A 57,671-nucleotide genomic window follows, 5' to 3' on the forward strand; every position below is an offset into this window, starting at 1 on the left:
AGATGGTGGGTAACGCACCTTTCGCGCTGTTTGTGTCTTATCAGAATCCGCATTATCCCGAGCAGCCGGGATATGAATACGACGAGATGTATCGGGGCGTGAACATTGCGCGACGCCCAAATTGCATGGAGGTTGATCCCTATACGAGGACGCATAGCCCGCCGAGTCCCAAACCGCAGGAAAATGATCCGGTTTATCAACGCTATGGTAATGATCTCGATGAATATCTGCGCGCGTATTACGCGATGGTGACGCAGTTGGATGCAAATGTGGGGCGGATGATGGATGCGCTGGATCGCATGGGGTTGCGAGATAATACGGTGGTGATGTTTACGTCGGATCACGGGGATTTGCAGGGCAGCCACGGAGAGACGAATAAGGGTAAGGCCTGGGAGGAGTCGAGTCGCATTCCCCTGATTGTTCGCGCACCAGGGGGCGCGGCAGGTGTGGTGGTGGATGATCTGGTGTCTGGTGTGGATTTTTTTGCGACATGTGTAGATTACGCTGGAGAATCTCCTGAAGCTTCGGTTGAGGGCGATAGTTTCGCGCCTGTGGTGAGCGATCCTTCGCATACCTTAGACCGACCGGTGTTTTCAGAAATGCAGCCCTGGTGTATGGTGCGCGAAGGCGCGTTTAAGCTGGTGGTGGAGAAAGAGGGTTTTGAGGCAACACATCTGTTCGATTTGGAAAATGATCCCTATGAGATGAATAATCTGTTGGGCGATCCCAAAAATGCTGAGAAACAGGCGCATTTGTACGATGTGTTGCAAAATTGGTACAGGCGCGTGAAGAGGTGATTGGGGAGCGTGGTGGGGATGGAGAGAGGAGTAATGGAGGACCGGCGTGGAGAGATCAAATAGTAAAGGTCCAGATTTGAAATTCTGGGAGCACTTTTCGACCTACAAATACACTATTCTCGCCCTTTCAGTGGTTTTTCTTTTTTTTGCAATGCCATTGTTAGACCGCGCAGGACAGGATTTTGCACGGTTTCTCTTCTTAATGCTCCTGGCCACAGTGCTCTGGACTTTAGGCCTTCCCAGATGGTTATTGACGTTGTGTTTGGTGCCCGGACTTATGGGATTTGGCTTTCATTTACTTATCCACAATATTGATCTCTCTGGGGCAGTATTCAGAGTGTTTGAGATGGCAAAAATGGGTACTTATACCCTGTTTTACGGGATATGCCTTTTGATCTTTTTGCACCGGATTTTCTCTGAGACGACGGTTACTATAGATTCTATTCAAGGGGGAATAGCCATTTATTTTTTAAGCGGTGTGTTGTGGGCATTTCTTTATCAAACTCTGTTATTATTTGATCCAGATGCGATTTTGTTTTCGGATCATGTCCTGGGTGCGTTTTCAGATCTAATTTATTTTTCTTTTATAACAATGACCACTCTGGGCTATGGGGATATAATGCCTATAAGCCGGATGGCGAAAAATCTGGCTGTTTTGGAAGCTGTTTGGGGACAAACCTATTTGGCAGTGCTGGTTGCTCGCCTGGTGGGGCTGCATTTAAGTGGCAGCGGTAAATTTGATAGATGAATAGACGCACGGATACAGGTGCAGCCTACAACGCAGCGGTAGGTGTACAACTGATCGCCAGGCCAGTTCACCGAGTAATAGACGATATTAAGGGAAAGGTTATGAATGACATAAGGTGGTGTTTCGCATTTGGCATTTTCTTGTTTTTTTTGTTATTAACGCCTGAAATTTGTGCCCAAAGTCAAAAAGAGCGCGTCGCGATCGGCGTACTTGTAGATGATAAGCAACAGCGAGCAGATATCGGGATTGATCAATTAAAACGCGAATTGGACGCGCTTTTGGGGGCAAAATATCATATCCAGATTTTAGAAGACAATATTCTGAGCGCAGATTGGTCTGCCAGTGTTGCTGCCAAAAACTATGATCATCTGATGGAAGACGGGGATATAGACATTATCATTGGCTTTGGGGTCTTGACCAGTTCGGTAATCGCACAAAGGGGCACCTATCAAAAACCCGTTATTGCGCTGGGCATTTTTGATCCCAAATTGCAGGGTTTGCCCGCAGTTGAAAAAAACAGGTCGGGCGTTCACAATCTCACCTATATCCTCTGGTCTGATCGATTTTTGGAAAGAGAACTGGACGTTTTTTACGACATTTTTCCATATCAAAAAGTGGGCATTGTCTTCTATGGTGAAGTGTTGAATTTGCTCGCCAGTGATGTGGCTTTTGTAGAAGATATGATGCAAAAAAATCGAACTTCATTTGCATTGCTTCCATTCGCTAACGAGACTGAAACCCTGTCTATGGCAGTACGCCAGGGCATTGATGCTTTCTATATCGGGTATTTAGGGCCACATGAAGGCGTGGAGAAACGCGCATTTATCGACGCCGTGAATAACAGAGGAATGCCCTCTTTTGGTTCTTCTACGGCCGATGTCCAGCAGGGTGTTTTGGCGGCTATCACGCCAGAAGAAAATTTCTCCAGAATTATTCGTCGCATTTCCCTGCATGTCGAAGCCATTCTCAACGGTGAAGATGCAGCGCATTTGCCCGTTTACGTGAGCTTTGAAGAAAATTTGACGCTCAATATGCAAACCGCACGCGCGATCGGGTTTTCTCCCAAATTTACAGTTCTTACTCAGGCTGCATTGATCAATGAATTTGCTCTGGAAGGTGTACGTGCCGTGGATTTGGCCCAGGTCATGCGGGAAGCGATGAATGCCAACCTCGAGCTAAAAATCGAAGAAGGCACTGTCGATGCCGCACAACAAGAGGTGCTCCTATCTCGCACTCGTTTTTTTCCTTCATTGAGCGTTGGTGCAACAGGTGTACAGATCGACAAAAACCGCGCTGAAGGTTCTTTTGGGCAGCAGGCACAGCGAACCGTCACGGGAACAGCAGGGATCGAGCAGTTGATTTTTTCTGAACAGGCGATGGGCAATGTGTCTATTCAAAAACATCTGTTGCGTGCGTCGGAATACGGCTACGAAAAATTGAAACTCGACGTTATCCTCAATGGGGCTGTGGCGTACTTCCAAATTCTGAAAGCCACAACTGGACGCAGGATTCAGAGTGACAATGTGGAATTGACCCGCAGGAATCTCGAAATTGCCAAACAGCGGGAAGCTGTCGGCTATTCCGGGCGGTCAGATGTCTATCGTTGGGAGAGCCGGTTGGCAACGGCGAACACAGATTTGTTGGCCGCCAAAAACAATGTGGCATTGGCGAAGATCCAATTGAACCAATTGCTCAACCGCTCTATTGCCGAGCCTTTTATCGCGCGCGAAACGACCTTGTCCGACAGCCTCTACATCAGTTATCTCAGCAGTGTGGGACAATATATCGACACGCCCCAATCTCTCGATATTTACACGGATTTTCTCATTGGAGAAGCTATTCGCAATGCGCCGGAGCTGGGACAACTCTCGGCCAATCTCAATGCCTTGCAGCGATCCCTCCGATCATTTCAGCGGGCGCGCTTTGTGCCCACCATTGGTCTGGGGGCAGAATGGCAGTACATCGCGTCTCGCCATGGCGCAGGTGCGGATGTACCCGGCGTCGAAACCGTCGATTATCCCTGGAATGTGAGCCTCAACGCCTCGTGGCCTCTTTTTCAAGGCGGTGCAAACCGCGCCAATATTCGGCAAACCCGCATTGAAATCGACAAACTCGCGGATCAAAAAGCGCAGTTGGTTCAGATCCTGGAGCTCAACCTGCGCGCAGCCGTGCTGGACTTAACCGTCCGGTGGGTCAATCTCGAATCGTCCCAAAAATCGGCTGAATTGGCTGAGAAAAGTCTGGCACTGGTACAAGATGGATACGCGCAGGGCCGCGTCTCTATCGTCAATTTGGTTGATGCACAAAACGCGGCGTTGGCCTCCAGATTGAGCGCATTGGATTCGGAGTACGAATTTTTGGTCAGCATCTTGAAAACCGAGCGCGCTGTGGGGAAGTTCAGCATGTTGAGCACGCCTGAAGAACAGCAAAATTTCCTCAAACGCTTTGAGGCTTATTTTAGCGAGCGTGCCCGTTAAGCAATCCTCTATCAAATAGGGAGAGAAAGTCCTATGAAGCCCAAACACATATTGACCATTTTTTGCATAGTTTTGCTCCTTTCCTGCGGAGGTGAAAAACCTGAAAAAAAGGAAATTATCAGGCCAGTTCGATACCAACAAGTCTTTCTCGCTGGCGGTGAGCAAAGCAGAATTTTTTCTGGCGTGTCCAGGGCTGGCACCGAATCAAAGTTGAGCTTTCGCGTTGGGGGTATTGTTGAAGCGGTGAATGTCAAGGTTGGCGAGAAGGTCAACAAAGGCATAAAGATCGCTTCTATCGACAACTCCGATGCACAACTCAACTATGAAAAGGCACTCGAGACGTTGAGAAAAGTGGAGATACAAAAAGATAATGCCCGATCAAATTTGGACCGGGTAAAAGAGTTATACGAGAACAACAATGTGTCTTTAAGCGAGTATGAGGCTGCTAAAGACAAATACGCTTCGGCAAATTCCGCCCACAATACGGAAAAAAGAAATGCAGACCTGAAGAAACGGGAGCTCGGCTATTACGCACTCTACGCGCCGATGGATGGCATTATCTCGGAGGTTGCTATTGAAAAAAATGAACAGGTCAGCCCCGGCCAGGCCGTTGTTACCATTACATCAGAAGATGATATTGAAGTCAACGTCAGTATCCCGGAAGCATTTATTTCTCGCGTTCAGGCTGGGGAAAAAGTCTCTATAAGATTTTCATCTCTTCCCGATAAAATTTTTGATGGGACGATCTCTGAGGTATCTTTTGTCGCTGGAACCCAATCGTCTATTTATCCGGTTATCGCAACAGTAGAACATCCAACCGGCGACATCAGGCCGGGTATGCCAGCGGATGTGACATTTAATTTTTCGGCTCGCAATGACGCGGCAACAGAAAGGTTGATCGTACCGGTTGGTGCTGTGGGAGAAGACCTCGACGGCAATTTCGTTTTTACGCTCACAAAAAGTGAACCCGGCCTCGCCATCACGCAAAAAAAGAAGGTGATGGTAGGCGAATTATCTCATGAGGGATTTGAAATAATTGAGGGATTGCAAAATGGTGCGCTGGTGGTAACCGCGGGTGTGGAAAGCCTCACAGATGGTATAACGGTGAAATTGTTAAAATAATGGAAAAAGTATGAATATCACGCAATTTGCAATTAAAAACAATGTCGTTACACTGTCCCTACTGGTCGTCATAATCGTCGTCGGGATTTCCGCTTTTCAAAACATGCCCCGCGATGATATGCCGCCGTTTCTCGTACGCGTTGCCAATGTCGTAACCATTTTTCCAGGGGCCAGTCCACAACGGATGGAACTGCTCATTTCCAATAAAATTGAAGAAGTGTGCCAGGAAGTGCCAGAGGTGGATTATGTCCAGAGTGAAAATTGCACGGGTATATCGGTTGTCACGATATTTATCAAAGACAGCGAGCGTGACCTCCAGCCGATTTTTGATAAGTTGCGCCGAAAAGTCGATGCTGTGCGCAACCAACTACCCGGCGGTGTCGCGAGTGTGAATTTCAACGACGAGGGCCTGGCAGATGTTTATGGCATCATCCTGGGGCTAACGGCAGATGGATTTACGTATGCAGAATTAAAAGAAGCAGCAGACGCCATCCGCGATGATTTAATTAAATTGCCAAATGCCGCAAAAATAAAAATAGTAGGGGCTCGCGAAGAGCGAGTCTATCTCGATTACGATGATGCGCGTCTGGCGGAATTGGGACTCACGCAGCAAAAACTCAAAAATATTATTTCCAGTACCAATATCGTTTTCTCCGGCGGCGACATTGAAGTTGAAGATGAACGCATTATCCTGGAGCCGACCGGAAATTTTGATCTGATAGAAGACATCAAAAAAATCATTGTTTCTTCCGAAAAAGGCGAACTGGTATTTTTGGGGGATATTGTCAATATTTATCGCGGCTATGTCGAACCTCAAAAATCGAGTGTACGCATTGATGGAAAACCGGGATTGGCCATTGGTGTCAATCTCAAAAAAGGCGGCAACATTATTGAATTGGGAAGAGAAATTGATGCGCGTCTCGAATATTATCAGACCGTTTTCCCCTGGGGATTCGAAATCGTCAGAGCGGCTTCTCAGGATGAAGTTGTAGATGACTCCGTGAAGAACTTCCTCGGAAATCTATACCAGGCAGTGGGCGTGGTGCTACTCGTCATGTTGCTTTTCCTCGGCTTGCGCACAGGTTTAATTGTGGCTTCTCTGATTCCAATGGCGATTGTCACCACGATATTGTTGATGTCGCAATCTGGTCTGGGGTTGAACCAGGTGTCACTGGCCTCTCTGATTATCGCGCTCGGTATGCTGGTCGATAACGCCATTGTCGTTTCCGAATCCATTATGGTCAAAATGGAGAAGGGCGAAAAAGCCATTGATGCGGCCATCGCGTCTGCCAGAGAGTTATTTATGCCGTTGCTAATATCCTCATTAACGACCTCCGCGGCCTTCCTCGCTTTTTATCTTGCAGAATCGGTCATGGGCGAAATCATGGGCGAATTATTCGTGGTAGTGAGTTACGCGCTCCTTTCTTCATGGCTCCTCTCTATGACATTGATACCGCTGTTGTGTTTTTATTTTTTAAAAGTAAAGCCCAAAATGGAACAAGCAAAGCCGAATAGGCTTCAGGCACTTTACGAGAAAATTCTATCGGTCAATCTACAACACCCTTTCCGGTTTCTGGGCTGTGTGGTCGTTGTCTTCATTGCCGCTTTGTGGTCTTTTCGTTTCATTCCTTTTGTCTTTTTTCCAGATAGCGAACGCGCTTTAGTGACCGTTACCGTGGATCTGCCCTTGGGTAGCACTATCGACAAAACAGAAGAAGTGGTCACATCCATCGAAAACTACGTCATAGAGGACCTTCTGGTTGGGGAAGACCGCACGGAAGGTGTGGTGTCATTTTCTTCGTATATCGGTGAAGGTGCGCCCAAATACGACCTGGGCTACACTGCGCCAGAAGCCCTGTCCAGTTCTGCCCATATTTTGCTTAACACCAGTTCCTCAAATGCCAATCAGCGAGTGATCGATGCGGTTGACAATTTCATTTTTCAAAATCTACCGGAGGCGAAGGGGAAGGTGAAGCGATTATCTGGCGGCGGTGGCGGAGAAAACGCCATTGAAATTCGCATTTCAGGAGATGACGCAGAGGTGCTCTATCGGCTCATGGCAGAAACTAAGGCCAAATTGCGTAGCATTGAGGGCACAAAAAATATTCGCGACAGTTGGGGGCCGCGCACGAAAAAAATCATCGTCGATATCGATCAGCACCGCGCCCGGCGTGCAGGTGTGACCAGTCAGGACATTGCCGTGTCTTTACAAACCGGGCTGATTGGTTTGGAAACCGGGGAATTCCGGGAGGGCGATAAAGTTATCCCGATTGTAATGCGAAACAATCAGGTTGAAGACCGCCGCATTCAGGACCTGGAAAGCATGCATGTCTATTCACAGCAAAGCGGTGTGAATGTGCCTCTCAAGCAAGTTGCAGATCTCAATATCAAATGGCAGGCTGCGAAAATTTTGCGGCGAGATCTGACCAGAACGATTTCGGTTACGAGCGGATTGCAAACTGGATATACTGCTGCGGAGGTAGAAGAACAGATGGCACCGTGGTTAGAACAACAACAAATGTGGCCTTCTGACTATCGCTATGAATTGGGAGGAGAAGCAGAAGAGAGTGCAAAAAATATTGGGGCGATTATGAACTATCTACCCCTGTCGTTTTTTATTATTGTCCTCTTGCTCATCGGTCAATTCAATTCCATCCGCAAACCCTTGATCATTTTGCTGACCATTCCATTGGGCTTAATAGGGGTGATTTTGGGGTTGTTGTTGACCGGCTCCTATTTTGGCTTCATGCCTTTCTTAGGGGTTATTTCTCTATTTGGCATCGTGATCAACAATGCAATTGTTTTGATTGATCGCATTCAAATTGAAATGGATGAGTTTAAGCGCACGCTACGAGATGCGATTGTGGCTGCTGCCCAACAGCGGTTTCGCCCCATTATGCTTACAACGGCAACCACGACTTTGGGATTGATTCCGCTATGGATCGGCGGTGGCGTCATCTGGGAACCCATGGCGATCACAATTATCTTTGGATTGCTATTTGCCACGATTTTAACACTTTTGGTCGTCCCCGTGATGTATAGGCTCTTTTTTAAGGTGTCTGCCCCTTAATCACATGTCAAAAAAACGAACAAAAAAACGCCCAGTCCCGACAAGACTGGGCGTTTTGCGGGTTACCCTCAAGTTTGAGGACTAACCTATCTGGCGGTGCTGTATTTAAGTGGCAGCGGTCGATTCGATTGAGGATGGTGTTTGGGCAAAGAAGTCGGGGATATCGACGGGTTCACCCAGAGATAGATTCATGAGCATGTCGTGTACGCAGAATGCGGGTTCGTTTTGGGCGGGTTCAATGTGACGGTCCGTGCCATCGGGCAATAGCTCGCGCGATTTGACATTGTCGGCAAAGCAGGTGCTGAGGAGTTCTGATTTTATCCGTGTAATTAAATCCGGGTCTTCGACAGGACAAAGCGTTTCTACGCGCCGGCGCAAATTTCGAGGCATCCAATCTGCACTGCCGATGTACACATCGGGGTCCCCATCATTTTCGAAATAATAGACGCGGCTGTGTTCCAAAAAGCGCCCGATGATGCTGCGTACTCTGATGTTGTCGCTTATACCGGGAACACCCGCACGCAGACAGCATATACCGCGCACAATCAGGTCAATTTGCACGCCGTTTTGCGATGCGCGATATAGCGCGCGAATGACTTTGGGGTCTTGAAGTGAATTCATTTTCGCGACAATGCGGGCTGTGCGTCCCTGGCGTGCATGGTCGATTTCGCGGTCGATTTTTTTGAGGATGGAATCGAGCATGGTAGAGGGTGCAATGAGCATCTTGCTGACCTGGGGATGTGCAGATTGCGTGGTGAGCAGGTTAAAAACTTCGGCTACATCATTTGTGATGTCTTCGCGTGCTGTGAACAATCCCAGGTCCGTATAAAGTCGGGCTGTTGAGGGATTGTAATTGCCCGTGCCGATGTGGGCGTAGCGGCGTAGCCCGTTGTTGGCTTCGCGCCTGACCAGCATCGAGAGTTTGCAGTGCGTTTTAAGGCCCACGACCCCATATACGACGCATACACCCGCATCCTGAAGGCGCCGCGCCCATCGAATATTGGATGCTTCGTCAAATCGCGCTTTGAGTTCAACTACCACTGTGACTTCTTTGCCCGCCTCTGCTGCGCGAATCAGTGCATCGATAACGGGTGAATCTTCGCTGGTGCGATAGAGCGTCTGTTTGATGGCCAGTACATCGGGGTCGGTTGCTGCTGAATTGACGAACTGAACAACGGGTGTAAAGGCATCGTAGGGGTGGTGGAGCAGTATATCTTTTTGTCTGATCTGGTCAAAGAGGGTATCGATTTCCTCATACGTCTGGTCGGGCGGGTGATAGGGTAAATATTTCAAATCGGGTCTGGGGGTCGCGCTGTAAAGTCCCATTAAACGGTTGAGATTCACCGGTCCGTTGACCTGATACACCTGATTGTTTTTCAGACTGTATGTCGATTGTAAGCGCTTGACAAGTGCCCGACTGGCATCGGCTTCGATTTCGAGGCGGACGGTGTCGCCTTTGCGCCGATTTTGCAATTCGTCTTCAATGGCGAGCAATAAGTCGTCGGCTTCTTCTTCGTCCAGATAGAGATCGCTGTTTCGGGTGATGCGAAAAGCAGCCGAGTCGAGAATTTGATATCCCCGGAAAAGTTCGGGAATATGCGCCTGGACAATATCGGCGAGGAAGACGAAGTCGATGCGCTGGCTGTCTTCTTCTCGGGGCAAGCGAATCAGACGCGGCAATAGACGGGGAACCTGCACGACGCCGAGCAGTGTTTCGCCTTCGCGGTTTTTGAGCAAAAGGGCGATGCAAAGGGCTTTGTTGATCAGGCGTGGTAATGGGTGTGCAGGGCTGATGGTGAGCGGGGTTAAAACCGGGTAGAGTTCTGCGTGGCAATAGTCGTCGAGGAAGGATTTTTCGCGTTTGGAAAGCGTGCTGATGGTGCGTATGTGAACATCTGCATCGCGCAATGCGGGAAGGAGTTCGTCATTCCAGCAGGCGTATTGTTCCTCGACCATGCGATGGGCTTCTTTTGCTATGGCTGAAATTTGTTCTTCGGGCAGGAGGCCATCGGGACCGTAGTCGGAAATGCCCGCTTCTACTTGCTGGAGTAGGCCCGCTACGCGCACTTCAAAGAATTCGTCGAGGTTATTGGCCACAATGCCCAGGAATTTGACCCGTTCCAGCAGGGGATTTTCGGGGGTACGGGCTTCTTGTAATACGCGCTGATTAAAGCGCAGCCATGAAAGTTCTCTGTTAAAGTAGAGACTGGTATCGCCGAGGTCCATAACACACTCCGGGGGAAGATGCGACGGAATTGCGTTAAAGGTGTGGTATTATAATGCGATGAGGGGCAGATTGTCAAATGAAAACAGCAATCCTTAAGGTCGGATGGGCATAAATCCATCCGACCTTTTCTTTTCAGAAGAGAGTTAGCGGGAAGAATCCCTGAAGAAAGGATGAAATGGCGTATTTGTAACACAAATGTCACAATCTTGTGACCAAAGCGTGACCGTTTTGGAAGCGATTTGTAACATTATAGCGATATCTTATCGCTGAGAACGTCGTTTATCCATCAATTCGGAGGGAGAGCACATGCGCATTTGTAAAGCAATTTGGAGAATGATGTTGTGTTTGGGTTTTGTATTGGCGGGACGGGGTGAAGCTGTAGATACCAGGCTCCAGGGTGTTATGTTTGCCGATTATTATATCGTGAGAGGAAATGGGGAAGAAGAGAATGGCTTTCGGTTTCGACGCATTTATCTCACCCATGATCTGAAGTGGAGTGATGCTTTTTCTGGACGGGTTCGGCTGGAGGCCAAGGATGCGGGATTTAATAGTGAGCAAAAAATAGAACCTTTTGTAAAGCACGCGTATTTGCGCTATCGCAAAAATGGCCATGCGCTCTATATGGGGCTGTCGGGTACGCCAACATGGAACGTATCAGAGTCTATTTGGGGTTATCGCTCGGTCGAGAAGACCCTCATGGATCGAAAAAAGATTGCCTCTTCGGCTGATATAGGCATAGCATATCGCGCGCGATTGGATGAAGCTGGAAAGTTAAATGCCCAAGTTATGCTGGCCAATGGCAGCGGGCAGCAGTCCGAGACAGATCACTATAAGAAAATTTACGGTCTGTTGCATTTTGAGCCTGGAACCCTGAATGTGACGACTTATATAGATTGGGAAAAACGCCCGGACAATCTAGATCGCACGACTTTTGCTACGTTTATCGGATTAAAAAAGAAAAATTTCCACGGTGGTTTGGAAGGCTTTGTGCAATGGCGCAACCATACCGCACAGGTGCGGGGGCTTTCACTGTTCGGCGCAGGACAGATTAGCGAGAAGATAAAGGTGTTTGCTCGTGGCGATTTCTTTGATCCAGACGATAAGTCCGACGACGATGGAGAATATTGCTTCCTCGGAGGGCTTGACATTGAGCCGGTAAAGGATATTCACATTATGCCCAATGTGATGGGTACAAATTTTCAGGCTCCAGATGTGGACCTTGAGGTGATTCCTCGGCTGACGCTATATGTTAAGTTTTGATTATCACATAAATGTCGTGTTTTTATCACATGTGTAACGCGATACAGGTTTATTTTTTGTATGCTATTACACTACGCCAGGGGAGATTGAATGACCAGATTTATTTGTATGATCGCATGTGTGGCTGTTTTGACACAGGCTGCGGCTCAGGCGCAGCAAGATTCGCCTGTTCCCGCGTATCAAAAGGTGAGTGGGATTTCCGGAAGTGCCAACAGCATTGGATCAGATACGATGAATAATTTGATGACGCTGTGGCTGGAGGGGTTTCGCAAGTACTATCCCAGTGTAACTATTCAGGTCGAGGGCAAGGGATCGAGCACTGCACCGCCCGCGTTGATTGAGGGGACTGCACAATTCGGCCCTATGTCGCGTCCGATGAAGGCTTCGGAAATTGACAAATTTGAAAAGCATTTTGGATATCCACCAACATTGTTGCGCGCCTCGCTGGATGCACTGGCTGTTTTTGTCAATAAAGACAATCCCATAAAAGGGTTGACTTTGCAGCAGGTAGATGCGATTTTTTCCAAGACGCGACGCGGTGAGTACAGGGAAAATGTTACGAGATGGGGGCAGTTGGGTTTGGGAGACGATTGGAAAAATGCCGCATTTAGCCTGTACGGGCGCAATTCCGCGTCGGGCACTTATGGGTTCTTCAAAGATCACGCGTTGTTTAAGGGCGATTTTAGAGATGAAGTAAAAGAGCAGCCCGGGTCTGCTTCGGTTGTGCAGGGCGTGGCCGAAGACAGGTACAGTATTGGTTATAGTGGCATTGGTTACAAGACCTCTGGCGTGCGTGTCGTACCTCTGGCGCTGGAAACTGGCGAACCCTTCAGAGAAGGCACGATAGAAAATGTGATAGATGGATCTTATCCTCTGGGGCGTTTTTTGTATTTGTACATCAACAAGGCACCCAATAAACCTCTCGATCCGCTCGTGAGAGAATTTTGTAAATTCATTTTCTCCAAAGAAGGGCAAGAGATTGTCGTTAAAGATGGCTATATGCCCGTGCCCTATCAGGTGGTTAAAGAGGAACTCGAGAAGTTACAATTCCCCACCCTAACCCCCTGATTACCCGCGGTGAGACATTAGAGGGCCACACAGCCCCATCCCAGATACGAGAGAAAGTTCCCGCCCTGTCTCGCACCTCTTAATGTCTCATCCCATATAAGCCCTGCTTAAAAGGTAGGCACGGCAGGGCTGATTCTCTCACTCCTCACCTTTTACGTCTCACTCCTTATTATGGTACTTCCATTAGAACCGCTATCAAAGCGACAATTGCCGGGCATCACGCCAAAGGCACATCTGATGGACCGCGTTGGGCGGTGGATAATCACTGCTGGCGGCATCGGGGTGATCCTGTCGGTGCTGGGCATTTTTCTTTTTGTGTTGATGGAGTCCTATCCCCTGTTTTTGAAGCCGAGCGCGTCCAGGGCACATACCTTTGATTTTTCGCACCGTCAGCCCGTCCTGTGTACGGGGGTTGATCCCTATCAGGCGGTGATGTTTGTCGTGCATGAAGCGGGGATTGATTTTGTGGATATGACCACAAAGTCGGTGACAGAGTCTGTGTCTATTCCCGAACTACAGGGACGGCGTATTCGGTCGGCTTATCGCGCTCTGGATAATACGCATGTTGGTCTGGGTCTGGACGACGGTACAATGCTGGGTTGCCGCGTGAATTTTGCCGTGGATTACGATGCGGAGGGAAAGCAGATTGTGACGCCGTCTTTTTCTGTTGAGTCGTCGATGGATCTGACTAATGAGGCTCTTGTGCATCTCGTATTTCGGCACGATGGAAAATATCGAGGTACAGTAATTGGCATTGCGGATTCCGGGCAACTCGTTTTGGGGATTTCCGAAAAACAGCGGGGTCTTTTGGGCGGTGGCAAAACCACGATTCGCACATACGATTTGACCGATGAGATTAAAGGGCGCGCCAGAGTGGGTGCTGTGGCAAAATCGGGACGCTATGTTCTGGTGGGCACAGACCGCGGTGAAGTATTTCGATGGGAAATTGGACGGGCGAGTTCCAATCCCAGGCTGTTGGATTATTTCCGGGTTTCCGATCAGGAGGTGTCTGCGCTGGATTTTGTGCTGGGTGATGTGTCGCTCGTCGTGGGCGATGTGGGTGGTCGCGTGTCTGTCTGGATGCCCGTCAGAACGAGCGAGGACGACAATAAAAGGGTGTTCAAAAAGATCCACACTTTGCAGTCTCATCCGATGGCGGTGACTGCACTGGCGTCGTCTGCTCGCGACAAACAATTTTTATCGGGCGATGTATCGGGGATGGTTGCGTTGCATCACATGACATCGGAACAAACATTTTTCCAATTGCCCGGTGATGATTCCATTCAATCCCTGTCTTTTGCGCCAAAAGCAAATGGCTTTTTGACTGTGAGTAAGTCTGGGCAGGTGACGGATTTTGGTCTTCAAAATCCACATCCCGAAGTGACGTTACAAACGCTTTTTGGCAAAGTGTGGTACGAGGGATATACGGAGCCTCAATACGTGTGGCAATCCACGGGTGGATCGGATGATTTTGAACCCAAGTTGAGTATTGTACCTTTGATATTTGGCACCTTTAAGGGTACGCTTTACGCGATGTTATTCGCGCTGCCTCTATCTGTTCTGGCAGCGATTTATACATCGGAATTTGCCTCTCCCGGTGTGCGTAGTGTGGTCAAACCCGTAGTGGAATTGATGGCTTCGCTTCCCAGTGTGATTTTGGGCTTTTTAGCTGGTTTGTGGTTGGCTCCGCTGCTGGAGACGAGGATCGTCGGTGCATTGCTGTTGTTGCCCTGTGTGCCTATTGTCGTGGTGATATGCGCCTGGGGCTGGGGGCAGGTGTCCGAAGATCTTGTACGTAGAGTACCCGATCACTGGATTCTAACTTTACTGGCGGGCATCGCGTTGTTCGCGCTCTATCTGTCGTTCGCGCTCGGTCCAGTGGCTGAATCGCTTTTGTTCGGCGGCAATTTTCAAGGCTGGCTGCTCGGTACAACGGGTACGCGCTACGATCAGCGCAATTGTCTGGTGGTGGGCTTTGCGATGGGGTTTGCCGTAGTGCCCATTATTTACACGATCTGCGAAGATGCCCTGTCGAGTGTGCCGCAGCATCTGCGCGCCGGGTCACTCGCGCTTGGCGCAACGCCCTGGCAGACGGCTATCCGCGTGGTGTTGCCCACGGCGAGCCCGGGCATTTTTTCCGCGACTATGATTGGATTTGGCCGCGCTGTGGGCGAGACGATGATTGTGCTGATGGCTACGGGTAATACGCCGATTCTGGATTGGACCATTTTTAATGGCATGCGCACGATGTCGGCCAATATCGCCGTGGAGATTCCCGAAGCGCCCCATGAAGGTACGCTTTATCGCGTGTTGTTTTTGACAGGGGTTTTGCTGGCGGCGATTACTTTTTTGGTGAATACACTGGCAGAAGTGGTGCGGCAGCGTTTGCGCGAGAAGTATAGCAGGATTTGATGTTTTGGAGATGGATGTGAAAAATTTTTGGAAAACAGGTGTGCCATTTATCTGGTTGACCGGCAGCGCGCTGGCACTTTGTTTGCTCATGATTACAGGGCTGATCGCGCTGGTTATGTACAATGGCACTGGATTTTTTTGGCCCTCGGATATCGAAGCAGTGATACTCAAAGATGGTCGGAGGGCGATGGGGCAGCGGTGGGACAAACAGGAAATTCCCGTGTCGCACCGAACGGGGTCCGGGCAATTTCGCATTCAGCTCAAAGTGGGCAATCGCGATGTGTATGGCAGCGATTTTCAATGGATAGATGAATCGGATATTCAATCGACGGATTATCCCGTAGATGCGGTGGTTTTTGAACGGCGCGAGTGGGGCAATTTTTACGGGTTTATCGAAGCGCTGTACGAAGGTGAAACCCAGATGACGAATACATGGGATGTGCTGCAAGCACAATTGGATAATACCCGGGAACGACACGAACAGATTCGGCGAATTGAAAAAGATGCGATTGGCGACTTAAATCGGCAAATTGAAAGCCTGCGACTAAAAAAACGCGAGATAGAATTGGGTGGTGGAAATGCCGATGAAGTGGATGCGATTGATCGAGAGAGCAGAACCTATTGGGAAGCTTATGAACAATTGGCTGACCAACTGGCGCAATTGCGTGCAGCCAACGAGATCTACCGCATAGATGTGCGGTTAATTGGCGGCGAGGTGCGGCAGATTGCCACGGCCGATATCGTGCGTGCTTATCGTCCCAACCGACTGGGGATTTTGGGAAAAATGAGCGTTTATTTTGAACGCGTTGGGGAATTTTTATTTGCTGAACCCCGTGAGTCCAATACAGAAGGCGGGGTATTTCCCGCGATCTTTGGCACTGTTATGATGGTTTTTTTGATGAGTTTGGCGGCTGTGCCATTTGGTATCTTGGCCGCGCTCTATTTGCGCGAATACGCCAGGCAAGGTATTTTAGTTAGAGTGATTCGCATTGCGGTTAATAATCTGGCGGGTGTACCTTCTATTGTTTTTGGGATGTTTGGACTGGGATTTTTTGTTTATGGCATTGGCGGAAGTATCGATCAACTCTTTTTTCCCGAGGCGTTGCCCACGCCTACATTTGGTACTGGCGGCATTTTGTGGGCGTCGTTGACCCTGGCATTGCTGACAGTGCCGGTGATGATCGTTTCAGCCGAAGAAGCGCTTTCTGCCGTGCCGAGTGATGTGCGTGCCGGGTCGCTGGCTCTGGGGGCGACCAAATTGCAGACTATTTTGCGCGTGGTTTTGCCCGGCGCGTTGCCGGGTATTCTCACGGGCATTATTCTCGTGATTGCACGCGGTGCTGGCGAGGTGGCTCCGCTGATGATTACTGGCGTTGTGAAATTGGCTCCTGCATTGCCCGTGGATGGTGTCTGGCCCTTTTTTCACCTGGAACGCAAGTTTATGCATCTGGGGTTTCACATTTACGATGTGGGTTTCCAGTCGCCCAATGTCGAGGCGGCTCGTCCCATGGTATATACGACGACTTTATTGCTGATGGGAATTGTACTGGCTCTGAATCTGGTGGCGATTCTGGTTCGCAATCGGCTTCGCAAGCGCGTTGGTGGTGCGACGTTCTAAATAGGTGAGAGAAAGGAATCACGATGGCTGAAGCAGAACTTGCAAATACACGGTCCGAAGCAATTGTTCCAGATATTCAGAATCCCATTGTCACCATATCGAATCTGAGCCTGTATTACGGCGAGACGCAGGCCCTTTTTGACATTGACATGCAGATTCCCGAGTATCAGGTAACGGCTTTGATCGGTCCTTCGGGATGCGGGAAGTCAACGCTGTTGCGGTGCATGAACAGGCTGAACGATTTGATCGATTCGGTGCGTACCGAGGGTGCGGTTGAAATTGACGATGACGACATTTACGGTCCCGGATACGATGTGATTTCGCTGCGCCGCCAGGTCGGGATGGTGTTTCAAAAGTCCAATCCCTTTCCCAAGTCGATCTATGAGAATCTCGTTTACGGTTTGAGAATTGCAGGTGAAAATCGGCGGGCAGTACTCGATGAGGTGGTGGAACGCAGTTTGCAGGCTGCCGCGCTTTGGGATGAAGTAAAAGACCGGCTCGATGACAGTGCTCTGGGTCTTTCAGGAGGACAACAGCAGAGGTTGTGCATTGCGCGTGCAATTGCTGTTGAGCCTGCGGTAATCTTGATGGATGAACCCTGTTCGGCACTGGATCCTATTGCGACGGGGCGTATTGAAGAGACAATTGAAGAGCTCAAAAAGCAATATACGATTGTGATTGTAACACACAATATGCAGCAGGCATCGCGCATTTCGGACTATACGGCGTTTTTCTATTTGGGACGTTTGATTGAGATGGCCGAAACGAGCGAGATGTTTACCAATCCGCAACTCAAACAAACCGAAGATTATGTGACGGGGCGGTTTGGCTAAGCAGAGGAGTAATGATTATGGAGCGTAATCTTGACCAGCATCTCGACCATCTCAAAGGTGAGCTGTTAAAGATGGGCAGTGCGGTGGAAGAGTCTATTGAACAGGCAGTACAATCGCTTGTAGAACGCGATAACCACCTCGTCGATGTGGTTGAGGAGGGAGGTCATCACATCGATACCTGGGAAGTAGCGATAGAAGAAGAGTGTTTGAAGTTGCTGGCTGTGCAGCAACCTGTGGCTGGCGATTTGCGCCTGGTGGCGGGTATTATGAAGATCAATTACGATCTCGAGCGCATCAATGATCAGGCGGTGAATATCGCGCAGCGCGCCCGCTTGCTCAATCAGATGCCGCAATTGAAACCGCTGATCGATATTCCGCGGATGGCCGAGTTGGCACGGGGCATGGTCAAGGATGCACTGGATGCTTTTGTCAATCGCGATGTGGAATTGGCCAATAAGGTGCGCAGAACTGACGATATTCTGGATGCCTTGCGCGATCAAATTTTCCGCGAGTTGTTGACGTACTTAAACACGGGCATGCCCTCGACTGTGGATCAGGGAATTTTACTCATTCTCGTGTCCCGGCATTTGGAGCGCATAGGCGATCATTCATCCAATATTGCCGAAAATGCCGTCTATCTCGTTCAGGGACGCATTGTGAGACATAAGAAGGAGGAATTACGGGAAGAAGAGTAATCCCTCTTTGTGGCGAACACTGTCGTGTAAACGACACGCGATTGTAACACGGCAATGATATTATACTCAAAGCACGACGTATTCTCCCTCTTGGGAACCGGCCCGTGACTCGGTTCCCATTTTTTTTGCCCCGAATTTGAATTCGGGGCTTTTTCGTTGACCCAAAATTGGTACCTGTGTATTTTACTGTTTGAAGATACTACTATATTATATTAATATTAAAGAATAAGGTGGTTAGTCTCTTTGCCCAATTGCATAAAATCCGAAGCCCGATTTTGCGAGCGCTGTGGGACTTTGCTGGTTGTAAAAGCAGTTGAAGATCGGGAGAGGCCTTGTTGTCCGTCGTGTGGATTTGTGGCCTATCTTGACCCCAAGGTAGCAGCCGGGGTTATTGTAACCCTCGATGGTGGCGTTGTCCTGCTCAAGCGCAATATTGATCCCGGGTTTGGCAAGTGGGTGTTCCCCGGCGGATATGTGGATGCAGGCGAGCCAACCGATGTCGCGGCTGTGCGCGAAACCCGCGAGGAAGTGGGGTTAGAGGTTGAGATCGGCGAGTTGCTCGGCGTGTTGTCTTATGAAGGGGAACGGGTGGTGCTGATTGTTTATACTGGACGGGTTGTGGGCGGAAAGTTGGAAGGCAATTTTGAATCGCAAGCTGTGGCTACATTTGCCCCTCGGGATATTCCCTGGAATGATCTGGCTTTTGACACGACCAGAGAGGCATTGCAAATTTGGGTGGCGCAGTATGGCGAAATGTATGAAAAAGAAAGGTTATTATGCTGAATTCTATTGAAGATGTTGAAGAGCGGTTTGCCGAGCAGGGGTATATCACGGACCGCACATTGGCAACGACGATTTTTTTGGCGCAGTCGCTTGGCAAACCAATTTTTCTGGAGGGGGAACCAGGCGTTGGAAAGACGGAAGTAGCCAAAGTTATGGCCGGTATTTTTGATACCGAGTTGATTCGATTGCAGTGCTATGAAGGCATTGATGCCAATACGGCATTGTACGAATGGAATTATCCGCGCCAGATGCTGGAGTTGAGGCTTGAAGAAGCGCGAGGAATCGACAAGGCCGAAATTGGTCAAAATATTTTCCGCGAAGATTTTTTGCTCAAGCGCCCCCTTTTGTCGGCTCTTGAGGGTAGCGCAAAAAAGCAGCAGGTGTTGTTGATTGACGAGGTGGATCGGTCGGATGAAGAGTTTGAAGCGTTTTTGCTCGAAGTTTTGTCGGATTTTCAGATTACAATTCCCGAGATTGGGGCGATAAGAGCGATGCAGGTGCCGTTTGTCGTGCTTACGTCCAACCGCACGCGCGAGTTGCACGACGCGCTGAAGCGCCGGTGTTTGTATTTGTGGATTGACTATCCCACGTTTAGCAAAGAAATGGATATTGTGCGGTCGCGTGTGTCGGGTGTGCAGGACGAATTGGCACAACAGGTTTGCGGGTTTATGCAATTGTTGCGCAATCGCGATTTTTACAAAAAACCCGGTGTTGCTGAAACGATTGATTGGGCACTGGCCCTGATGGCTATGCAAGTTGAAGAATTGGACCCGCAGACAGTGGATGCGACATTGGGATGTGTTTTGAAGTATAAAGAAGATATCGAAAAAATTCAGGAAGATGGCCTGCCACAACTGATTGAGAAGGCCCGGTTGTTAAAAGAGCGCACACAAGTTGCCGTTTAGGAGATCACATGCCAAGGACCATGCTGGGACGAGTCGTCGGTTTTTCAAGGGCTTTGCACAGTGCAGGTGTTGAAGTCAATGCGGGCAATCTCATTGATTTGTGCGATAGTTTTCAATATATCAGCCTGCACAATCGGAGCGATTTTTACGCTGCTGCGCGTGCGACACTGGTGTCGCGCTACGACGATCTGGAGACTTTTGACGAGGTTTTCAGGGCTTTCTGGGCGCGGCCGATTTTGCCCGACGATATGACGCTGACCGATACGGATGCCGGCGGAGATCCCGACCTCGATGTTCAGGCAGATGTCAATGAGGTGGTGGATACTGCAGATTTGCAGGAAGAGGCCGAGGGGGAGGGCGAATCCGAGGAAGTCGGGTATAGTCCCGATGAGGCTTTGATGGGAAAAGATTTGGCCGCAATGTCCGATCGCGAAATTGAGCAGGCCCGAAAGGTGATCCACGAAATTGTGAATATCATTGCCAATCGCCGCAGTCGCAGGCGCGTACCCGAGAATCGGGGGGCTGAACTGGATTTCAGGCGTACATGGCGACGCAATGCGTTATATGGTTCTGATGGTGTGGAATTGATGATGAAGCGGCGGCGCATCAAAAAGACCAAGCTGATGTTGTTGTGTGATGTGAGCGGCTCTATGGATTGTTATAGCCGTTTTTTGATTCGCTTTATCTACGCGCTCAAGCGCGAAATCCGAGATGTGGAAGTCGGGGTGTTTTCCACGCGGATGACCGCGATTTCGCGTTTGCTGAAAACAAAAGGTATTGAAGAATCGCTCGTGGAAGTGGCTGATACAGTACACGACTGGGCGGGTGGCACAGATATTGGCGGGTGTTTGCGCGAGTTTAACGACCAGTTTGCACGCGATATGTTGCACTCGCGCACTGTGATGATTATTGTGAGCGATGGTTGGGACCGGGGCGATCCCGATTTGATGCGGCAAGAGATGGCGCGATTGCGAAAGCGCGTGCATAAGTTGATGTGGCTCAACCCGCTTTTGGGTACGCCGGGATATCAGCCCCTGTGTTTGGGGATGAAGACAGCACTTCCATATCTGGATTATTTTTTGCCCGCACACAATCTGGAGAGTTTGATTCAACTTGCCCGCACACTGCGGTCTGTTTGGAAGTAGGGGGATGTTATGGCTGGTCGTGATGTTTTTCAAGAGGCGTTGACCCTGATTTCTCAGGGGGAAAAGGCAGCCTTATCGACGATTGTGTCGAGCAAGGGGTCTTTGCCGATGAGTAAAAAGGCCAAGATGCTCGTGCGTCCCGATGGCGTGATTATAGGTACGGTGGGCGGTGGTTGTTTGGAAGCCGATGTATGGGCCGAAGCCCGTCATGTGATGGAAACCGAAGCACCGACGTTGCAGAAGTTTATTTTGACGGAAAAACACGCGGGTGAAAATGGCCTCAATTGCGGCGGCAATGTCGAGATTTTTACCGAGCCTCTGTTGCCCGGTCGTGCAGATGACATGCTCGACGAGATTGCTCGGGTTCGCAAAGTGCGCGGTTCGGCTGTGTTGGCAACGCTGGTTTCGGGCGGCGATCAGGTGGGCGCGAAGTTATTGGTGCATCCCGATGGCAGAACAGTGGGGCGTCTGGGCCATGCCCTTGCCGAAGCCTGTGTGCGCGAAGAGGTGGCGGCTTTTGAGGCGATTCCGGAGAGTTTGCTCAAGGTTATAAAAATCGGTTCAGAATCCGTTGTGGTCTTTTTGGAATCTATTTGCCCCGAGCCCACGCTGTTTTTGTTTGGCGGGGGGCACGTTTCTTTTGCCATTGCACAGATCGCGCATTCGGTCGGGTTTCGGATTGTGGTTATTGACGATCGGCCCATGTTTGCCAATAAAGAGCGGTTTCCCATGGCGAGTGAAACGCTGACGCTGGAGATGGAGACGGCTTTTGATCATATAGTTGTTGACGATTTGTCTTATGTGGTGGCGGTGACGCGGGGACACCAGCACGACAAGCCGGTTATTGAGCAGGCGATTAATACCCAGGCGGCGTATGTTGGCATGATTGGCAGCCGCCGGAAGATTGCGTTGATGTGGAAAGAGTTTGAGGCCAAAGGCATTCCGAGAGAAAAATTGGATGCGGTTCACGCGCCGATTGGATTGGATATCGGCGCAGATACGCCCGAAGAAATCGCCGTGAGTATTGTTTCTGAACTTATACAGGTGCGCCGATCACAGGGAAAGCCCATTCATCAGGGTATGTCGCTGTCATCGGTGTGAGAGATCAAATGGTTTATTGTCGGGGGAGAACAAGGAGGTGATGTAGCAGCGATATAGCTGAGAACGGTTTACGTGAGGGGAAGTGACAGAGGCGCAAAGGCGCCTTTAAGTCTGGTTTTCGAAATTTTTTCAGAAGGGAGTTAACCATGACGAGATGGATAATCGCATTTGTTGCGATGTCGTTTTTATCCGCATCGGCGATGGCCGGGGTGACGGGTAAAATTGCGGGTCAGATTGTTGACAAAGACGACGGTGGTGGATTGCCCGGTGCCAATGTGGTGGTTCTGGGCTTGCACAGTGTCTATGGTGCGACATCCGATCCCGAAGGTAATTATGTGATTTTGAATGTGCCCGCAGGCACGTATGACGTAAAATGTAGCTTTATCGGGTATCAAGATGTGGTGCTCAAAGGCATCAAGGTGTTGCCCGATTTGACTACCGAAGTTGATTTTGTGCTCGCAGAGCAAGCCCTGGAAGGCGAAACTATCGAAGTGGTGGCGGTGCGCCCGCTGGTGCAGAAAGACAAAACCAGTTCGATGCGCCTCGTAACCAGCGAAGAACTCGAGTATATGCCCGTTCGCGGGTATGCAGCGGCCACGTCCTTGCAGGCGGGCGTGACGAACCGGAACGGCTCGCTTTATATACGCGGCGGGCGGTTTTCCGAAGTTGATTACATCGTCGATGGGGTATCGCAGAAGGATTTGCAATTCGGTTCATCGACCACGACCCTGAGCAATGGCGCTATTGATCAAGTATCCGTGATTGTGGGTGGGTTTGAAGCGGAGTATGGGCGCGTGATGTCGGGCGTTGTCAAGGTGGTGACGCGCGAAGGCGGGCAGCACTATTCGGGGTCTGTGGAATACATTACAGATGAGATGAATGACCGCAGTTGGGCCGGTGCGCCTTCTTATGGGTATAACACTACCGATGCGACATTTGGTGGTCCGCTCGTTCCCGGAACGAACGGACCTTCATTTTTTGTTTCTGGAGAATACATCGATCGCCTCGACCGCAGCCCGCGCTGGGGGGTGGAAGCCCACGAGTGGGAAAAAGACCTGTTGTCACAGGAAGAGTACGATTTGCTCAGCGAGGGCATATTGCCGCACTATACACTCGAAAGATGGGGCTGGCAGGCCAAGCTGGCGTATCGGTTGTCCGACGAAATCGGCCTGAAAGCTGGGATTGTAGGCTCAAAAACGGATCGCTTGAGCTATAGTCACACCTATCGCTATAATTTGCGGCACGCGCCGCGTGTAAAAAGAAATAACAACTCGGCATTTGCCCGCGTGACCTACACGCTCGGTGCAAAGACCTTTTTCACTTTGCAAACAAGTGTTTTTGACCAGAATTTCAAAGTAGGCGACGGGGTTCATTTCGACAATTTGCACGACTATGCCCGTCCCCAGGGCAATTCGCGTTATGACGCGGAAAGTTTGTTTGCACGCGGCGATGTGGATTCAACCGAGATTACGCGGACAACGGAAACCATCAATGATCGCCCTATAACGTATTTTGAAGGCGATGAAGGGCGCGTGTATGATGATTTTGAGCAAACCAGCTCATTTTATCTCACGCCTATCGATTTTGATTTGACCAGCCAGATCAGCCGCAATCACCAGTTTAAGCTCGGTTTTGACGTGCAAATGCATCGGTTGCGTTATTACCGGCACCTGACCCCCAGTTTGACCTACCGCGGTCCGTTCGTCAGCATAGACGACAGGGGTGGCTTTCAGGATGTAGATCGCTACGGGTATGATTACAACTGGAATAATCAGGTAGTCGAGCCTCTAAATTCGACCCGAGACGCGCAAAAAGAACCCATTTTGGCTTCGTTTTACGTGCAGGACAAGATGGAATACGACGGGTTGATCATCAATGCGGGCGTGCGATACGATTATTTGAATGCGAGTACCGATGTGCTGGCGAATGAAGGTGTGCCACTGGGTGGCGATTCCACGCTGGACCCATCGGATTTGGCTGGCAACAGCGTGTATCACAAGATCAGCCCGCGCCTGGGTGTTGGATTTCCCGTCACAGACAAGACTGTATTCCACATGAACTACGGCATTTTTTACCAGCAACCCAAGCTGGAAGACCTGTATGTTGGTCTGGATTATCTGGAATACAAAGCGCCTTTAGGAGGATATTATTACGCTTTTGGCAATCCGAATCTCAGGCCGGAAAAAACCACGGCTTACGAAGTGGGTGTGGTGCAGCAGTTGGGCGGCCATGCCAGTGTCGATGTCACTGCTTATTACAAAGCCGTGGAAAACCTTGTTCAGGTAACGACAATTCCGTCTGATCCCGTGGCTTTTGCCTCGTTTCGCAACAACGACTACGGAACCATCAAGGGGCTGGACTTTGGTTTGCTCATGCGTCGCGTAGGGCGCACAACAGCGCGCGTGTCTTATTCTCTGGCTTATGCGACGGGTACGGGATCAAGCCCACAAACCCAGCGGCGGATCGCCTGGGGCTTCCAACCCGGTGTGACCGAGCCGCCCAAATCGACCTCGCCACTCGACTTTGATCAACGCCACAAAATTGCGGCATCGATTGACTATCGCTTTGTAGATAAAGATGGCCCGAGGTTCCTGGGTGGTCAGCCGCTGTCCAATGCGGGGATCAATGTGTTGTTCGAAGCCGGGAGTGGGTTCCCCTATACGCCCACGTTCACGTTTAATGAAGTGACCACAGGGGCTTCGGCGTCACGTCCTTCGGGACCGGTGAATTCCAGCTATGGTCCCTGGACATTCAGGACCGATGTGAAGGCGAACAAGCGTTTCAAAATTATAGGGCTTCAGGGTGATCTGTACGTCTGGGTGCTCAATTTGCTCAACCGCGCCAACGCAACCAGCCCCGTGTATTCGAGCACGGGCAGCCCGATGACTTCGGGCTGGTTGAATACAGACGAAGGCCGCAAATTTGTGGAGCGCTTTGGTCAACTGGGCGAAGACAAATACAAGCTCAAAGAGAAAAGCCCATTCAACTTTGGCACGCCGCGGCAGGTTCGCTTCGGACTCGCGCTCAGCTTCTAAAAGGGAGATCAGGACATGAAAAGCTTTTTGAATATTTTGACGCTGGCTTTGATGAGCGTGAGCATGGCTGGCATTGCGCTGGCTGTATCGCCCTCGCAAAAGCCGCGGCTGGGTAAAATCAGCAATGATCAAGTGATTGATGTGAACAATATCAGAATGTTTGTGACCAACCAGGGATCGTTTGCCTGGGACCTCGCGACCGGAGCTTCGGGTCTTGAATTTCCCAAGGGCACGGGCAAAACCGCTGTATTTGCCTCTGGTCCGTGGATTGCGGGCAAGGTCAATGGCGAAATCCGCGTGGCGATTGCCGAGTATTCGTTTGAGTATGCACCTGGTCCGATTTTGCCCGACGGCACACCCGCCGACCCGCAACTCGATCGATATCGGGTGTATAAGATCAGCAAAGGCGATGGTCCGGAAAATCAGGATTACGCGCAGTGGCCGGTTGAAGACGGCGCGCCGGTCAATCCCGATGGTACGCCGATGGTGCTGGGAGATCAGACCCTGTGGGCGGTTTATAACGATGCCGATCCCGGCGTTCACACCAATATGCAGACCGCGCCTCTGGGCGTTGAAATACAGCAGACGACATTTGCGTTTGACCGCACAGGTCCACTGGGCAATGTGGTATTCATCAAATTTTTGCTCATTAACAAGGGTGGCAATACCATCGATAGCACGTATGTGTCGCTGTGGTCCGATCCCGATCTGGGGCAGTTCGATAACGACCTGGTGGGCTGCGATGTGGAGACCAGCTTTGGATTTTGCTATAACGGGTCAAACGTAGATGCGCAGTACGGTTCGTCACCTCCGGCCGTGGGATATGACTTTTTCCAGGGTCCGATTGGCGATGACGGTGTGGAATTGCCCATGACGTCGTTTAACAAATATATCAACGGCACGGATCCTCATACCGCAGAAGAAACTTATAATTACATGAAAGGTCTTGATCCGGATGGCGGCGTGGCCGATCACACCGATCCAATTACGGGTCAGGTGAAGGCTTTTATGGTCGATGGAGATCCGGTTACGGGCGCGGGCTGGCTTGACGAAAATCCAGCTGATCGCCGCTTTATGCTCACGGCGGGACCGTTTACCTTCGCGCCCGGCGATACGCAGGAAGTGGTGGGCGCCATTATTATAGGGCAAGGTCAAGATCGCCTCACGTCGATTACGGCCGCGCGTTTTAACGACACATTTGCACAATCGGCTTTTGATGCTAATTTTGCACTGCCATCGCCTCCGCCTGCACCCAAAGTGTCCGTAGGTGTGACGGGCGATCACGGGGGCAATGGCAGAATTCAGTTGACCTGGGGAGATGACTCAGAAGTCGCCTCAGGCGATTATGCATTTGAAGGTTATAACGTGTATCAGGGCGAGTCGGTCGCTGGCCCCTGGAGACGCCTTGTGACTTATGACATGGTCAATGGCTCGGCCATTATTTTTGACAGTCAGTTCGATGAAGGTGCCGGTGTGGTGATCAACTCGCCCGTGCAATTTGGCGGCGACTCGGGTATTCGGCGCTTTATTGAACTGACCGAGGATAAGGTTTTGGGTGGTCGTCTGGTGACGGGTAAAACCTATTATTTTGCGGTGACGGCCTATTCGTTGAATGAGAGCAGGTCGCCCAAAACGCTCGAGACATCCATCTCGCCTCTGGCAGATGGGCGCATGACGTTTAAGCCTCTCTCGGATGAGATGATCCCGGCCAATGGTATTGTGCCGCGCGGTCCCACTGCGGGTACGCGATTCAATACCGTGGAGGTGGATAGTGTCGTAGAGCACACATCGGGTGTAAGCGATGGTATCGTGGCTGTGGAGGTGGTTGACGATACACGGGTTACGGGCGCGTCTTACGAAGTGCGCTTCCGCGATACTGATGCGGGAACGGTGTGGGATCTGATCAATCTGTCGAGTGGTCAGGCCGTGCTTTCAGATATGCAGCAGCACGCAAATCTAAATGATGCGATTACCAATCCGATTGTCGAGGGTTTGCTCGTGCGCGTGACGGGTCCGCCTCTCGGCATGAAAGATTGGGATATTCCATCGGGTGAGCGGTGGATGACCTGGGCGAATACCCGTCCCGATTTGGCTGGTTTTTCTACTGAAGGCTTCAGAGGTGCGATAACGGGCGATGTTGCCCATAGTTGGTTTGGCCCAACGAGTGTGCCGCCTTCGCGATTGGTCAATGTGGAATTGCGATTTACGAGTGTGATTGAAGATGATGGCGAGGATCAGTACAAACCCCTTGACCTGACGAATCCCAATGTGTCTTATGGGTATCGGTATTTGCGCGCTGCGGGTAGAGCTGCACCTGCACCCGATGAACTAACCCTGTCCAAAGTGCCTTATGACTGGAGCAATTATATCATCAATACAGAAGGTCCCGGTGTTTATGTGTATCAAGACCGGAGTCCCATTGCTCTGTCGGCATGGGATGTTGAAAATAATCGGCGTCTCGAAGTGGGTTGGCTGGAAAACAACTTGGCTGGCGGCCTGGTCAATGGGGCCTGGGGGCCGCCATTTTACGAAGATGTACCCCATACGTTTGTCGCTCGTGAGTGGCTATTCATTTTTGATCGGGATTATACCGAGCCGGACGATGATTCCAATTTGGCGGAGTTGTCTCAGGGCTTGATCAACGATGCGCCGGCACCGCCCATTATGTATATCCTTTTTGTTAATCGCCGCATTCCAGATCGTTTCCCGCAGGATGGCGATTCGTTTTTGATGGTCGCCAATAAAATCAATACCTCCAACGATGTGTTTTCATTTAGTACGCAGGGGGCTCTCCGCGGTGACCAAGAGTTGGCGGCGGAGGATTTGACAAAAATTCTGGCGGTGCCCAATCCGTATCTGGGGCGTTCGTCTTATGAATTCACTTCTCTCGCACGCCAGATGCGTTTTACCAATCTTCCCGCGCAGTGCACGATCCGAATTTTCAGTCTGTCGGGTGATCTGGTGCGAACGATTAACCACAATAACGGTCTGTCGTTTGATACCTGGGATCTGAAAACAGATCAGGGCGTGCTGGTTGCCAGCGGCATTTATATCGCGCATTTTGATGCGCCAAATATCGGTACGCATTTTATCAAGTGCGCGGTGTTCATGGAAGCCGAGACGCTGAATACATTTTAACGAACTGATTCTGGCTTATGGAGGAATAAATTATGTTCAGGAAGATGATTTTTCTGTTTGCCGCGCTGGCATTGATCGCTCAGGATGCCCGTGCAGGCGATGAGAGCCGCATCGGCACAGCCGCGGCACAAGAGTTGCGCATTCCAATTGGTTCGCGCGGTACAGCACTTGGAGGCGCCATACTGGCCCATGTAAAAGGTGCGGAGGCATTGCAGTGGAATCCCTCGGGATTGGTATTTGGAACGCACAAACGCGAAGCCATATTTTCATATCTGGATTATATCGCGGATATGAATGTGAATTATTTTGCGATTACTACGCGTCTGCGGGATGATATTTCGGTGGGGATCAGTGCCCGCGTGTTTGCGGTGGGCGATATTGTTGTGACGACCGAGGAGTCGCCCGAAGGCACGGGCGAGATACTCTCCCCGAGGTTTTCGTGTGTGACATTTACATATTCGCAGTTGTTGACAGACCGCGTGTCGTTTGGCACCACGATCAAATATATCCACGAGGCGATTAAGCGAGAGGTCGCCAATGGTCTGGCGTTTGATTTTGGTTTTCAATACAAAACCGCGCTAAAGGGTTTGACGCTGGGTATTGCTATGCGAAACTATGGTCCAGACCTGCGGTTTGATGGTCCGGATCTGGACCGGGTGGTGAAATTGCAAGACGCGGTGCCAGAGGCCGATCCCCAAGCCGGGTCGCGCAGTTTCCGCACATCGCTGGCAGCGGCTGAGTTGCCCACGTCTATAGAAATCGGTTTTTCCTATGCATTCTATGAAGATGCGCTGGGCAAAGCTGCTTTTTCTGCGACCTTCCGCAATAATAATCTGGCGACTGACGAGTATCAGGCTGGCGTTGAGTATTCGATGAAGCAAATTCTTCAGTTGCGCGGAGGGTATGTGGCTTCTCCAACAGGTGATGCCCTGCCCAGCGGGTTTAAGAAGGAATATATTCTGGGCCCGACGTTTGGCTTTGGTCTGAATGTGCCCATGGGCAATATGGCTTTTCAGGTGGATTATGCCTATGGCAAGACAGAGTACTTTCAGGATAATCACTGGTTGACTGTGGGACTCGGGTTTTAGAAGTGTGAAGTGTGAAGGAGGAAGTAGGAGAAGCACCCGCCCTGGGGAGGTGTTGGGTGGATTTCTTACTTCTCTCTTCTCTTCTTATCGGTGTATTTAACCGCCTGTGTTGGTTTATCTCGCCAATACAGGCGGTTTTTTTGGTACTCAAAAAAATTTATTTATATAAAAAACAATAAGATAGAGTCTGAAGGATATTTTGGCACGGATATTGCAGAGAGATAGATGTGCGTTTGATCGATAACCAAAAACTAAAAGGAGATATACCATGGGCACTTTTTCGAGAATCCGCACTGTGGTACGCGCTGCGGTTGAGCATGTTGTGCGTAAGATAGAGGATCCAAAGAAGATGGTGCGACAGATGGTGCTGGATATGGAGGACGCACTGGATGATGCGGTGGTTGCCGTGGCACAGGCGATGGCCAATGAGAAGTTGCTGGCGCGTCGGATTGCTCAGAAGCGGGAAGAGTCGGCTTTGTGGGCGTGCAAGGCAGAGGATGCTATGGATGCAGGTGAGGAGGCGTTGGCGCGCAAGGCGCTGTTTCTGAAGGTGACGGTTGATGAAGCGGTCAATACACTGCAAAAAGCGCGGGAGGAAGCAGAAGAGGTGACGGTGACGCTGAAGCAGCGACTTGCAGAACTGAAGGCGAAGTTGGCGTCTGCCCGCGCACGGCAGAGCACTCTGGCGATTCGCAGACAGGTGGTGCAGGAGGTGCGGCAAGATGCGCGTGTAGAAGCTTATGATCGGTTTGTTCGGGATGTGGCGCGCGAGGAAGCGACTGCTGAGATCTATGCGGAGATGGTGGGAAGTGGCGATGCGCAGTTGGAAGAAGAGTTTGATCAATTGGAGCGAAAGCAGCGCGTTGAAGCCGAGATTCAGGTGTTGAAGGAGAAGATAAAACAAAGTGCGCGCCAGAATGACGAATCTGAGGAGGAGAAGTAATCATGTTGGCAAAATTATTCGGCATTACTCTGCTGGTCGTCGGTGGGTTTGTTGCTTTTTGCTTGCTGATGGCGCTCATTGGAACGGTTTTTAGTATTTTGATTTTTGCATTGAAGGTGGCAATCCCCGTTTTACTGGTGTATCTGGGGTACCGGTTGATTACGAGAGATAGGCATCAAGTTACGTATTAAAATTGGCTGACCGCTAATAATTAAAGCCCTGGGCGTTGAATGACGTCCAGGGCTTTTGTGTACAAATGCTTGACAGGGAGACTTATTGCAGATTATTTTTTTCCATTCAGTAGAGTGATTTATGATGAATAAAAAAAGGTGGCTTGTATTGAAAAATCTTTTTTTTAAACTGCGATCGCGAACTACTGACCCGGTTGCGCGAGTAAAAAATTACCTGAAATTTCGCGTTGAGCGATTGTTGTTGAGCGGGGCGCATTCTCGATTGCTATTTATCGCGACCTTAATTGGCATTGTCGCCATTGGTGGTGGTTTGCTGGTGCAGGAAACGGATAAACCTTTTGATGATCGCGAATCAGCTATCTGGTGGGCATTTTTGCGTTTGACCGATCCGGGTTATTTGGGAGATGACGAAGGGCTTGCCCGCCGCGTGATTTCAACGGTGGTGACAGTGCTTGGATACGTGCTTTTTATGGGGTCGTTGATCGCGATTATGACGCAGTGGCTCAATCAGACGATTCGCGATTTTGAGCGCGGGCTTACGCCTATTGTGCGTCGCAATCACATTTTGATTTTGGGATGGACCAATCGCACGTCTGAAATTGTCAGCGAGTTGATGCGCGCTGAAGGTCGCGTGCGCCGGTTTTTGCAACTACTCGGTGCGCGGGGGTTACATGTGGTGATTCTTTCCGAAGACGTGAGTTTGGAGCGCACAATGGAATTGCGGAGAGCACTGGGTTCTTTGTGGAATCCTAAGAAGATTACATTTCGGTCGGGGATACCCCTGCGGATAGAACATTTGGAGCGCGTGGATTTTCAAAATGCGGGTGCCATTATTTTGCCCGGTGCTGATTTTGCTTATGGCAGCGCGGATGAATCGGATACGCGTATCATAAAAACACTGTTGTCGATATCGAATCAGCGGGAAAAAGAAGATGAGATAGAAGTTCTACCCCTGCTGGTGACAGAAATTTTCGATTCCGACAAAGTGTTTATGGCTAAAAGGGCCTATAGAGGCATTTTAGAGATTTTGGCGAGTGATCTTTTTATTACGCGATGTATGGCGCAAAATGTGCGTCATCCGGGATTGTCACAGGTGTTCCACGATATCTTGTCGCACGGGGTTGGCAATGAGGTCTATGTGCGAATGTGCGAGGAGTTTACGGGTTCTCGTTTTGGCGATCTTTCAGGTGCGTATCCCAAAGCGATTTTGCTGGGCGTGGTGCGTCCTCAAGGTGAGACATTTTGCCCCCTGCTCAATCCGTCTGGGGATTTGATTGTGGAATCAGAAGACCGTCTGGTCTTTTTGGCGCAGGAGTACGAGGATTGTGAACCTCTGAGAAATTATCAGATAGAACGCGTATCGCGTAAATTTCAAGAGGTGCCCCATGTGAGGGAAAAAGGCAAACGACGCATCTTAATTTTGGGATGGAATCACAAAGCTGCGGTTTTGCTTAAAGAATTCGGCAGGCAAATGCGCGAACAATTTGAGATCGCGGTTTTGTCTCTTATACCCTCGGCACAAAGAGAAGCTGAAGTGGCGCAAAAAGGTATTGACCCGCGCCGCGTGGTTGTTACCCATCGCGAGGGCGATCCCACTTCACTATCTGATTTAAGAGAAATGGAGCCAGGTGGGTATGACAATGTGGTGATTTTGGGCAGTGATTGGGTAGAGACACAGGAAGAGTCAGATGCGCGGACGATTGTGGGACATCTGGTGCTGAGGAATGTGCTGGATGAGGGCACACATAAACCAGAAATTCTGGTCGATTTGATGGATTCCGAAAATGTGGTGTTGTTTGAAGATTACGATACCGAGGTTCTGGTTACGCCCATGATCGCAAGCCATGTGCTGGCACAGGTTGCGTTGCGTCGGGAGATCAATGTCGTTTATGAAGAGTTGTTTGCCGCTGGTGGTGCAGAGATTTTCTTTCGCCGGGTTTCAGATTACGGCATAGCAGGTCAAAATGTGAGCTTTGGACAGATTGTGGAGATGTCGGCATGTCGGGGCGAAATCGCACTGGGTATTCGCCAAAACGGCGGGGTTGTGCTCAATCCGAAACATGATGAGCTATATATTCTAAGTGAATCGGATGATCTTATTGTATTGATTCGGGAGGATCAGGCATGAAGACCTGGGATGATTTACGCGCGGTATTTGAGAAACAACTCGTATCTTTTGGCGAGGTGGAAGTAACTCCAGCTATTTTACTGACGTCTGTGCTGATTGTCCTTGTTGCATATGGGATCTCGCGGTTGTTGCAGCGCATGTTGCGACGCAATGTGTTTGAACAGATACACCTGCGTCAAGGTTCGCAGTCTGCTATCTGTCGTCTATTGCACATTATCATCATGTGCATCGGCGCATTTATCGCCATACAACATACCGGGATTGATCTGACGGCATTGGCTGCGGTCAGTGCTGTTTTGTTGGTAGGGATTGGTCTGGGGTTGCAAAATATTACCCACAATTTTATCAGCGGACTCATTATGTTGTTTGAGCGGCCCGTGCAGGAGGGAGATTTTGTCGAGGTGGGTGGCGTACAAGGCACTGTACAGGCAGTTAATGCATATAGCACAAAGGTCGAAACCCTGGACAGGGTGACGATTATTGTGCCCAATTCACATTTTTTATCTGACAATGTCACAAACTGGAGCTTTCAAGAGTCAAAAGTGCGTATTCACGTGTCTGTGGGGGTGTCCTACGGTTCCGATGTGGAACTGGTCGCGGAGACGTTGTTGGAGGTGGGGCGGGTGCATCAAGAGGTTTTGTCCGATCCCGAACCGCAGATCCAGTTCCTGACATTTGGCGATAGTTCGCTGAATTTTGATTTGCTGGTGTGGATTGAGGATCCGACCCGCCAGTATTTTGTGATTAGCGATTTGAATTTTGCAATTGTTCAGGCATTTCGAGAGCGGAATATCGAGATTCCATTTCCACAGCGGGATTTGCATGTGCGAAGTGCCGTGCCCATACAGTTGCCGACACCATTACCTGAAAATAGGCGAGAAGAATAATGTCAGTAGATAGACGACCTGTTGCCGGTGCATTGACGGTGGGATTTGCAGCGAGCTTTTTGTTGTGTGGATATGAGTTTGTGCGGAGTGTATCCACGTCGTTGTTCATCGGGGCGTATGGGGCGCACAATTTGCCTTTTGTGATGACGCTGGCGCCTCTGGGTACGTTTGGTATGGTTTGGATGTACGGGGTGTTGTTGTCGCGGTTTGGGTCGCGGCAGACTTTGTTTTTGACGTCGGTGCTTTCGGGTGGGGGTATTCTGGCGTGTTACGGGGGGATTTTATCTGGTTTTCATCCGGCGGTCGGGGTGTTATATGTGCTGCGCGAAGCGTATATTGTGTTGATTATTGAACAGTACTGGTCGTTTATCAATAGCGTCTTGCGAGATGATCAGGGGCGAAAGTACAATGGTCCGATCTGTGGTATTGCGTCGGTGGGGGCGATTTGTGGGGGGTTGATTGTAGGGCAAACGGCGAAGGTGATAGGCAGTGAACACCTGTTGATTTTTGCTGGAATATCCCTGCTGCCGTCAGCAGTTCTGGCGTGGTGGGCGTATGGTCTGGGGGGTGTGCCGGTTCAGGAGCCGGAAAAGCGAGGCAAGCTGGCGTTGGGTTTGTTTCGAGATATTCCGACTTTGCGCTATCTCGTAGGTCTGATTTTTGTCACGCAGATGGTGTCGGCGGTGCTGGATTTGCGGTTCAGTGGGTTGGTGGAAACGGCTTTGCCGATGCAGGACGAACGCACCGCATATTTTGGGTATTTTTATGCGTTTTTGAATGCCTGTGCATTTGTGTTTCAGTTTGGCGTTGCACCCCTGTTGCTGCATTTTGTGTCGTTGCGAACCGCCCATCTCGGTATTCCGGTGGTTCATCTGATAACGTGTGGGGTGTTGTTGGCATATCCGACTCTGACTACTGGTGCACTGGCTTATCTGGTGTTTAAGACGCTGGATTATTCGGTGTTTCGAGCGGCGAAAGAGTTGCTCTATATTCCGCTTTCGTTTGATGCGAGGTACCGGGCGAAAGAAGTGATCGATGCGTTTGGTTATCGCGCGTCAAAGGGGATGACTTCGGGGTTGATTGCACTGGCGGGGACTATTTCTTACAGGGTTTTCAATATTGGACGATTGCCGGGGTCAGTGTATCCGCTTGTTGCTTTGGGCGCGTTGGGTGTATGGAGTTGGATCGCGTGGGCAATTACAAGATCGGAGGATGATAGGGGCAGGCGACTACGGGTTTCAGAGGAAGTTGCCGATTTGTAGATGAGTGCTTGACACAAAATGTCAAAACCTCTATTTTTAACCGCGCTGATAGGAAAAAGGATGAGAATATGAACGCAATCCGTCAAAAATCCCCGCAACTGAGAAAGGGTCCTGCCCAGGTGACAGGTTGTCTGACACCGGGCAGTGCTATTGGGGTTATACGTATATATGCCGCGGAGACGCTTGTGGGGTGTTGTTTGTCTTAAGCTATATACTTTTTGTATGACACACCGCCAGAGGCGTTTGCCGTGGCGGTTTTTTGTTGTACACAGAGATGTTCTTGGCACGATTTCAAGGAGTTTTTAATGTTTGAAAAAGTAGATACAAATGTGAATTTTCCCAAAGAGGAAGAAAAGGTGCTCGCTTTTTGGGATGAGATCAGAGCATTTGAAAAATCGCTCGAGATCAGAAGAAATAACGATGAATATGTTTTTTACGATGGGCCGCCTTTTGCGACGGGTCTGCCGCACTACGGACACTTGCTGGCAGGGACGATTAAAGATGTGATTCCGCGCTATCAAACTATGAATGGCAAATACGTAGATCGCGTCTTTGGATGGGACTGTCACGGCTTGCCCGTAGAATATGAACTCAGCCAGGAACTGGGCTTGAATAGCAAGCACGAGATTGAAGAGTACGGGATTGCGGAATACAATGAGGCATGCCGGGGCATTGTTTTGCGATATACTGCCGAGTGGCGACAATTCGTCAAACGCATTGGGCGCTGGGTCGATTTTGAAAATGGGTACCGCACGATGGACCGCGACTATATGGAGTCTATCTGGTGGGTGTTCAAACAGCTTTGGGACAAGGGCTTGATCTACGAGGGACACAAAATTTTGCCTTATTGTCCCCGGGATGCGACACCTTTGTCCAATTTTGAAGCTAATCAGGGTTATGAGTCCGTGCAGGATCCGGCTATTACCGTTGCGTTTAAACTCAAAGATGAACCGGATACATATCTTCTGGCGTGGACGACAACGCCATGGACCTTGCCGTCAAATTTGGCAATGACTGTGCACGAAGATATAGATTATGTGTATGTCAAAGATGAGGATGTGACGTACGTTCTCGCTGAGGCGCGTGTGGATACCTACTATCCCGCAGGCAGACCCGAGATTGTCAGGACCGTAAAGGGGAAGGAGCTTCTGGGTCTTCAATACGAACCGCTTTTTCCCTATTTTGAAGACCTTCGCGCAGAGGGGGCGTTCCGCATTATTACAGCCGAATTTGTTACTACTGAAGAGGGAACGGGTATTGTCCACACGGCACCTGGATTTGGTGAAGACGATGCCGAAGCCGGTATCGTTCACGGCGTTCCATCTGTTTGTCCGATTGATGCCGAATGCCGTTTTACATCTGAGGTACGTGATTATGAAGGGCGTTTTGTCAAGGACTGTGATGGCGATATTGTGAATCGTTTGAAAGAAGAAGGCAAGCTCGTACACCGCTCTACACATCACCACAGTTATCCCCATTGCTGGCGGTGTGAGTCGCCCCTTATTTACAGGGCGATTTCGACGTGGTTTGTCAATATTGAGAAGATTAAAGACAGGATGCTCCGTGCAAACGCGCAGATCCACTGGGTGCCCGAACATATCAAAGCGGGGCGTTTTGGCAATTGGCTGGAAAATGCGCGGGATTGGGCGATTTCCCGCAATCGCTATTGGGGTTGCCCGCTTCCCCTGTGGCGCAACGAAGAGACGGGTGAGACTGTGTGTGTTGGCTCTATCGGCGAACTGGAGGAACGCACGGGCGGCAAGTTTGACGATATCCACAAGCATTTTATGGATCCGGTTATTATGGAGGGTGAAACGGGACCTCTGACCCGCGTGCCCGAAGTGCTCGACTGCTGGTTTGAGAGCGGTTCTATGCCTTATGCACAGCGCCATTACCCATTTGAGAACAAGGAGTGGCTGAATGCGCATTTTCCAGCGGATTTTATCGCTGAGGGATTGGACCAGACGCGGGGCTGGTTTTATACGCTTGTGGTACTCGGCGCTGCTCTTTTTGACCGTCCGCCGTTTGAAAATGTGGTGGTCAACGGTATGATTCTCGCCGAAGATGGGCGCAAAATGTCCAAGCGTTTGAAGAATTATCCCGATCCCATGCATATTATGAATACCTATGGTGCCGATGCTCTGCGTCTCAATATGTTGTCTTCTCCTGTGGTGCGCGGCGAAGATCTCGCGTTTTCGGAACAGGGGGTTCAAAAGACGATGCGCAGCGTTCTGCTGCCTTTGTGGAATGCGTACAGTTTTCTCGTTACTTATGCGAGGGTTGATAACTGGCAGCCTGCATCGGATCGGTCAGATCATCCGCTCGATCGCTGGATTCGCGCGCGTTTGAATCATCTGGTGCGCGATATTCGCCAGGGGCTGGATCGCTGTCATTTGCAGACGGCGGCCACGCGATTTGCAACATTTATCGACGATATGACCAACTGGTATATCCGACGCAGCCGACGGCGGTTCTGGAAAAGCGATAATGATAGCGATAAATTGTCTGCTTATGCGACGCTCTATCACGTGCTTTTGACGCTGGTTAAAGCACTGGCACCTTTCGCGCCGTTTATCACGGAGACTATCTACCGGAATTTGCGCGCGAGCGATATGCCGGAGTCTGTTCATTTGTGCGATTATCCCGATGTGATTGAGGCCGATCTCGATGAGAGACTCGAGCAGCAGATGGCGCGCACGCGAACAGCGGTTGGGTTGGGCAGGTTTTTGCGCAGTCAGGCCAATGTCAGGACCCGACATCCTTTGCGTGCGGTGATTCTCGTGTCTATGCAGGAGGATGTGCGCGAAGATCTCAGGGCATTACAGGATATTGTCGCGGATGAGTTAAATGTGAAAGAGGTGGATATCCGCCACGATGAAGAGGCCGTTGTGACGCTTTCTGCAAAAGCTAACTTCAGAGCGCTGGGGCCGCGTCTGGGGAAAAATATGAAGGTGGCTGCGGGAAAGATTGCGGGTCTCGGCTTTGAAGAGATCCAATCGCTGCGCGACGGCCACGCGCTGACATTGGATCTGGATGGTGCGGAGCCTTTAGATCTCACGGTGGATGATATTTTGATCCAGCGCGAAGAGAAAGAAGATATGGCTGTGGCCAATGAAGGCGATATTACGGTGGCGCTGGATTTGCACAGGGATGAAAATTTAGTACGCGAAGGTCTGGCGCGCGAGATCGTCCATGTGATTCAAAATATCCGCAAGGATAAGGGGCTGGATGTTTCAGACCGGATCACTGTGACATATATGGATAATGGCAATTCTCTGGCACCTGCTTTCGACCAGTTTCGAGATTATATCATGGGTGAGACGCTCTGTACGAGATTGGTTCGCGTAGATGAGGTGGATGGCGATGCGGTTGATCTCGAAGGCCAGACCGTGCGGTTTCTCGTCGAGAAAAACAGTGCGTCATAAAATTAGCAACTCGGTGTACAACTGGTTCAGGTCGGTCCATCAACGGCGTTATTCAGCACTGACATTTCTTCACCGAAAGGACTATGATGCAAGATCACGCACGGGTCGTTATCATCGGTGCCGGTATCGCCGGAACCAGCGTCGCCTACCACCTTGGGCAACTGGGGTGGAAGGACATTATGGTCCTGGAAAAGGGGCCGCTGTTCAAAACCGGCGGCTCGACCTCCCACGCCCCCGGCCTCGTTTTCCAGGTCAATGTCTCGCGCCTGATGTCTGTTTTTGCACGCGAGACGACCCAACTCTACCAACGCCTCAGTCCACCCGACGGCGAGCCATTGTGGTTTGAGGTCGGAGGATTGGAAGTAGCGACGACGCTCGAGCGGTTCGACGACCTCAAGCGCAAGGTCGGGGCTGGCCGGGCCTGGGGCATTGATACCGGTTTGCTCGGTCCGGACGAGGTCCGCGAAAAAATCCCGCTGTTGACCGACCCGATTTACGGTGCCCTGTACACGCCTAGCGATGGTATTGCACGGGCCTGGCAACTGGCCGAGACCATGGCCGAGCACGCCCAGGCTGGCGGGGCTGCACGGTTTTATGGAAATACCACAGTAACCGGCATTGACGTGGTCGAAGGTCGCGTGGTTGCGGTGCATACTGATCGCGGGCATATCCGCACCGAGGCCATCGTCTGCGCGGCCGGGATATGGGGGCGCCTGATCGGTCAGATGGCCGGTGTCTCCCTGCCGCTGGTGCCTTTTTGCCACCTGTACGCCGAAACAGCCCCCTTGCCCGAACTCGCTGGGGAAACCATGCAGTACCGGCACCCCATCCTCCGCCATCAGGATCGGGCGATCTACTGTCGGCAAGAGGGCGAGGCGTACCTGGTCGGTTCCTACGATCACGAGCCTTTGCGCGTCGAGCCAGAGAATATCGAATCACACGAGGAAGCTCCCGTGATGCCTTCCATGCGGCCCTGGTCGGCCGCAGCCTTCCGCGAGGGGATGATCTCGGCCAGCAAACTGCTGCCAGCACTTGATCGAGCCGCACTATCCCGCAAGGTCAACGGCCTGTTGCTGTTTACACCAGACGGAATGCCCGTGCTCGGCGAGGCCCCTCAGGTCAAGGGGTTTTGGTCGGCCGAGGCGGTGTGGATCACGCATGCTGGTGGTGCTGGCAAGGCGGTCGCCGAGTGGATGGCAAACGGTCAGCCAACCATGGATTTGCGCCACGCCGACCTCGCCCGCTTCCTTCCCTACCAGCGTACCACATCCTACGTCGTCCAGCGCAGTACGCAGCAATACCGCGAGGTTTACGACATCATTCATCCGGCCCAGCCTATAGACGCCCCGCGCGGCCTGCGCCTCCTCCTGTGCCACCAACGCTATCGGGAACTGGGGGCCGTCTTTGTCGAAAGCGCGGGATGGGAACGGCCTCAGTGGTTTGAGACCAACGCGGTTCCCATTGACCACAGCCACACCCGCAGCGGTTGGGCGGCGCGTTTTTGGTCGCCGATCATCGGCACAGAGCATCTCGCCGTCCGCGAGCGCGTGGGGCTTTTTGACCTGACCCCGTTTGCCAAATTTCGCGTATCCGGGCCGGGGGCTCTGGCGTTCTTGGACTATTTGGCCGCCAACCGCATGGATCAACCCCAGGGCTGCATTACCTACACTTCAATGCTCACGCCGCAGGGAGGCATCCAGTGCGACCTGACCGTAACACGCCTTGCCGACGATCAATTCCTCATCGTCACAGGCGGCAGCACCGCCGAGCGCGACAAGGCGTGGATCCGCCGTTACATGCCCACAGATGGCTCGGTTGTCCTGTGCGATGAGAGTAGCCGCTGGTGTTGTATAGGCGTTTGGGGTCCCAGGGCGCGCGAACTACTGCGTCGCACTACCGACGCCGATGTGTCTGACCGCGCATTTCCCTACCTGACCGCGCGGCATCTCGACATCGGCGCGATTCCGGTCCTCGCTTTGCGGATTTCCTATGTCGGCGAACTCGGCTGGGAACTTTACGCGCCGTTCGAGTTTGGGCAAGCCCTGTGGGATGAGCTCTGGCAAGCCGGTCAGCCCCACGGCGCAATTGCCGCCGGGCTGGGGGCTTTTGACTCCCTGAGGCTCGAAAAGGGCTATCGGCTTTGGGGAAACGAACTCCACACAGAGTACAATCCGCTGGAGGCCGGGCTTTCTTTTGCGGTGAGGATGGAGAAGGGGGACTTCATTGGTCGGGCAGCTCTTGCCAGGGCTCGTGAGCAAGGTCCGGCGCAAAAACTCTGCTGTCTGACCCTTGACGTACCCAACGCGGTGGTGATGGGGAACGAGCCGATTTGGATCAACGGTCGCATAGGCGGTTATGTCACCAGTGCCAATTACGGCTACTCCATTGACCGCGGTATCGCCTACGGTTATCTGCCGGTGCAACACGCCCGCGTGGGAACCCAGGTGGAGATCGAATACTTTGGCGAGTCTTTTCCAGCCACGGTCGCCTCCGAACCCTTGTGGGACCCGCAGATGACGCGCCTCAAGTGCTGAGAACCTGGCATGCTGAAAAAAAATAATACGCCCCCGAAAGGAAGGCGTATTATTGTCTCTGGTGATTGGAGCATCCTGTTAGTTGACGTAATCGCGGCCTTTGCGCTGCGCCACTTCGCGGATGTTGGGGTTTACCGATGGGCGGAAGGGCACCTCGACGACCTCGGCGGACACCGCGCAGTCGCCGTATTCAGGGGGGAGGTGGACGCGCAGGGCTGTTCCGGTGGCCCGCATTTTCCAGGGTACATAAGCCAGCGCGATGTTGGTTTCCAGCTCGGGCGAAAACCACGGCGAGGTGACGTAGCCGACCGGATCGTCGCCTTCGGCGGCACTGATTAGCCAGAAGTCGTGGGCATAGTCTGTCACCGGCATTCCCCCGAAGGTGATCCCGACCAGTACATTGCGAAATGGAGGTTTCCCGGCTTCGATGGCCGCCCGTACCTCGTTGAGCTTTTGCTTGCCGATGTAGGAGGCCTGCTTTTTGCGCGGCACCTGGTAGCTGAGGTTGCACTGGAACGGCAGGGTTTCCTGGTCCATGTCCTGACCCCAGGAGAGGATGCCGGCAGCGATGCGTCGGTGATGAGCCGGGGCAATTACCATCAGTTGGTGTCGCTCGCCGATTTCGAGCAGCGTGTGCCACAGGTCTTCGGCGTACAGGGTGGCGTCTCTGAGGTAAATTTCGTAGCCCTTCTCGCCGCTAAAGCCGGTTTGCGAAATCACGACTGGATGTCCGGCCACTTTCCCTTCCATCAAGCCATAAAACGGAATATCGCGCACGCGCTCGCCAAACAGATCGACCATCAATGCCTCGGACTTCGGCCCTTGAATCTGCACCGGTGCCACATCGATTTCGCCGATGGACACGTCGTAGCCCAGCCCCACGTTGACACCGCGCAACCACAGTTCCAGGTCGCTGTCTGCCAGCGAAAACCAGTACTCGTCCTCGGCGAGGCGCAACAGCACGGGGTCGTTGAGTATGCCGCCATCTTCGTTGCAGAGGATGACGTATTTGCCGTGCATCGGTTTGATGAGGGTGGCGTCGCGGGTGATGACGTAGTTGACAAAGGCGGCGGCGTCTGGCCCCTTTACCTGGATCTGGCGCTCGACTGCCACGTTCCACAGCGAGACGTGGTTGACCAGTGCGTCGTATTCGACCATAGCCCCGCCATCTTGCGGGCGCACATAGCCGCGCGGGTGATATATGCGGTTGTACACAGTGGCACGCCAGCACCCGACTTCCATTGACAGGTGCCAATACGGAGATTTGCGGACGCGGGTGGAAATGAGCATTTCCACCGGGGTCGCACCGGACTGGCGGAGATTAATGGGCACGCGCCGATCAGACTGATCCACGCTGGTGCATTGAGTAGCTGATCGAGGGCGGTTCATGGAAAATCTCCTTTTGATAATGCACCGGGGCCTCCGGCTGGCTATGGGGAAAAATGGCTTCGTGTCCTGTTTTTGTACAACCCCAAAATCCCCACCGCGATCAATACGCCCGCTGTTGGTCCCGCCATGTCCAATCCCAACCAGAATCCTTCTTTCCACTCTATGCTTTCAGTGCCAAACATTTCATCTACTACGACCACTTGCTGCTTGTTTTTCGTGAAGATCTGAGTGCCGTCTATTATCCACTTTGCACCTATACCTATCGCGAGTATAAATGCGATTACGCTGATGGTTTTCCACATGGGTTCTCCACACAGGTGTTAATAAAACACGTGCAATTGCAGCGCGTAGCGCGATGAGCGAAAGGTCTCTGTGTCTAGGATGCGATATTCGGGGCGCAATTCAATTTGCGGTGTTAGAAATATTTGTATGCCAAGTACAGCCTGCCGCGTCATCAGATCAACAGAGCGCGCTGATGCGCGGATGTGCGTTACTTCGCCGGTTTCTCCTCGTGCGAACAAAAGCAGTCCGGGTATTGCTTGAAGCGTGATATCGACCGAGGCGGTTTTTGCCTCGCGCACGCCTTTCTTATCGGATAGGACATATTCGGCCATGATGGCGATCTTGTCCTGTAATCCGACGCCTGCAAAGAGATTTGTCATCAAAAAGTCGCCGTTTTTGAGCCACGATCCTCCCAGATAAAAATTTATTCTTTGTTCGACCAATCTGGGCCACAATACTATGCGCCCCAGGTATGAGGGTTTATCGTGGTTTTCGATCAAGGAGGCGTCTTGTACGGTATTTTCAGAGAGTGCCCGGGCAGAATAAATGCCTGCGGTTAGCGATAGCCACAATTTTTTGTAATAGTGTACTTCTGCGCCGTATTCTGCGTAATTGGGCGCGATTAGCGATGTGGCTCCGGCAACGTCGGGCGTTTGCCGCACGAGCATGGTGTGGTCGTCATACCGCATGCCAATGGTTGGCTGAAAATGTCCGACGCGCAATGCGGGCCAGTTGTAATTGGGTTGATATATTGCCGATGCTGTCCACGCGCGCTGTCCCGCGTATTTTTCGGGACCAAAATTATAAGAGCCTTCGATTTTCAGGGCGTTTGAGGGGCGGACAACACTGTATAGGGCGACTTGCATGGGGAATACTTTGCGCTCGGCTTCTGGCGATGTATGAGATCGCGCCATTTGTCCGCGGAGATCCGCACCCATGAGTACCAGGCCATCGGCATAAGCGGTTTTGCCCGGCAAGACGTAATTGGGTGCGAGCAATCCCACGCCGTCCATCGAGTACTGTCCCAATTCGTCCCGCTGTGCCCCGCCCTGCGCGGTGATGTGACAGTTCACACACCGATTTGCAGTCAGCAATGCAAACTGCGATAGCGCATCCGCCTGCCCCACAGAGCACAGCAGGATTAACAGCCCGAATAATCTAAAATATGCGGTCTTGCCCATGTTATGCCTTTATTGTCTTTTTGTTTTGTGTTCATTCTTCCCCGCCACTTCTCCGCCAAAGGTCTGCCCATCTCCGGGGAGGCTGCCGCCGAAATTCACTGGTAGGCCGGTCAGGTCGCGCAGAAAGATCTGCAGGCGGATGATGTGTACATTGCCCGCTCCCATGCGCATGTTCAGGCCATTTATAACTTCTGGCGTGATAAAATCGATATTTTGTTGCAGAAAAGTGACCCCATCGAGATAATCTACAAAGGCGGCTTCAAATTCCTCGATGTGCAATCTGAGCAGATACGGATTTGTGGGACGCATGTCGTGCAAGGTAGATTGAATGGCGTGAATTCGCGCGATTATGTTGCTTAAAAATTGCCGCGACCAGTAGAGCGGGATCAAGTTATTAATGGTCTCGGTGGTTACGCCGCTGTATTCCCAGAGAAAGACGTCAATAGATGTAAAAACCCGGTGGATGTCGGCGACATAGGCATCGGCCTCATCCGCGGTGACGTGGTCATACGTTTCTTCAGCAGATGGTTCGGGCGCGGGTGTCACGGGATTGGATGAACCACATCCCGTGTACAACGCAAGCAGTGCAAAACACAAAAGCCATCGTTTCATAAAAGGTCTCCTGAGGCGCGTTAAAGCTGAGGGCTAGGTATCTCGCATCTTACCTCTTACCCATATAAAGCAGACGCCGTTTCTGATATCTTCTGGTATTGTTTAAAAAACGCGCGATTTCGTCGTCTGATAATGTGCGACGCGGTTTGGCGGGCACCCCGGCAACAAGTGTGCGCGGCTCGACCTCTGCTCCCTCTAATACCAGTGCGTGGGCAGCCACCAGCGCGGATTTACCCACTGCTGAGCCAGTCAATACAGTTGCTCCCATTCCGATGGTTACGCCCTGTTCTATTCGACAACCGTGCAAGATCGCATTGTGCCCCACGGTTACATTTTTGCCGACATTACAGGGATAACCCGGGTCGGTGTGCACGACAGTGCCGTCCTGAATATTTGAGCCTTCGCCGATTACAATGGGTTCAACATCGCCCCGAATCACGGCATTGAACCAGATGCTCGCGTGTGCTTCAATCACCACATCGCCAATGACAACAGCACCGGGCGCGATATAAACCGACGGGTCAATGTGAGGGGTTTTGTCCTTATAGGGCAAAATTGTCATTGGGTTATCTCCGATTGTCACCCTCAACAGGACCCAGTGTGAAGGTCTTGCCGCTTTGCGTGGCTCTGGCACCTGTTACCAGCCCGCTTACAAAACCAAAGATGCCAAAAATTGCAGCGGCCCAAATTGTCGTCTCTTTGACGTCGGCATTGGTCTGCCAGGCGGCAAGTGCCCCGGTCAATGCGCCCATTGCGGCGCCTCCAATTCCCTGTATAATTGCCCGTTCCATCGCAACTGAGCCGCGTTCTCCAAAGAAATGCACTTTGTGAATTTCATCTACAGTGACTTTTTGAACGCGCAGATCCGTCTCGATCAAAATGTTACTATCTTCATAGGCGGGCAAAAATTCGCCTTTGATTTGTTGCCCATTCTTCAGGGTGACCATTCCGGGAAAGCGCGTTTGTACTTGAAAACGCACCCTGCGTTCTTCAAAAGAAATGTCATCCTCGGTATATTGCGGATAGGTCTCGTCTATTTTGGAGGAGTCTGTCAGTGTGTATTCGCCCTTTACGATTTCATCGAAATGTTCGATGTATTCTCTCAAGCGGCGCAGATTATTTTCACTTTGCACATTCACCAGCCGCGTTTCAATGCGAGGGCCTGATCGATATTGAATTTTAATGGCGAGTTTGCCATTGTCTCGCTTCATAAATTCGGCAAATTGAAATCCCGCTACGCCCAGATGCAAGATCGGAAGATCTATTTTTTGAGTATAAACGGTTGCTCCCTGAAATAAAGCGTAGCGATTGCTTTCTTCCAAGTCGATTTGAGGACCCACCCGGGGACTTAACACGATGCGTGTGCCCGATACGCGCCGCACATCAACTATTTCCCATCCATCATCTTCCAATTCGTGAATTCCGCGGTCGTATTGCGTTTCCTTTTCGCTTTCGGCTGCCCGAACAGGGCAAATAGAAAAAAGTAAAAAGCTCATCGCAGTAATCAATGAAATCGATTTTTTAATCATGAAATTCTCCTCGCTCACCACAGATTGCCTCAAAAATGCCATCTAAAATATACGGGCGGTACTTGTGAAACCGCAGACGGGGGTGAAACCATGTGCCTTCAGGGTCTGATGTGCCGGGCACGGAAACCATGCTGGTCAGGTCGATTCTGGACAATGTCGCTTCCCCCAAAAACCATTCTGCAATTTGTCTGGCCGTGCGATTTGGCCGTCCATTTTCTATCGAAATTTCCCTGTCCATAGGGAAAAATAGCGCGCCATCTCCCAACACGGATACATCTTTTTGATATGCCAGTGCGGCTTCGGTTATTTGCCCGGGTTCCGTTATGACAACACCTGTTACACACGCAATATCCTCTTTGGATACCACGTCGCTAAATAGCGTGCGAATGCGATTTTGCAGCCCGCCGTAGCTGTCTAAAAGATGTGATGACCGGGGGTTCACGCCAGCTTGAAGAAGGCCCAGTGTATTGTAGCGCGAACACTCAGAGACAAAATCATCTTCGTTGTCAAACAGTCCCACGCCAATCAGATTTTCGCCATCCATTACATTGAGTTGCGTGAGGCCCAAGTCTGATTTGTGTTGAAGCAAATCGTAAAAACGCCGCACATCCTGCTCGTAAAAACGCTTCATCCAGATGCCTCTCCATCGGTCAGCAAACGCCGTCCTGCTTCGATCTGTCTCAAAACAGAATCGCGTCCTGTTCCGCCATCCAGATTGCGCTGTGCTGTACTGGCTTCTGCGGACAATACGGCTTGCACATCGGTGTCGAATACCTCAGATGCTGCGCGCAATGTCGGCAGGTCCAATTCTTCTAATTTTTGTCCGCGCGCCAGAGCGGTTTTTACCAGTTCTCCTACGATGCGGTGACACCTGCGAAAAGGTACGCCTTTTCGCACGAGATAATCGGCCAGGTCGGTGGCTAAAATGGTGCCATCTATTGCATCGGCCATCCGCTCGCCTTTGATTTTCATGGTTTGCCATACACCCGCAAAGACCGATAGAGACATGTGTACGGTTTCTGCGGTATCAAAGACGGGTTCTTTGTCTTCTTGCATGTCTTTGGCATAAGCCAGCGACACGCCTTTCATCGCGGTGAGCAGAGACATCAGGTTGCCGTACACACGCCCGGTTTTGCCGCGTACCAGTTCCAGTGAATCGGGGTTCTTCTTTTGCGGCATCATGCTCGATCCGGTGCTGAAGGCGTCGTCCAGTTCGACAAATCCAAATTCAGAAGACGACCAGATGATCAGATCTTCGCAAAAGCGGCTCAAGTGTGCCATCAAGATAGATGATGCCGATAAATACTCGAGGAAATAATCGCGATCACTGACTGCATCTATGCTGTTTTCCGTGATGCGATCAAATCCCAGTTCTTCGCGCACAAATTCTCGATCGGCCGGATACGCACTTCCCGCTAATGCGCCCGATCCGAGGGGCATGGCATTGGCGCGTTTCCAACAGTCTTCAAAGCGCGAGTGGTCGCGCGCCAACATCCAGAACAGGGCCATGGCATAATGCGAAAATCGGATCGGTTGTGCCTGTTGGACGTGCGTATATCCCGGCATCAGGACATCGAGATGTTCTTCGGCAATGTCTAATACTACGCCCATTAACCGCTCAATCTGCGCGAGGGTGTTGGCGACTGTTTCGCGCAAGTATAGACGCTCATCCAGGGCGACTTGATCGTTGCGGCTGCGTCCCGTGTGAATTTTTGCGCCAGCATCGCCGACCAGTTCCGTCAAGCGCTTTTCCACTGCGGTGTGTATGTCTTCCAGATCATCCGTCAATGGCAAGGTGCCTGCGTCGAGTTCACGCTCCACACGATTTAGACCTTTGAGGACCTGTTCCAGTTCCTGTTTTGTCAAGACATCCATTCGAGCCAATGCGCGGGCGTGCGCTCGGCTGCCTTCAATATCCATTTTGTACAGACGCCGATCAAAACCAATGGATGCATTGAATTTTTCCATTAGTTTTTCAGTCGATCCCGAAAATCGCCCTTCCCAGAGCTTTTCGGATGATTTCGATGATTCATTCATAGCGTTGTACCTACAAAGCACTTTGTCCCGCTGCGTGTTGGGCTTTTGCACCGACGCCGAGGACGTTTAGGAAGCCTTCGGAATCGCGGTGGTCGTAGTCGCCGATGTCTTCCATTGAGGCGGTTTCTTCGGAATAGAGAGAGTGGGGCACATTTTCCGATGATTGAAATAATACCGTGCCCTTATATGCGGCGACTGTGATTGTACCCGTCAATAGCTTTGCTACGGGTGCGAGCGCGCCCTGCATCATTTGAGTGGATAAATCGCAGTAATATCCCTGGTAGATTTGTTCGGCGAGGGATGAAGAAATCGAATCGTAAAATCTCCGCGCACGTCTGTCCAGAACTTGTTGGAGCAAGAACTCGTAACACGCGCCGAGCAGGCAAAGCCCCGGGCTTTCATATACGCCGCGCGATTTAATGCCGACAAAGCGGTTTTCCACGGTGTGAATTCCGATGCCCACGCCGTTTCGTCCGCCTATTTCATTGGCTTTCAGGATTGCGGTTACGGAATCGGTATCCGTACCATTGATTTGCACCGGGAGGCCCGCGTCTATTCTGACGTTAAATGTTTCGGGTGTATCTGGTGCTTGTTCGGGAAATACGCCCATGCCCGGTTCGATAAAATCGGCTGCTATGTCGAGGTATTCGAGTTTGCCCGCTTCGTGTGTGAGACCCAGAAAGTTGGCGTCGGTAGAATAGGGTTTTTCATACGTCGCTGTGATCGGCAAATTGTATGCATTGCAAAAGTCGATCATTTCTTTGCGCCCGCCAAATATGTCGAGGAATGCGGGGTCGCGCCAGGGGGCATATACGGTTACGCTGGGTTTGAGCATGTTGGCAACGAGTTGAAAACGCACCTGGTCGTTGCCGCGTCCGGTTGCGCCGTGCGCGAGTACGTCGATATCGCGCCGGTCCATTTCTTCCAATAATCCCCGCGTGGTGACATATCGCGCGATGCCCGTTGTATTCCAATATCCGCCTTCGTAACGCGCTTGTCCAATCAGCATTGCAATACCCGCTTCTGCCAGATCGGTTTTCAGGTCGATCAGCACGGCTTCACGCGCGCCACAGGCGAGCATGCGTTTGGATATGTCATCGATATTTTCCTCATCGGGTTGTCCAATATCGGCGGTTAAACTCACGACATTTACGCCGCGGTCAGCCAGCCATTTTGTCACGGTGCAACTGTCCAATCCCCCCGACGATGCAAGTGCTACTGTTTTTCCGCGCAGTTCATTAAGCGTCATAGTTCCTTCCTTTTCATCCCTCATCTAAAGAAAAGCCCGCACTATTCAGTAAATCTATCACATTTTCGCGTGCGTGTCGGATGCGAATGTCGATTTCTTCAGCCGTAAAAGTGCCACCCGTGCCATTTACGCGCTCGACCACCACTGGGCCATCAAAGCCCGCTTCTAATGCCGTGGCAAAGATGCGTTCAAAATCTATATCCCCTTCGCCGGGAATGGGGAAGTTGTTTTCTGCTTTGGGACCAATGTGGTCTTTGGCGATTATTTTACAGGTTTGGTCTGCAATATGGGGAAAATCGTCTTCGGGAGATATGCCTTCGTAATAATGGACATTTCCCGGGTCGTAACAGGCTCGCACCGAGGGCCGATCAATTTCGGGGAGAAGGCTGGCGAGATGTTTTGCGGTCGCGGTATTGCCCGTATGCGGTTTGGGTGCGAGGATAATGTCTCGTTCCTGCGCATAGGTGCCCGCTTCTTGCAGGTCTGCGACATAGGCTTCGTGGGCAGCACGAAAGACTTCGGGGGCGAGCGGTTCATCGGGGAACCGCCGATATCCGCCTGCACCTCCCATCTGAATTGTTTCGGCGCCAAGTGCCTGGCACACATCAATTCTGCGCATAAGATAACGCGCGTTATCTCTTGCCGGGGTGGATCCAAGTCCGATTACAACAGGGGTTAAACCCGCTTGTTCGCACAGGGTTTTTGTGCGATGCACAAGCGGCCCATCGGGATCAAAACCGAGCGTGTCTTCGCCTTCGTGCGACCAGCCCAAACCCACATAGGAATATCCCGCGCGGGCAACACCTTCAATTCCTCGCTCGAGAGGATAGTTTGCATAGGGCAGTGTTAGACAGACGAGTTTGGCCAAAAGAGACCTCCACAGGTGTTAGTCGGTTTTCCGCGTTACAAATAGTGCGAGAAACCCGGGCAAAAAGGCAATGGTCCAGGAAAGCAACTTATAGACATAATGCGGCCCGCCGAGCGCGTGTTTGGTCCATATACCTAAAATCAAGAAGGCGAGACCAGAAGTCACGGCGGCCAGGATACCCCGGAGCAATGTGCGTTTCAGGCTTTCGGAGATGGTGTTTACCCACCAGTGGAGCAGGGCTGCAAGGATCCACAGTTCCATCCATGCGACGACTATTGCGTTAGCGCGAATGAACGGGCGCAAGAGGTAATATCCACCAGCGGATAATATGCCAAGGACGAGGCCACCGAGTGCGCCCAACAGGATCGTTTGTGTCGTTTTGCCGCCATAGCCGAGAACAACACCCAAACAGAGGCACAAGAGTGCGCCGTGAAGGATGCCGGTGAACATGCGGTGTTTGATCGCGTGGTGCGCCCACAGAAAATCGCCCAGCGTGCTGACCGCGGCGAGTATGACCGCGGCGACGAGTGCGCGTAATATTCCGTTGTATTGAATAGTCATGTGCTCCTCCTGGATAACTGAGGTCTATCCATTTTGTCGATATGCGGGGTTGGGCGTGGGTATCACAGCGCCGGTGTCTGTCAGGAATTGGTCGATAAGGTCATTCAATTCAGATACGCGGTCGGGATATTCGTCCGCCAGATTATTTGTTTCGCCAATGTCTTCCACCAGATTGTAGAGTTCTACGCGGTCGGTCTGGTCGTCGTTGTCGCAGTAGAATCGGATGAGTTTCCAATCGCCTTTGCGAACATAAGTCGATGGCAGGCCATCTGCTGCCGGCGTATAGTGCGGAAAGTGACAGAAAATGGTGTTCCGATCAAGGGTTTCGCCGCGAAGTGCGGGTGCAAAACTGATGCCGTCAACCGATTCGGGAGCGTCGAGGCCGCAGAGTTCGGTCATGGTGGGGAAGAAATCGATGCTCTGTACGATTGCCTGGTCGTTGCGGGTACTCGCTTCAATATGGCCGGGCCACGCGATGATCAACGGTTCGCGGGTGCCGCCTTCGTAGGTATTTGCCTTTCCGCCTCTCAGGGGCGCGTTGCTTGTGATGGGTACATCGATATAATCGGGATGGACGTGTTCTGTCGCGCTCCAGTGTACTCCGCCGTTGTCGGAAAAGAAGATCACGATGGTATTGTCTAAAATCCCCTCTTCCTCAAGCGTTCCCATTAATTGCCCTACTGCGTCGTCCATTGTTTCAACCATGGCTGCATAGACGGGATTGTGCTGAGGGTCTTCGATATCGATTTTTTGCGCGTATTTTTCTATTACATCCTGTTTGGCGTGCCATGGAGAATGTACGGAAAATTGCCAGAATTGGAGATAAAAAGGTGTGTCTTTGTTTTCGCGAATAAATTCAACGGCTTCTTGTGCCATGCGGTCTTCCAGGTGCTCGCCCGGTTCGCCCTTGTTGGGATAGACTTTCCACGGTGCAAACCATCCATCGGCCAATGGGCTGGGGGCAGGTGTGTGCGGGATGTCGATGTCGAATCCGTGTTCAAACGGGCTATAAGGCTCTGCACCCAGGTGCCATTTCCCAATGTGCGCGGTTTTGTATCCCGCGTCGCGAAATACCGATGATAGGGTCTGGTATTTTGTGCTTAAGCGGGTGACGCTTTGGGCGATCAGAGCTTTGTTATGCGGTGGTCCTTTTTCATTTAAAGAGGATTCTAGTACGACGCGGTCCAGATGGCATCCTGGCGTTGTAATGCCAACGCGCGCAGGCCACAATCCCGTCATGATGCTCGCGCGGGTGGGAGAACACAGCGGGTTGGCGGCGTACGCATTGGTAAACATCATGCCGCGCTCGGCAAGGGTGTCGATGTTTGGGGTTTTGCAAAATGCACTGCCGTATAACGATGTATCGCGCCAGCCCAGGTCGTCTGCGAGAATGAATAATACATTTGGTTTGTTTTTTTTCATGGGGTCCTCTATCTCAGACTTTATCAATTCCCTCTCGGGTTTCGGCAATCAGGAGATCGACTACGGCGCGCAATGCCTCTATTTCTGTAGCACCTTCCAGGCAGCGGATGCGAAAATGGTCAACCTGTCGGTCAGCGCTGCTGCCGTCGCGGATGATTTCGGATACGCGGTGTAATTCGTTTTCGCAGCCGAGTGCGCGTGCGTCTTCGTCTAACTGTTCAATTAGTCCGCGTGCGTAGTCGTCGATATCCATGCGCCCGCCGTCGCGCGTATCACCCAGGAACGCAAATACTCCGTAGCGCTGTGCAAGCCAGCGATTCTCGGCGATGATTTCGGTGCGTGGCTCAGGGGGCAGGGTGCCTGCCCGTGCCCGTCGCAGCAGCATGCGGATGAGGGATGCGTAGAGTGCGACTATGCATACTGCGTCTTCAACGCGCGAACAGGTGTCACAGATGCGTATTTCTACTGTTGGATAAGCGTTGCCGGGGCGGATGTCCCACCACAGTTCGCTGCCGTCTTCGATGAAGTTCAGGCGCTGGTAGTCTTCTACGAGTTGCTCGTATTCGGCCTGGGAGTACAGGGGCCCGGGAAGGCCGGTGCGCGGGAGAGCACTGAAGATGTTCAGGCGATAGGACTTGAAGCCGGTGAGGTTCCCGCCGCTGAACGGCGACGAGGTGGATAGTGCGTGGAGCAGGGGCAAGTACCGGCGAAGTGCGGTCATGACGCGGATGCGTTCCTCTGGGTTCCCGAAGCTGGCGTGAATGTGCATGCCCCCGATGAGCAACCGCCGCACGGATTCCTGATACGTGATTGCAAATTCCTCATAACGCTTTTGAGGGGTAGGCATCTGTGCTGACCACGACGCGAAGGGATGGGTGGAGGCAGCTATCAATGCGGCACCATACTGTGCAGCGCCTTCAATGACTATTCGGCGGGTCTCTATCAGTGCCGTGCGGACTTCGGCTATCGATGTGCAGACGCGGGTGTTGGTCTCTATTTGGGAGCGCAGAAATTCCGTCACTACTTTGTGCGGTCCGCTGTTCTTTTCGCAAACGGCGAGGATACCCGGGTCGGGGTCGGCAACGAGGTCGCGGGTGTTGGGGTCAACGAGAAAGAATTCTTCTTCGACGCCGAGGGTGATTTTGAGGTCTTTATCCATATTGGGCCTTTTATGCGATTGCTTCGGCCAATTCTGTAAAATCGGCGACTGTTACATCTGTGCGATACGGGGAGTCTTCGTAGGGCAGGTTATAGCGGTTTACATAAGCACCTCGCAAACCGCAGGCGCGAGCGCCTACCACGTCAAACGAGTTGGCCGATACCATCATGCATTCGCCCACTTCCAGTCCCAGGATTTGCGCGGCGCGGCGATATACGGCGGGATGCGGTTTGAATGCGCCCATTGTCGTTACTGATATGACGTCGTCGAAATTCCACTGGATTCGGTTTTTTGCCAGGTGATCGAGAAAGGCGGGGTCGCCGTTGGATAGTCCGACGAGTTTGTAACGCACAGCCAATTTTTCCAGTCCTGCTCTGACTTCGGGAAAGGGCGATAATTCCTGCCAGCATGCGAGGAATGTCTGTACTTCCTCTTTTGACATTTCAATTTTATTCAGGGCGAGTACATATACAAATGCCCGCCGCACTGTCTCCAGGTAGCCTCCGTGCCCGAGCATCATGATTGTGTCCTGAAATTGTTCCAGGCGTTGACGATAACGCCATTGCTGCCAGAACTGTTCTGCTGTGGTGTCGGCACCTTTCTCTCGCAACATGTCGGCGATAAATGGGGTCAAGCTGCCGCCCAGATCCAAAATCGTGCCAAATAGGTCAAATGTCAATGCCTGTACTTGTTCGAATTTTGCCATTGAGGCCTCCGTCAACTATATCCCTGTACTTCTACTTTTTTACCTGTGCGCGCAGATTCATGAGCGGCGAGGGAAATCGCAATGGTGCGTCTGCCGTCGTGGCCATTGGATTGCGGTTGTTCGCCTGTTCGGATACAGTTTAAAAAATAGGTCATTTCTTCCAGCAATCCGTTGTTCCTCTCATAAGTCATGTGTTCGGATTTTTCGCCTATTCGGTTGAGTGTGAGTTGCGCGCCTGTTCCGCTGGTGATTTTTACTGAGCCTTCAGTGCCAGCCACGCCCAGTTCATAGCTTCCGCCCGGATAAATTCGGCTGCTGCTCAAGGATCCGATTGCACCTGAACTGAATTCCAAATTGATAAAGATACTTTCCTCTACGGTGTTATGTGACGCATCATCGTATCGCATCACAGCTTGAACAGCGCACACTTCGCCAGCCATCCAGGTCAGTTGATCCAGTTCGTGGCTGTGCATTGAAAAAAGCCCGCCGTATCTCTCCTTATCCAACTGCCATCCCGCCACGCCTCCAGGTGCTCCTGTGCCCAAACGCACGGTATGCGCCATGCGAATCTCGCCGATTTGCCCTTCATCGATCAATCGTTTCATTTCGCGGTAGGCGTTTTGAAATCGCCGCACATATCCGATCATTAAAAAGACACCGGCCTGATCAGCCGCTTCAATCATTGCGTCGCAATCTTCTACCGCGAGTGCCATTGGTTTTTCGCAAAATACATGCGCGCCTGCTGTGGCGGCATCGACTGTAATGGGACTGTGTACAAAATTGGGTGTTACGACCAGTACGGCGTCTGGGGATTGCGCCGATAGCATGGTTCGGTGATTGTCGTAAATAGCTGGCTGGGACGCGAGTTTGTCGACCAAAGCCTCTGCCGAAGCCCGTTCCTGATCGCAAACTGCCACGAGTTCTACGCCTTCTATGCTCTCTACGTTGGCGGCGTGCCGCGATCCCAGCCCTCCACAGCCTACGAGTCCTATTTTGAGTGTTTGGTCGGACGCCATGTGGTATCTCCTCCTATCTCAAGTGAACAGGTGCGCCCCGATCCCGGGCAGATGCTTCAGCGGCGAAGCAGGCCAGGTGGGTGTTGACCGCTACGGATAGATTGTCGTGGGATTCCACGTCTGTTGTGATACAGTCGATGAAGTGGTCGATCATTTCCTGGAAGGGATGGTGTGATACTGCGCCGCTGTCTGGCAATACGGTTGGTATTTCAGATAGGTCGCGTTGTCCCGGGATTTGTTTTGTATAAAACCGATTGTTGCGGATTATGCCTTCGTCGCCAAATACTTCCAGATTGAATACATAGGGCATAAAAAATTCGGTCGATCCGGAAATTTTTCCCGCGGTGCCGCGCTCAAATTGAACCGCGGCCGCAGTTGTTGCGAGGTATGTTTCGGGATGACTGGAATTGCGAGCAGATACTCCGGATACCTGAATGATGGGGTCATTATCCAGTACATATCGCGCAGCATCCATTGCGTGACAGCCCCCGTGTACAATAGCCCCGGCATTCATGGGATTCCACCCGGGTCGTTCAAATTTTTTGGGGCGCTGATGGGTTGGCCCGTGCCAGTAGTCGGCCTGTACGAGAAGAGGCTGTCCGATCCATCCTTTTTCAATGACTTGTTTGATGGATAGGACCATCGGGTTCCACCGCAGGACAAAGCTCACGACGGTTTTTACCCCGGCTTTTTGAACCGCTGCATCCATGGCGTGTAGTTCGTCGGGATTCAGGGCCACGGGTTTTTCGATCAGGATGTGTTTGCCAGCTTCGGCTGCTGCGATGGTTTCTGCTGCGTGTAAATCCGGGGGTGTGCAAATCGATACCAGATCCACGCCGGGATGGGCGAGCATGCGGTCGTAAGAATCGAATAGTTCACAATCTATACCGCAGGCGATGGCCTTTTTTTTCGCGCTTTCCAACGTGCGACTGCCAATGGCTACCACCCGGGTATGGGGGTTGTTCTGATAGGCTTTGATATGTTCGGTAGATACGTTTCCCGCGCCTTGAATTGCTACTCCGATCATTGGGTTTCCTTTTTAGTAATTGTGTACATTGTGCCCGCGTGCTGGGAACCACACCCAATCGATGGCAAAGACCAGAGCCGTGCTCAAAGCCTGGGCGACGATCAATCCGATAAAAAAGGGCTTGCCGCGTTCGTAGAGATCCACGCCGCCTATTCTCATCAGCAGCGATTTGATTGCCCAGACGATCACAATTGAAAAGAAGACCTTTGTGACGCCGTAGTTGCCCTGTATGGCCAGGCCTATGGGGTGCAGGGGCCACCAGGGGAGCCAATAGCGCGCCATCGTGAATGCGGCCATAGCTGCCGCACCGATTAAAGCCCATATTGCCAACCCGCCTTTGCCACCCATTGGAATTGGGTTGCGAATGGAGTTGATCGCTTTGTTAAATGCGCCCGGCGCGGCGTTTTTGAGTCCCATGTTGCCCAGGTTGTACGCGCCATAAGCGTATCCCAGGTACAGTGTGTTGGCGACGGAAACCATATAACCCAGGATGAGTGATATCCCGATCATCAGGGCAATCTGTCTGGGTTTTACCACGCGATCTACGGCTTTGACGGATTGTGTCATAGCGGGCATGACATAGCCTTTGCCGGCGCTGTTAAATATCCGCATAAACGATAGGATTGTGACACTTTGCCCGTTGATTGTTGGCGTGCCCCAAATTTGCAATACTGCGTCAAATGGCTGTACCTGATAATACACGTACACGAGGCCGAGTTCGGCAACTACGCGAGAGAGTCCCAAAAATGTCAACAGGGCAATTGGCAAAAATGTGAGAATGACAAATAGTGCCAGGCCCGCGGCGTATAACCAGGTAGCGACAAATAACAGGGAGACGATCAGTCCGATGACAGCCGTGCGATACGATAGCAATTCGCCGCTGTCATCGACTTCGCAATCTGGTTGCACGGCTTTTCGCCAGACATCTGTGAGGTGTGCGCGGCCCATCCACAGGCTCCAGATTGCGAGAAAAATGAGTGCGCCACCGCTTTGCCAGCCCAGTGCCGGACTTTGCCACTGTCGGTCTGCTGCGCCGGGTGTGTACCCAAATTTGTTGAATAAAAGGACCTCAAAGCCAGATAAAAGCACCCATACCCAAACGCTGAACAGCACGTCCAATCGCGCAAAATAACCGAAGCCTATTGCGTAAAAACTGACTCTGCGAATTAAAAAAGGAAAGTCGGGATAGAACCGAAACTGTCCGCCTTCAAACGGAATGTGCGGAAAAATCGGTGTGAAGTACGACCCGATGTTCCAGACTTTCAGCAGCATCACGAGTCCAAACGCGATCCAGAACAGCGGCGACGAAAAAACCTGAGATAGCCTGCCCCCTTGTTGGGTCTCGGTCAATAGGGTGCCCACTTCTACGATGGGATAGGTCAGGCGTTCGTGATCTACCCACTGTCGGCGCAACATGACGACCACACAAAAGACGGCAAATGCGACTGCGCCGAGGAAGCAGGTCCACCAGAAAAGCGGGGTTATCCAGGCGCCGAGTGCGGGGACATGGCCTGCGGGCGTGCCCTCGTAAAACCAGTTCATCGCGCCCGTATCATTTTGCGGTGCCAGCCACGTTGGGATATTGTGATGGAGATAAAAATTCCATCCGTTTTCGGGCGTTGCAAAATAGTACACCCCGGCCAAGACACCGATTAGGTGCCCGGTAACGCCGTCATAAGGCACAATTGCGGCGACGAGCCCCATCCCCAAAACCACGCGCAATTCCGGTGGTGTGAGCACG

At 51.5% G+C, this 57,671-nt stretch carries 43 protein-coding genes (1 of these 43 running past the window's edge); 25 read left to right on the top strand and 18 right to left on the bottom strand.

Features of this window, described 5'->3' with window-relative positions; all coding sequences use genetic code 11:
- From OXG87_23860 to OXG87_23880, 5 genes are all read left to right on the top strand, one after another.
- Positions 1–797, top strand: a 797-nt coding sequence (locus tag OXG87_23860) for a sulfatase-like hydrolase/transferase (protein MCY3872589.1), incomplete at its 5' end; no start/stop codon positions are given.
- Between the two features lie 46 nt (positions 798–843).
- Positions 844–1,545, top strand: a complete 702-nt coding sequence (locus tag OXG87_23865; protein MCY3872590.1) for an ion channel — start codon at positions 844–846, stop codon at positions 1,543–1,545.
- Positions 1,542–4,022: an ABC transporter substrate binding protein gene (locus tag OXG87_23870; protein MCY3872591.1), complete on the top strand. Its 2,481-nt coding sequence runs from the start codon at positions 1,542–1,544 to the stop codon at positions 4,020–4,022. Before OXG87_23865 ends, OXG87_23870 begins: the two co-directional genes overlap by 4 nt.
- A 33-nt stretch (positions 4,023–4,055) precedes the next feature.
- Entirely contained in the window at positions 4,056–5,144 is a 1,089-nt protein-coding gene (locus OXG87_23875) for an efflux RND transporter periplasmic adaptor subunit (GenBank protein ID MCY3872592.1), read from the top strand.
- A gap of 10 nt (positions 5,145–5,154) precedes the next feature.
- Positions 5,155–8,214 carry an efflux RND transporter permease subunit gene (locus OXG87_23880; GenBank protein MCY3872593.1) on the top strand — a complete coding sequence of 1,020 codons (3,060 nt, stop codon included), beginning with the start codon at positions 5,155–5,157 and terminating at the stop codon, positions 8,212–8,214.
- A 105-nt stretch (positions 8,215–8,319) separates the two neighbouring features.
- Here OXG87_23880 and ppk1 read toward each other — a convergent pair whose 3' ends face one another.
- Positions 8,320–10,440 carry a polyphosphate kinase 1 gene (gene ppk1 / locus OXG87_23885; protein MCY3872594.1) on the bottom strand — a complete coding sequence of 707 codons (2,121 nt, stop codon included), beginning with the start codon at positions 10,438–10,440 and terminating at the stop codon, positions 8,320–8,322.
- A 307-nt stretch (positions 10,441–10,747) separates the two neighbouring features.
- Between ppk1 and OXG87_23890 the strand changes: the two genes are divergently transcribed.
- The 20 genes from OXG87_23890 to OXG87_23985 all read left to right on the top strand — a co-directional run bounded on the left by OXG87_23890 (position 10,748) and on the right by OXG87_23985 (position 40,892).
- Positions 10,748–11,701, top strand: a complete 954-nt coding sequence (locus OXG87_23890; GenBank protein ID MCY3872595.1) for a hypothetical protein — start codon at positions 10,748–10,750, stop codon at positions 11,699–11,701.
- Between the two features lie 90 nt (positions 11,702–11,791).
- On the top strand, positions 11,792–12,769 hold the full coding sequence (locus OXG87_23895) for a PstS family phosphate ABC transporter substrate-binding protein (GenBank protein ID MCY3872596.1): 978 nt from the start codon (positions 11,792–11,794) through the stop codon (positions 12,767–12,769).
- A gap of 171 nt (positions 12,770–12,940) precedes the next feature.
- On the top strand, positions 12,941–15,181 hold the full coding sequence (locus tag OXG87_23900; GenBank protein MCY3872597.1) for an ABC transporter permease subunit: 2,241 nt from the start codon (positions 12,941–12,943) through the stop codon (positions 15,179–15,181).
- A 16-nt stretch (positions 15,182–15,197) separates the two neighbouring features.
- Positions 15,198–16,799, top strand: a complete 1,602-nt coding sequence (gene pstA / locus OXG87_23905) for a phosphate ABC transporter permease PstA (GenBank protein ID MCY3872598.1) — start codon at positions 15,198–15,200, stop codon at positions 16,797–16,799.
- Positions 16,800–16,822: 23 nt separating this feature from the next.
- A complete protein-coding gene (gene pstB / locus OXG87_23910; protein ID MCY3872599.1) occupies positions 16,823–17,632 on the top strand; it encodes a phosphate ABC transporter ATP-binding protein PstB in 810 nt (269 codons plus the stop codon).
- A 17-nt stretch (positions 17,633–17,649) separates the two neighbouring features.
- Entirely contained in the window at positions 17,650–18,327 is a 678-nt protein-coding gene (phoU, locus tag OXG87_23915) for a phosphate signaling complex protein PhoU (protein ID MCY3872600.1), read from the top strand.
- Between the two features lie 243 nt (positions 18,328–18,570).
- Positions 18,571–19,110, top strand: coding sequence for an NUDIX domain-containing protein (locus tag OXG87_23920; protein MCY3872601.1), 540 nt, complete (start codon positions 18,571–18,573; stop codon positions 19,108–19,110).
- Entirely contained in the window at positions 19,104–20,015 is a 912-nt protein-coding gene (locus OXG87_23925) for a MoxR family ATPase (GenBank protein ID MCY3872602.1), read from the top strand. The genes OXG87_23920 and OXG87_23925 overlap by 7 nt, the downstream gene beginning before the upstream one ends.
- An 8-nt stretch (positions 20,016–20,023) precedes the next feature.
- Positions 20,024–21,160, top strand: a complete 1,137-nt coding sequence (locus OXG87_23930; protein MCY3872603.1) for a VWA domain-containing protein — start codon at positions 20,024–20,026, stop codon at positions 21,158–21,160.
- Positions 21,161–21,169: 9 nt separating this feature from the next.
- A complete protein-coding gene (locus OXG87_23935) occupies positions 21,170–22,261 on the top strand; it encodes an XdhC family protein (GenBank protein MCY3872604.1) in 1,092 nt (363 codons plus the stop codon).
- A 146-nt stretch (positions 22,262–22,407) separates the two neighbouring features.
- Positions 22,408–25,296, top strand: coding sequence for a TonB-dependent receptor (locus OXG87_23940; GenBank protein MCY3872605.1), 2,889 nt, complete (start codon positions 22,408–22,410; stop codon positions 25,294–25,296).
- A gap of 15 nt (positions 25,297–25,311) precedes the next feature.
- Positions 25,312–28,434 (top strand): hypothetical protein, encoded by a 3,123-nt coding sequence (locus tag OXG87_23945; GenBank protein ID MCY3872606.1) that lies wholly within the window; start codon positions 25,312–25,314, stop codon positions 28,432–28,434.
- A gap of 32 nt (positions 28,435–28,466) precedes the next feature.
- Positions 28,467–29,522: a PorV/PorQ family protein gene (locus tag OXG87_23950; protein ID MCY3872607.1), complete on the top strand. Its 1,056-nt coding sequence runs from the start codon at positions 28,467–28,469 to the stop codon at positions 29,520–29,522.
- A 268-nt stretch (positions 29,523–29,790) separates the two neighbouring features.
- Positions 29,791–30,465 carry a PspA/IM30 family protein gene (locus OXG87_23955; protein MCY3872608.1) on the top strand — a complete coding sequence of 225 codons (675 nt, stop codon included), beginning with the start codon at positions 29,791–29,793 and terminating at the stop codon, positions 30,463–30,465.
- Positions 30,466–30,467: 2 nt separating this feature from the next.
- Entirely contained in the window at positions 30,468–30,656 is a 189-nt protein-coding gene (locus OXG87_23960) for a hypothetical protein (GenBank protein MCY3872609.1), read from the top strand.
- 148 nt (positions 30,657–30,804) lie between these two features.
- Positions 30,805–32,784 (top strand): ion channel DMI1, encoded by a 1,980-nt coding sequence (locus OXG87_23965; GenBank protein MCY3872610.1) that lies wholly within the window; start codon positions 30,805–30,807, stop codon positions 32,782–32,784.
- Complete coding sequence (locus OXG87_23970) at positions 32,781–33,671, top strand: mechanosensitive ion channel (protein MCY3872611.1); 891 nt, start codon at positions 32,781–32,783, stop codon at positions 33,669–33,671. Before OXG87_23965 ends, OXG87_23970 begins: the two co-directional genes overlap by 4 nt.
- A complete protein-coding gene (locus OXG87_23975) occupies positions 33,671–34,933 on the top strand; it encodes an Npt1/Npt2 family nucleotide transporter (protein MCY3872612.1) in 1,263 nt (420 codons plus the stop codon). Before OXG87_23970 ends, OXG87_23975 begins: the two co-directional genes overlap by 1 nt.
- Before the next feature lie 305 nt (positions 34,934–35,238).
- Positions 35,239–38,358: an isoleucine--tRNA ligase gene (gene ileS / locus OXG87_23980; GenBank protein ID MCY3872613.1), complete on the top strand. Its 3,120-nt coding sequence runs from the start codon at positions 35,239–35,241 to the stop codon at positions 38,356–38,358.
- A gap of 86 nt (positions 38,359–38,444) precedes the next feature.
- A complete protein-coding gene (locus tag OXG87_23985; protein ID MCY3872614.1) occupies positions 38,445–40,892 on the top strand; it encodes an FAD-dependent oxidoreductase in 2,448 nt (815 codons plus the stop codon).
- 78 nt (positions 40,893–40,970) lie between these two features.
- Here OXG87_23985 and OXG87_23990 read toward each other — a convergent pair whose 3' ends face one another.
- The 17 genes in view from OXG87_23990 to OXG87_24070 are tightly spaced (at most 49 nt apart) and all read right to left on the bottom strand, a layout consistent with a single transcriptional unit that may run on beyond the window.
- Entirely contained in the window at positions 40,971–42,281 is a 1,311-nt protein-coding gene (locus OXG87_23990) for an aminomethyl transferase family protein (protein ID MCY3872615.1), read from the bottom strand.
- Between the two features lie 41 nt (positions 42,282–42,322).
- Entirely contained in the window at positions 42,323–42,583 is a 261-nt protein-coding gene (locus OXG87_23995) for a hypothetical protein (GenBank protein ID MCY3872616.1), read from the bottom strand.
- 18 nt (positions 42,584–42,601) lie between these two features.
- Positions 42,602–43,744 carry a hypothetical protein gene (locus OXG87_24000; protein MCY3872617.1) on the bottom strand — a complete coding sequence of 381 codons (1,143 nt, stop codon included), beginning with the start codon at positions 43,742–43,744 and terminating at the stop codon, positions 42,602–42,604.
- 9 nt (positions 43,745–43,753) lie between these two features.
- On the bottom strand, positions 43,754–44,356 hold the full coding sequence (locus OXG87_24005; GenBank protein MCY3872618.1) for a hypothetical protein: 603 nt from the start codon (positions 44,354–44,356) through the stop codon (positions 43,754–43,756).
- A 49-nt stretch (positions 44,357–44,405) separates the two neighbouring features.
- Entirely contained in the window at positions 44,406–44,918 is a 513-nt protein-coding gene (locus OXG87_24010) for a gamma carbonic anhydrase family protein (GenBank protein MCY3872619.1), read from the bottom strand.
- Between the two features lie 4 nt (positions 44,919–44,922).
- Positions 44,923–45,885 carry a hypothetical protein gene (locus OXG87_24015; protein MCY3872620.1) on the bottom strand — a complete coding sequence of 321 codons (963 nt, stop codon included), beginning with the start codon at positions 45,883–45,885 and terminating at the stop codon, positions 44,923–44,925.
- On the bottom strand, positions 45,878–46,516 hold the full coding sequence (locus tag OXG87_24020; protein MCY3872621.1) for a hypothetical protein: 639 nt from the start codon (positions 46,514–46,516) through the stop codon (positions 45,878–45,880). Before OXG87_24020 ends, OXG87_24015 begins: the two co-directional genes overlap by 8 nt.
- Positions 46,513–47,922, bottom strand: coding sequence for an argininosuccinate lyase (gene argH / locus OXG87_24025; protein ID MCY3872622.1), 1,410 nt, complete (start codon positions 47,920–47,922; stop codon positions 46,513–46,515). Before argH ends, OXG87_24020 begins: the two co-directional genes overlap by 4 nt.
- Before the next feature lie 10 nt (positions 47,923–47,932).
- The gene (argG, locus tag OXG87_24030) at positions 47,933–49,171 is read right to left on the bottom strand and encodes an argininosuccinate synthase (GenBank protein ID MCY3872623.1); all 1,239 of its coding nucleotides are present in this window, start codon (positions 49,169–49,171) and stop codon (positions 47,933–47,935) included.
- A gap of 13 nt (positions 49,172–49,184) precedes the next feature.
- Positions 49,185–50,039, bottom strand: a complete 855-nt coding sequence (locus OXG87_24035; GenBank protein MCY3872624.1) for a sugar phosphate isomerase/epimerase — start codon at positions 50,037–50,039, stop codon at positions 49,185–49,187.
- Between the two features lie 18 nt (positions 50,040–50,057).
- A complete protein-coding gene (locus tag OXG87_24040) occupies positions 50,058–50,600 on the bottom strand; it encodes a hypothetical protein (protein ID MCY3872625.1) in 543 nt (180 codons plus the stop codon).
- Between the two features lie 24 nt (positions 50,601–50,624).
- Complete coding sequence (locus OXG87_24045) at positions 50,625–52,022, bottom strand: sulfatase (GenBank protein MCY3872626.1); 1,398 nt, start codon at positions 52,020–52,022, stop codon at positions 50,625–50,627.
- A 13-nt stretch (positions 52,023–52,035) separates the two neighbouring features.
- Positions 52,036–53,181 (bottom strand): carboxylate-amine ligase, encoded by a 1,146-nt coding sequence (locus OXG87_24050; protein MCY3872627.1) that lies wholly within the window; start codon positions 53,179–53,181, stop codon positions 52,036–52,038.
- A 10-nt stretch (positions 53,182–53,191) separates the two neighbouring features.
- The gene (locus OXG87_24055) at positions 53,192–53,887 is read right to left on the bottom strand and encodes a haloacid dehalogenase type II (GenBank protein MCY3872628.1); all 696 of its coding nucleotides are present in this window, start codon (positions 53,885–53,887) and stop codon (positions 53,192–53,194) included.
- Positions 53,888–53,898: 11 nt separating this feature from the next.
- A complete protein-coding gene (locus OXG87_24060; protein MCY3872629.1) occupies positions 53,899–54,903 on the bottom strand; it encodes a Gfo/Idh/MocA family oxidoreductase in 1,005 nt (334 codons plus the stop codon).
- Positions 54,904–54,916: 13 nt separating this feature from the next.
- Positions 54,917–55,930 carry a Gfo/Idh/MocA family oxidoreductase gene (locus OXG87_24065; GenBank protein ID MCY3872630.1) on the bottom strand — a complete coding sequence of 338 codons (1,014 nt, stop codon included), beginning with the start codon at positions 55,928–55,930 and terminating at the stop codon, positions 54,917–54,919.
- 12 nt (positions 55,931–55,942) lie between these two features.
- On the bottom strand, positions 55,943–57,671 hold the 3' portion of the coding sequence (locus tag OXG87_24070; GenBank protein MCY3872631.1) for a hypothetical protein. The gene runs 236 nt beyond the window's last position; 1,729 of the gene's 1,965 nt are visible here — the last part of the coding sequence; its start codon lies off the right edge, out of view; it ends in the stop codon at positions 55,943–55,945.

The sequence above is a fragment of the Gemmatimonadota bacterium genome (assembly GCA_026706845.1).
In the GTDB taxonomy this organism is placed as follows: domain Bacteria; phylum Latescibacterota; class UBA2968; order UBA2968; family UBA2968; genus VXRD01.

Bases quoted from the DNA above. Each gene is read 5' to 3' on its own strand.
- OXG87_23870 (MCY3872591.1), top strand. From the start codon at position 1,542: ATGAATAGACGCACGGATACAGGTGCAGCCTACAACGCAGCGGTAGGT.
- OXG87_23875 (MCY3872592.1), top strand. From the start codon at position 4,056: ATGAAGCCCAAACACATATTGACCATTTTTTGCATAGTTTTGCTCCTT.
- OXG87_23880 (MCY3872593.1), top strand. From the start codon at position 5,155: ATGAATATCACGCAATTTGCAATTAAAAACAATGTCGTTACACTGTCC.
- ppk1 (MCY3872594.1), bottom strand. From the start codon at position 10,440: ATGGACCTCGGCGATACCAGTCTCTACTTTAACAGAGAACTTTCATGG.
- OXG87_23890 (MCY3872595.1), top strand. From the start codon at position 10,748: ATGCGCATTTGTAAAGCAATTTGGAGAATGATGTTGTGTTTGGGTTTT.
- OXG87_23895 (MCY3872596.1), top strand. From the start codon at position 11,792: ATGACCAGATTTATTTGTATGATCGCATGTGTGGCTGTTTTGACACAG.
- OXG87_23900 (MCY3872597.1), top strand. From the start codon at position 12,941: ATGGTACTTCCATTAGAACCGCTATCAAAGCGACAATTGCCGGGCATC.
- pstB (MCY3872599.1), top strand. From the start codon at position 16,823: ATGGCTGAAGCAGAACTTGCAAATACACGGTCCGAAGCAATTGTTCCA.
- phoU (MCY3872600.1), top strand. From the start codon at position 17,650: ATGGAGCGTAATCTTGACCAGCATCTCGACCATCTCAAAGGTGAGCTG.
- OXG87_23925 (MCY3872602.1), top strand. From the start codon at position 19,104: ATGCTGAATTCTATTGAAGATGTTGAAGAGCGGTTTGCCGAGCAGGGG.
- OXG87_23930 (MCY3872603.1), top strand. From the start codon at position 20,024: ATGCCAAGGACCATGCTGGGACGAGTCGTCGGTTTTTCAAGGGCTTTG.
- OXG87_23935 (MCY3872604.1), top strand. From the start codon at position 21,170: ATGGCTGGTCGTGATGTTTTTCAAGAGGCGTTGACCCTGATTTCTCAG.
- OXG87_23940 (MCY3872605.1), top strand. From the start codon at position 22,408: ATGACGAGATGGATAATCGCATTTGTTGCGATGTCGTTTTTATCCGCA.
- OXG87_23945 (MCY3872606.1), top strand. From the start codon at position 25,312: ATGAAAAGCTTTTTGAATATTTTGACGCTGGCTTTGATGAGCGTGAGC.
- OXG87_23950 (MCY3872607.1), top strand. From the start codon at position 28,467: ATGTTCAGGAAGATGATTTTTCTGTTTGCCGCGCTGGCATTGATCGCT.
- OXG87_23955 (MCY3872608.1), top strand. From the start codon at position 29,791: ATGGGCACTTTTTCGAGAATCCGCACTGTGGTACGCGCTGCGGTTGAG.
- OXG87_23960 (MCY3872609.1), top strand. From the start codon at position 30,468: ATGTTGGCAAAATTATTCGGCATTACTCTGCTGGTCGTCGGTGGGTTT.
- OXG87_23970 (MCY3872611.1), top strand. From the start codon at position 32,781: ATGAAGACCTGGGATGATTTACGCGCGGTATTTGAGAAACAACTCGTA.
- OXG87_23975 (MCY3872612.1), top strand. From the start codon at position 33,671: ATGTCAGTAGATAGACGACCTGTTGCCGGTGCATTGACGGTGGGATTT.
- ileS (MCY3872613.1), top strand. From the start codon at position 35,239: ATGTTTGAAAAAGTAGATACAAATGTGAATTTTCCCAAAGAGGAAGAA.
- OXG87_23985 (MCY3872614.1), top strand. From the start codon at position 38,445: ATGCAAGATCACGCACGGGTCGTTATCATCGGTGCCGGTATCGCCGGA.
- OXG87_23990 (MCY3872615.1), bottom strand. From the start codon at position 42,281: ATGAACCGCCCTCGATCAGCTACTCAATGCACCAGCGTGGATCAGTCT.
- OXG87_23995 (MCY3872616.1), bottom strand. From the start codon at position 42,583: ATGTGGAAAACCATCAGCGTAATCGCATTTATACTCGCGATAGGTATA.
- OXG87_24000 (MCY3872617.1), bottom strand. From the start codon at position 43,744: ATGGGCAAGACCGCATATTTTAGATTATTCGGGCTGTTAATCCTGCTG.
- OXG87_24005 (MCY3872618.1), bottom strand. From the start codon at position 44,356: ATGAAACGATGGCTTTTGTGTTTTGCACTGCTTGCGTTGTACACGGGA.
- OXG87_24010 (MCY3872619.1), bottom strand. From the start codon at position 44,918: ATGACAATTTTGCCCTATAAGGACAAAACCCCTCACATTGACCCGTCG.
- OXG87_24015 (MCY3872620.1), bottom strand. From the start codon at position 45,885: ATGATTAAAAAATCGATTTCATTGATTACTGCGATGAGCTTTTTACTT.
- OXG87_24020 (MCY3872621.1), bottom strand. From the start codon at position 46,516: ATGAAGCGTTTTTACGAGCAGGATGTGCGGCGTTTTTACGATTTGCTT.
- argH (MCY3872622.1), bottom strand. From the start codon at position 47,922: ATGAATGAATCATCGAAATCATCCGAAAAGCTCTGGGAAGGGCGATTT.
- argG (MCY3872623.1), bottom strand. From the start codon at position 49,171: ATGACGCTTAATGAACTGCGCGGAAAAACAGTAGCACTTGCATCGTCG.
- OXG87_24040 (MCY3872625.1), bottom strand. From the start codon at position 50,600: ATGACTATTCAATACAACGGAATATTACGCGCACTCGTCGCCGCGGTC.
- OXG87_24045 (MCY3872626.1), bottom strand. From the start codon at position 52,022: ATGAAAAAAAACAAACCAAATGTATTATTCATTCTCGCAGACGACCTG.
- OXG87_24050 (MCY3872627.1), bottom strand. From the start codon at position 53,181: ATGGATAAAGACCTCAAAATCACCCTCGGCGTCGAAGAAGAATTCTTT.
- OXG87_24055 (MCY3872628.1), bottom strand. From the start codon at position 53,887: ATGGCAAAATTCGAACAAGTACAGGCATTGACATTTGACCTATTTGGC.
- OXG87_24060 (MCY3872629.1), bottom strand. From the start codon at position 54,903: ATGGCGTCCGACCAAACACTCAAAATAGGACTCGTAGGCTGTGGAGGG.
- OXG87_24065 (MCY3872630.1), bottom strand. From the start codon at position 55,930: ATGATCGGAGTAGCAATTCAAGGCGCGGGAAACGTATCTACCGAACAT.